The organism is Cocleimonas sp. KMM 6892 (genome assembly GCF_035798195.1).
GTDB classification, from domain to species: domain Bacteria; phylum Pseudomonadota; class Gammaproteobacteria; order Thiotrichales; family Thiotrichaceae; genus Cocleimonas; species Cocleimonas flava.
This window is the reverse complement of the sequence record NZ_JAPFBV010000003.1, coordinates 403,700-461,370: the sequence shown is the minus strand read 5'-3', so window position 1 is coordinate 461,370 and position 57,671 is coordinate 403,700. Positions and strand designations below refer to the sequence as shown.

The 57,671-nt window shown below is 40.8% G+C and carries 44 protein-coding genes (1 of these 44 cut by a window edge); 5 read left to right on the top strand and 39 right to left on the bottom strand.

The annotated features are described in order from the left end of the window. The 9 genes from OO007_RS11070 to OO007_RS11030 form a co-directional block, all read right to left on the bottom strand. Positions 1-63, bottom strand: the 5' end (the start) of a protein-coding gene (locus OO007_RS11070) for an AraC family transcriptional regulator (protein WP_325808842.1). 855 nt of this gene lie to the left of the window's left edge; 63 of the gene's 918 nt are visible here — the first part of the coding sequence; its start codon is at positions 61-63; its stop codon lies beyond the left edge, outside the window. 183 nt (positions 64-246) lie between these two features. Continuing rightward, positions 247-1,653, bottom strand: a complete 1,407-nt coding sequence (dalD, locus tag OO007_RS11065) for a D-arabinitol 4-dehydrogenase (RefSeq protein ID WP_325808841.1) — start codon at positions 1,651-1,653, stop codon at positions 247-249. 12 nt (positions 1,654-1,665) lie between these two features. After that, positions 1,666-2,682, bottom strand: coding sequence for an ABC transporter ATP-binding protein (locus OO007_RS11060; protein WP_131907666.1), 1,017 nt, complete (start codon positions 2,680-2,682; stop codon positions 1,666-1,668). 65 nt (positions 2,683-2,747) lie between these two features. After that, positions 2,748-3,581: a carbohydrate ABC transporter permease gene (locus OO007_RS11055; RefSeq protein ID WP_325808840.1), complete on the bottom strand. Its 834-nt coding sequence runs from the start codon at positions 3,579-3,581 to the stop codon at positions 2,748-2,750. A gap of 12 nt (positions 3,582-3,593) precedes the next feature. Beyond that, positions 3,594-4,472 (bottom strand): carbohydrate ABC transporter permease, encoded by an 879-nt coding sequence (locus OO007_RS11050; RefSeq protein WP_131907664.1) that lies wholly within the window; start codon positions 4,470-4,472, stop codon positions 3,594-3,596. A 212-nt stretch (positions 4,473-4,684) separates the two neighbouring features. Continuing rightward, positions 4,685-5,998: an ABC transporter substrate-binding protein gene (locus OO007_RS11045; protein ID WP_325808839.1), complete on the bottom strand. Its 1,314-nt coding sequence runs from the start codon at positions 5,996-5,998 to the stop codon at positions 4,685-4,687. Positions 5,999-6,455: 457 nt separating this feature from the next. Then, positions 6,456-7,793, bottom strand: a complete 1,338-nt coding sequence (locus tag OO007_RS11040) for an NAD(P)/FAD-dependent oxidoreductase (protein WP_325808838.1) — start codon at positions 7,791-7,793, stop codon at positions 6,456-6,458. A 211-nt stretch (positions 7,794-8,004) separates the two neighbouring features. After that, entirely contained in the window at positions 8,005-8,784 is a 780-nt protein-coding gene (locus tag OO007_RS11035; RefSeq protein ID WP_325808837.1) for an L-iditol 2-dehydrogenase, read from the bottom strand. A gap of 66 nt (positions 8,785-8,850) precedes the next feature. Continuing rightward, entirely contained in the window at positions 8,851-9,798 is a 948-nt protein-coding gene (locus OO007_RS11030; RefSeq protein ID WP_325808836.1) for a carbohydrate kinase family protein, read from the bottom strand. Between the two features lie 558 nt (positions 9,799-10,356). Here OO007_RS11030 and OO007_RS11025 point away from each other — a divergent pair. Continuing rightward, on the top strand, positions 10,357-11,379 hold the full coding sequence (locus tag OO007_RS11025) for a carbohydrate porin (RefSeq protein WP_325808835.1): 1,023 nt from the start codon (positions 10,357-10,359) through the stop codon (positions 11,377-11,379). A 311-nt stretch (positions 11,380-11,690) separates the two neighbouring features. Here the strand turns inward: OO007_RS11025 and OO007_RS11020 are convergent, their stop codons facing one another. Beyond that, positions 11,691-12,167, bottom strand: coding sequence for an Lrp/AsnC ligand binding domain-containing protein (locus OO007_RS11020; RefSeq protein WP_325808834.1), 477 nt, complete (start codon positions 12,165-12,167; stop codon positions 11,691-11,693). A gap of 158 nt (positions 12,168-12,325) precedes the next feature. Between OO007_RS11020 and putA the strand changes: the two genes are divergently transcribed. Beyond that, on the top strand, positions 12,326-15,991 hold the full coding sequence (gene putA, locus OO007_RS11015; RefSeq protein ID WP_325808833.1) for a bifunctional proline dehydrogenase/L-glutamate gamma-semialdehyde dehydrogenase PutA: 3,666 nt from the start codon (positions 12,326-12,328) through the stop codon (positions 15,989-15,991). 181 nt (positions 15,992-16,172) lie between these two features. Here putA and OO007_RS11010 read toward each other — a convergent pair whose 3' ends face one another. From OO007_RS11010 to OO007_RS10885, 27 genes are all read right to left on the bottom strand, one after another. After that, on the bottom strand, positions 16,173-16,433 hold the full coding sequence (locus tag OO007_RS11010) for a hypothetical protein (RefSeq protein WP_131907656.1): 261 nt from the start codon (positions 16,431-16,433) through the stop codon (positions 16,173-16,175). Positions 16,434-16,761: 328 nt separating this feature from the next. Beyond that, on the bottom strand, positions 16,762-17,268 hold the full coding sequence (locus OO007_RS11005) for an FKBP-type peptidyl-prolyl cis-trans isomerase (protein WP_131907655.1): 507 nt from the start codon (positions 17,266-17,268) through the stop codon (positions 16,762-16,764). Positions 17,269-17,369: 101 nt separating this feature from the next. Next, positions 17,370-17,720, bottom strand: coding sequence for a hypothetical protein (locus OO007_RS11000; protein ID WP_325808832.1), 351 nt, complete (start codon positions 17,718-17,720; stop codon positions 17,370-17,372). 183 nt (positions 17,721-17,903) lie between these two features. After that, a complete protein-coding gene (gene aprA / locus OO007_RS10995) occupies positions 17,904-19,814 on the bottom strand; it encodes an adenylyl-sulfate reductase subunit alpha (RefSeq protein ID WP_131907653.1) in 1,911 nt (636 codons plus the stop codon). Beyond that, positions 19,814-20,296 carry an adenylyl-sulfate reductase subunit beta gene (aprB, locus tag OO007_RS10990; protein WP_131907652.1) on the bottom strand — a complete coding sequence of 161 codons (483 nt, stop codon included), beginning with the start codon at positions 20,294-20,296 and terminating at the stop codon, positions 19,814-19,816. Before aprB ends, aprA begins: the two co-directional genes overlap by 1 nt. A gap of 70 nt (positions 20,297-20,366) precedes the next feature. Further along, positions 20,367-21,218, bottom strand: coding sequence for a hypothetical protein (locus OO007_RS10985; RefSeq protein ID WP_325808831.1), 852 nt, complete (start codon positions 21,216-21,218; stop codon positions 20,367-20,369). A 600-nt stretch (positions 21,219-21,818) separates the two neighbouring features. Beyond that, a complete protein-coding gene (locus OO007_RS10980) occupies positions 21,819-24,239 on the bottom strand; it encodes a heavy metal translocating P-type ATPase (protein ID WP_325808830.1) in 2,421 nt (806 codons plus the stop codon). 24 nt (positions 24,240-24,263) lie between these two features. Further along, positions 24,264-24,710 (bottom strand): MerR family transcriptional regulator, encoded by a 447-nt coding sequence (locus OO007_RS10975; protein ID WP_299874279.1) that lies wholly within the window; start codon positions 24,708-24,710, stop codon positions 24,264-24,266. A 79-nt stretch (positions 24,711-24,789) separates the two neighbouring features. Then, positions 24,790-25,008: an SHOCT domain-containing protein gene (locus tag OO007_RS10970; protein ID WP_299874276.1), complete on the bottom strand. Its 219-nt coding sequence runs from the start codon at positions 25,006-25,008 to the stop codon at positions 24,790-24,792. Positions 25,009-25,085: 77 nt separating this feature from the next. After that, positions 25,086-25,451 (bottom strand): DUF302 domain-containing protein, encoded by a 366-nt coding sequence (locus tag OO007_RS10965; RefSeq protein ID WP_325808829.1) that lies wholly within the window; start codon positions 25,449-25,451, stop codon positions 25,086-25,088. A gap of 163 nt (positions 25,452-25,614) precedes the next feature. After that, positions 25,615-26,058, bottom strand: a complete 444-nt coding sequence (locus OO007_RS10960) for a cytochrome c (RefSeq protein ID WP_325808828.1) — start codon at positions 26,056-26,058, stop codon at positions 25,615-25,617. A gap of 13 nt (positions 26,059-26,071) precedes the next feature. Continuing rightward, on the bottom strand, positions 26,072-26,557 hold the full coding sequence (locus OO007_RS10955; RefSeq protein WP_325808827.1) for a DUF411 domain-containing protein: 486 nt from the start codon (positions 26,555-26,557) through the stop codon (positions 26,072-26,074). A gap of 59 nt (positions 26,558-26,616) precedes the next feature. Further along, a complete protein-coding gene (locus OO007_RS10950; RefSeq protein ID WP_325808826.1) occupies positions 26,617-27,600 on the bottom strand; it encodes a copper resistance protein B in 984 nt (327 codons plus the stop codon). 10 nt (positions 27,601-27,610) lie between these two features. Then, on the bottom strand, positions 27,611-29,347 hold the full coding sequence (locus OO007_RS10945; RefSeq protein ID WP_325808825.1) for a copper resistance system multicopper oxidase: 1,737 nt from the start codon (positions 29,345-29,347) through the stop codon (positions 27,611-27,613). A gap of 24 nt (positions 29,348-29,371) precedes the next feature. After that, on the bottom strand, positions 29,372-29,983 hold the full coding sequence (locus OO007_RS10940; protein WP_325808824.1) for a c-type cytochrome: 612 nt from the start codon (positions 29,981-29,983) through the stop codon (positions 29,372-29,374). Between the two features lie 127 nt (positions 29,984-30,110). Next, on the bottom strand, positions 30,111-30,461 hold the full coding sequence (locus OO007_RS10935) for a hypothetical protein (protein ID WP_325808823.1): 351 nt from the start codon (positions 30,459-30,461) through the stop codon (positions 30,111-30,113). 282 nt (positions 30,462-30,743) lie between these two features. Beyond that, positions 30,744-33,941, bottom strand: a complete 3,198-nt coding sequence (locus tag OO007_RS10930; protein WP_325808822.1) for a hypothetical protein — start codon at positions 33,939-33,941, stop codon at positions 30,744-30,746. Positions 33,942-34,102: 161 nt separating this feature from the next. Further along, positions 34,103-34,609 carry a cupin domain-containing protein gene (locus OO007_RS10925; protein ID WP_325808821.1) on the bottom strand — a complete coding sequence of 169 codons (507 nt, stop codon included), beginning with the start codon at positions 34,607-34,609 and terminating at the stop codon, positions 34,103-34,105. Further along, the gene (locus OO007_RS10920; RefSeq protein ID WP_165874763.1) at positions 34,596-35,243 is read right to left on the bottom strand and encodes a sigma-70 family RNA polymerase sigma factor; all 648 of its coding nucleotides are present in this window, start codon (positions 35,241-35,243) and stop codon (positions 34,596-34,598) included. The genes OO007_RS10925 and OO007_RS10920 overlap by 14 nt, the downstream gene beginning before the upstream one ends. A 307-nt stretch (positions 35,244-35,550) precedes the next feature. Further along, positions 35,551-36,429, bottom strand: coding sequence for a D-hexose-6-phosphate mutarotase (locus tag OO007_RS10915; protein ID WP_325808820.1), 879 nt, complete (start codon positions 36,427-36,429; stop codon positions 35,551-35,553). A gap of 248 nt (positions 36,430-36,677) precedes the next feature. Further along, entirely contained in the window at positions 36,678-37,547 is an 870-nt protein-coding gene (locus OO007_RS10910; protein WP_325808819.1) for an LbtU family siderophore porin, read from the bottom strand. Positions 37,548-37,591: 44 nt separating this feature from the next. Continuing rightward, positions 37,592-38,764, bottom strand: coding sequence for a DUF1513 domain-containing protein (locus OO007_RS10905; protein ID WP_325808818.1), 1,173 nt, complete (start codon positions 38,762-38,764; stop codon positions 37,592-37,594). Positions 38,765-38,791: 27 nt separating this feature from the next. Beyond that, positions 38,792-39,868 (bottom strand): imelysin family protein, encoded by a 1,077-nt coding sequence (locus OO007_RS10900; protein WP_325808817.1) that lies wholly within the window; start codon positions 39,866-39,868, stop codon positions 38,792-38,794. 102 nt (positions 39,869-39,970) lie between these two features. Further along, positions 39,971-41,380 (bottom strand): di-heme oxidoreductase family protein, encoded by a 1,410-nt coding sequence (locus tag OO007_RS10895; RefSeq protein WP_325808816.1) that lies wholly within the window; start codon positions 41,378-41,380, stop codon positions 39,971-39,973. Positions 41,381-41,513: 133 nt separating this feature from the next. Then, a complete protein-coding gene (locus OO007_RS10890; protein WP_325808815.1) occupies positions 41,514-42,752 on the bottom strand; it encodes an imelysin family protein in 1,239 nt (412 codons plus the stop codon). Positions 42,753-42,863: 111 nt separating this feature from the next. Beyond that, on the bottom strand, positions 42,864-43,055 hold the full coding sequence (gene hemP / locus OO007_RS20265; RefSeq protein WP_131907642.1) for a hemin uptake protein HemP: 192 nt from the start codon (positions 43,053-43,055) through the stop codon (positions 42,864-42,866). A 29-nt stretch (positions 43,056-43,084) separates the two neighbouring features. Continuing rightward, the gene (locus OO007_RS10885; protein WP_325808814.1) at positions 43,085-43,324 is read right to left on the bottom strand and encodes a (2Fe-2S)-binding protein; all 240 of its coding nucleotides are present in this window, start codon (positions 43,322-43,324) and stop codon (positions 43,085-43,087) included. A gap of 139 nt (positions 43,325-43,463) precedes the next feature. On the opposite strand from OO007_RS10885, the gene bfr (OO007_RS10880) reads away from it, so the two are divergent. From bfr (OO007_RS10880) to OO007_RS10870, 3 genes are all read left to right on the top strand, one after another. Next, entirely contained in the window at positions 43,464-43,940 is a 477-nt protein-coding gene (gene bfr, locus OO007_RS10880) for a bacterioferritin (RefSeq protein ID WP_131907640.1), read from the top strand. Continuing rightward, positions 43,937-44,404, top strand: a complete 468-nt coding sequence (bfr, locus tag OO007_RS10875; RefSeq protein ID WP_325808813.1) for a bacterioferritin — start codon at positions 43,937-43,939, stop codon at positions 44,402-44,404. The genes bfr (OO007_RS10880) and bfr (OO007_RS10875) overlap by 4 nt, the downstream gene beginning before the upstream one ends. A 537-nt stretch (positions 44,405-44,941) precedes the next feature. Then, positions 44,942-56,005 (top strand): isopeptide-forming domain-containing fimbrial protein, encoded by an 11,064-nt coding sequence (locus OO007_RS10870; RefSeq protein ID WP_325808812.1) that lies wholly within the window; start codon positions 44,942-44,944, stop codon positions 56,003-56,005. Between the two features lie 173 nt (positions 56,006-56,178). On the opposite strand, the gene OO007_RS10865 is transcribed toward OO007_RS10870, so the two are convergent. Together OO007_RS10865 and OO007_RS10860 are read right to left on the bottom strand one after the other, a co-directional pair. Next, on the bottom strand, positions 56,179-56,670 hold the full coding sequence (locus OO007_RS10865) for a glutathione peroxidase (RefSeq protein ID WP_325808811.1): 492 nt from the start codon (positions 56,668-56,670) through the stop codon (positions 56,179-56,181). A 51-nt stretch (positions 56,671-56,721) separates the two neighbouring features. Further along, positions 56,722-57,540, bottom strand: coding sequence for an SHOCT domain-containing protein (locus tag OO007_RS10860; RefSeq protein WP_325808810.1), 819 nt, complete (start codon positions 57,538-57,540; stop codon positions 56,722-56,724). Between the last annotated feature and the right edge of the window lie 131 nt (positions 57,541-57,671).

The following is a 57,671-nucleotide window of genomic DNA, read 5'->3' as shown; positions in this document are numbered from 1 at the left end:
TGTCGAATTTCTCTGAAAGTCTTGTTCGAGTGATGGGGTATATTTAGAAGCGTTATTTCTCATGGTAAAGTCCAAAGTTAAGTTTTTAAGTCGTTAGAATAAAACTACCTTCTTAATTAAGTGGTTCAGCCAAAAAAAAACAATATAGATATAACAATTAACTCAGATCATATCATTTTTTGGCACCCCCCACCTTTTGAGGGGTTTTTACATCATTTTCTCAACTAATATCTGCCTGGTACTGGTTTATGCCGTTTTTTCAATAAACGCATTTACGCGATCATAGGCCTTTCTTAGTGTTTCTCTTAAGGTTTGATTTCCTGCCAGATCTCCAAACAATATTTTGTCATTTGAAAATGCATGAACAATGTCATCAGAAGAAACAATTTTTTGTGCATTTTCTGCACTCATCATGGCATCTTCATATTCAAATTTGATTTCACCTTTTTGCTCTCTCACTAAAAACGCAAGGAATAGGGCAGGCAACATCGCTACACTGTCGATAGAACGTCCCGCTTTTATGGCATCCTGTATGGTCGGTAAAATGAAGCTTGGAATCTTGGAATATGCATCCATAACCACTCGTTGATTGGTATCTAGAATGTTAGGGTTACTAAATCTTTCAAGAACAGTATCCCGGTATTTATCTAAATCTATAGGGCTTGGTGATTCAGCGCTTGTTAGACAAGGAATAACATCATTGGTCACATAATCAAAAGCTAGTTGACGGACTTCTGGGTCGTTTGTTCCCTGGTGAATGTATTGATATCCACGCAGTGTTCCTGCCCAGGCAATGCAAGAGTGAGTCGCATTCAAAACCCTGATCTTTGCTTCTTCATAAGGTTCTACATCTTCAACCATTTCAACATCGACAAGCTCCCATGGTGGGCGACCCGCAATAAAATTATCTTCGATAACCCACTGAGTGAAACTCTCTCCCATTAATGCTGCTTCATCCCTTCTGTCTGTAGCTGCAAAAACACGTTCGATAATATCTGCTGTTGGTCTAGGGGTGATGCGATCAACCATAGAGTTTGGAGAGCTGGTGTGGGTTTTAACCCATTCCAATAAGTCTGTATCGCCAATGCGTTCTATATATTCAAGCAGTGCGTTTTTGAATTTTTCCCCATTGCTGCGTACATTGTCACAGTTGAGTAAGGTGACAGGCTCAACATGGCTAGCCATTCGTGCACGTAATAATTGCGTCATGGTTCCATAAATCGTGCAAGGCGCGTTACCCGCTAAATCGCTCTGTAAATCCTTATAGCTATCATCCAGTTTAAAGTTACCGTCCAGATAATATCCTGCTTCCGTTACGGTAAAAGAGATGATTTTAGTATTTTCATTTGCAGCAATTTCTGTGATGCCTTTCATATCTTTTTCCCAATCCACAATATGTTTGATGGATTGAATCAATTGATATTTATGTTCACCAGCAGGGCTAACCGTTTCTAGCATGTACTCGTTGTTTTGAGATTTTAGAATTTCAACAACTGACTGCATGTCAGATCTTATATTACCCGCAGCAATCTCCCATTGTGTCTCACCGATATCATGTAAGTTTTGCATATACATGGCTTGATGAGCACGGTGAAATGAGCCTAGGCCCAAATGTAATTGAATCGACGTGTCAGAATTTCCAGAATTTTTCATATTTAATTAAGCCTATGCTAGGTGTAAAACTTTTCCATCGTTATCAAAGTAATGAACAATGTCATCGGACCAATTAACACCTACTGTGTCACCTAGCTTTAATGTAGTTCTTTGATATGAACGGATAATGAGCGGCTCTGCGCTTTGATCCCCAAGGCTTAGGTGGACGAGTGTTTCGTTACCTAAAGATTCAACCAATACAACCTTGCCTGTTAAACGTGAATCATCTGAAATGCTTAAATGCTCTGGACGTATACCAGCAAATGAACTACCAGCTGGAACATTTTGCAGTAATGAAGATGGGATGATATTCATCTGAGGCATACCGATAAATTGCGCAACAAAACGGTTAGCTGGTTTGTCGTATAACTCTAAAGGCGTTCCTACTTGTTCGATGATTCCGTCACGTAAAACAACAACACGATCAGCCAATGTCATTGCTTCAACCTGGTCATGAGTTACGTAAATCGTGGTAGCACCTAAATCACGATGTAATTGAGCAATTTCAACACGTGTCTGTCCACGTAGGGCAGCATCGAGATTTGATAATGGCTCATCGAATAAGAATATTTTTGGATGACGAACAATGGCGCGTCCAATGGCTACACGCTGACGTTGTCCACCTGAAAGAGCTCCTGGTTTACGCTTCAGGTATTGGGTTAAATCAAGCTTCTCTGCTGCTTCTTTTACAAGTTTGTCGATTTTACCCTGGTCTACTTTTGCCAATCTCAATGCAAACGACATATTGTCTTCCACGGTCATATGCGGATATAAGGCATATGACTGAAATACCATCGCTAAGTCACGTTTTGATGAAGGAGTCTCCGTGATATCAACGCCATCCAGGATTAACTTTCCTTTATTGATAACTTCCAAACCAGCAATCATGCGAAGTAGCGTTGATTTACCACAACCAGAGGGGCCAACAAAAACGATGAATTCACCAGGCTCGATATTTAAATCAATTCCCTTAATCGCGTGGTGCTCACCGTAATATTTTTCTACTTTTTGAAGCTCTAAAAATGACATTTTCTATTACCTTAAATTTTTAATAACAGCGATATTTCGCAAATATATTTATTAATTGATTTATATTATTTAACAGCACCAAAGGTGAGTCCCTGAACTAACTGTTTCTGGCTAAACCAACCGAATACAATGATTGGTCCGATCGCCATTAAGGAAGCTGCAGAAAGTTTTGCCCAGAACAAGCCTTCAGGACTTGAATAAGAGGCAACCAGAACCGCTAACGTACCTGCATTGGCAGAAGTAAGATTCAACGCCCAAAAGGCTTCATTCCATGAAAGAACCAAACAGAGTAAACCTGTAGAGGCCATTCCGCCCATCGCCAGAGGCAATAGAACATGGCGGAATTCTTCCCATAAACTAGCGCCATCCATTCTTGATGCTTCAAGAATTTCATGTGGTATATCTTTAAAATTTGAGTACAACATCCAAACCATTATCGGTAGATTGGACATAGTAAAAACAATGATGAGAGCTATTTGGCTATCCAGTAAACCCACCCATTGGAAAAGCAAATAAACCGGAAGCAATGCACCAACAGCAGGCATGAACTTGGTTGAAAGCATCCATACCATAATGTTTTTAGTTTGTATCGTTGGTGAAAACGCAAAACTATAAGCTGAAGGAACTGCAATGATTAATCCTAGAATTGTTGATACAAGACTCGTGATTAAAGAATTCATGGCAAATCGCATATAGTCACTTCGTTCTTGTACTTCAGTGAAGTTTTCTAAAGTCGGTTCGAATACCCATAACGAAGGCACCGCAATTGCTTGCAACTCCGTTTTAAAGGCAGTCACCATCAAAAAAAGTAGTGGGAAAAACACAATAAATGCAACAAGCCATGAGGCTACTGTTCTTGTGACAAATAATGCGTTCCAATCGTATTTAGAGATTTTCATAGTAGTTATCCATTAATTATCAAGGTTTTTTCCGATCATACGGATCAGAATGATTGCAACGATATTGGCCAAGATAATGGCGAAAATTGCACCGGCAGAGGCTGCGCCCACATCAAAGTTCATAAGTGCTTCCTGGAATATCAAGAATGCCAAGTTGGTACTTTCTGTTCCGGGTCCACCCGAAGTGGTGGTAAATATTTCAGCGAATACACTCAACAAGAAAATAACTTCGATCATGATCACGACTGCGATAGAGCGTGCCATGTGAGGTAAGTATAAAAATCTCAGTTGTTGGAAATAGGTCGCTCCATCCATGCGAGAGGCTTCTAACTGCTCCCTATCCATAGATTGTAAAGCGGTGATGAAAATCAGGCAGGCAAATGGCATCCATTGCCAGCTAAGCATGATGATAATGGAACCGAGTGGTATCTCTGTTAACCAATCAATTGGCTCAAGTCCAAAGAAGCCTGATATCTGTGCGAATACACCATAGATGGGATTCATCATCATGTGCTTCCAAAGTAATGCATTTACTGTAGGCATTACAAAGAAAGGCGAAATTAATAAAATTCTAACAAACGATTGCCCGGGAAAAGGGCTGTTGATGAGGAGTGCAATGGCAAGTCCGAAACCAACAGTAATTATTACAACGCTACCTAATAAAATAAGCGTGTTGAACACTGAATCCATAAACGCTGGATTGGTAATGAAGAAATCATAATTCTCCCAGCCTGCAAAGCCAGAAATATCGGGAGACATTAGATTGTAACGAATTAATGAAAAATAGATCGTCATTCCTAAAGGAACTAGCATCCAGATTAATAAGGTCACCACAGCAGGGCTCATTAATAGACGAGGTAGAAATCTACTTTCGGTTGCGTTTGAAGACATAGTAATAATTCCGTTTACAGAATTGGGGGTTTAAAAAGTACTGGCACATCGATATGCACCAGTACTGCTTTTTTACATAAAACTAGTTAGATAAAACTAGAGCCTAGCTAGATCAAATTACTCTAACTAGGTTTCTAACTGGGTTCTGTTGAGTTGAATAACTCTGATTGCAGAACCCAGTGTAGAAACATTAAAGTACAATGGCTTTTAGCTTAGTAGTATTTAGCCTTTTTCATTGTACGATCGGCAGCAGTTTGAGACTTAGCTAGTGCTTCTTTAACTGTTACTTTTCCTGCTAAAGCTGAACTCATTTGCTGGCCAACAGCGACACCAATAGATTGGAACTCTGGGATTGCAGCAAACTGAACACCAACATAAGGAGACTTATTGAATGTACTGTCTTCAGGGTTGGCACTCTGGATAGCTTCTAATTCAGCAGAAGCAAATTTAGCTGCTTCAAGGAACTTAGGATTTTCATAAGTAGAAGCGCGAGTTCCTGTAGGAACTTTACCCCAACCAACGTTCTCACCAATATAGTTGACATAATCTTTAGATGTTGCCCACTCAAGGAACTTCATTGCTTCAGCTGTTTTCTTAGAAGATGCAGGAACAGCTAGAGACCAAGCCCATAACCAGTTCTTACCTTTAGCAGTCTTCTTAGAAGGCGCTTGAGCAAATTTAATCACATCAGCAACTTTAGATTGATCAGGGTCTGATACGAATGATGCTGCGATTGTCGCATCAATCCACATACCACATTTACCTTCATTGATTAGCGCAAGAATCTCGTTGAAGCTATTGTTAGCAGAACCTGGAGGTCCGTATTTAGTAAGTAGGTCAACATAGAACGTTACAGCTGCTTCCCACTCAGGAGAGTCTAACTGTGGTTTCCAATCTTCACCAAACCACTGTGCGCCGTAACTATTTGCAAGTGTAGTGATGAATGCCATGTTATCGCCCCAACCTGGCTTACCACGTAAACATATACCGTAAACGCCTTCATCTGGGTTGTGAATACCTTTTACAATCTTCTCAACATCATCCCATGTAGGAGTGTTTGGCATGTTTAATCCTGCTTTATCAACAAGATCTCCACGGTACATAATCATTGAACTTTCACCGTAGAAAGGTGCAGCGTATAGCTTACCTTCTGCAGAAAGACCTTTTCTTACTGCTGGGAAAATATCATCAACAGCATAATCATCGCTGAAATTCAGCTCAGTTAACCAACCTTTCTTACCCCAGATTGGAGCTTCGTACATACCAATAGTCATGATGTCGAACTGACCACCTTTGGTAGCTATATCAGTTGTTACACGAGAACGAAGTACGCCTTCTTCTAATGTAACCCATTTCAGTTTAATATCTGGATTTGCTTTTTCGAATGCATCTGTGTGTTTCTGCATTTCAACCATATGACCGTTGTTTACTGTTGCAATTACAAGCTCAGTTTCAGCGTGTGCAATTGATGCGGCGGTCATAAATAAAGTGCCTGCGAACGCGGCAGCTATTTTTCCTAGTTTCATACTAACTCTCTCCTTTAAGTTTTTTAGTATCACATAGACAAGATTTTCGGAATAAAGACTTGAATCTCTAATATATCATTACCTAAGTGCAGCAAGATTAGCATCAAGATTTAATTTGGATTGATACTAAAATTCTTAGATGTGATACTTTTTTGTAGGAAGTTAGGCTATTTAAGCAAAAAAAGTGCAGAAAAAGCTTAACTTTTATGAGTTTACGTTGAAAATCCAATAAAGAGTATAAATTAAAGAGTTTTAAAATAAATGCAATTGGATTGGGGTATTAGTCAGGATTTTCTCAAATTTGAAGCTAGGTAGCTTCAGATTCGAGTCTGAACCGATAGTTATGTACACTTTCGGTCTATTTAAAGGATATTTATTCTGTCTGACGTGATGCGGTAGCTACTGCATTTGATGAATACTGGTACTCATTTGCAGAAGCTACCCGCTAAAATAAATCCTAATGAAGTTTTAGGCGAGGTTTTAAGCCACGGTTTGTTATCCAGTTAGCGATCGTCATTAAAATTTCACGGGTGTAGCCGTGCAAAGCGATTAAATGCATTCTATAAAGTGATTTATAAACCATTCTTGCTACAAAGCCTTCCACACTCATGCTTCCTGACCAACGACCCATGAGGTTCCCCATTAAATTACCAACCGTGCTGTAATGCCCTAGATTTACTAATGAGCCGTAATCAACATAACGATACTCAGGTAAGTTATCTTTACCCGCTAAACGGTATTTCATGGTTTTGACAAGTAATGAAGCCTGTTGGTGAGCAGCCTGTGCCCTGGGTGGAACAAAGCCTTCTTCTCCTATCAAGGGGCAACTGGCGCAATCTCCGAAAGCAAAAATATTTTCATCGTTAGTGGTTTGTAAGGTGGTTTTCACCAATAACTGATTAATCGCATTCGTTTCCAGACCATCAATAGTAGTCAGGAAGTTTGGTGCTTTAATGCCCGCTGCCCAGACCATGGTTTCTGCGGGAATAAATTTCCCCGTGTGCGTAATCAAGCCTTCTTTTTTCGCTTCAACCACGCGTTCATCCGTCATCACTTCGATATTTAGTTTTCGAAGTTCTTCTAGTGCAGCATCTGATAATCGTTTTGGTAAAGCGGGTAAAATACTGGGTGAAGCTTCGATAATGGTTATTTTGATATCACGGCTTGCTTCGAGTTTATCAAAACCAAAAGCAATTAATTTCTTGGTCGCGCCGTGTAACTCTGCCGCTAACTCTATGCCTGTTGCGCCTGCGCCGACAATAGCTACATGTAACTGGCCTGGTCTTAGTTCTTGAGTGCGGTTTTGCGCTCTAAGCATTTTTCGCATCAGGTAGCTTTGGAAGTTATTGGCTTCTTCCAGGGTGTCCAGGAATTTACAGTATTCAACCACACCTTTGGTATTGAAGTGTTTGGTTAAACTGCCGACGGACAAAATTAAGGTATCGTACTTTAGTGATCGACGTGGAATGGTTTCTTCTTCGTCATCATCCAGCGTAGGGGCAATCGAAATTTCTTTTGCTTGTGGATCGACATGATCTACATAGCCCAGTTGAAAGTTATAATGATGACGATGCGCGTGATCTATGTATTCCATGGCTTCGATCGATGAATTCAGCGTTCCTGCTGCAATCTCATGGAGTAATGGCTTCCAGATATGTGTCAGCTTCGCATCGACTAGAGTCACTATGGCTTGCTTATTTTTGCCGACAGAATCACCTAATTTTTTAGCTAGTTCTGCGCCGCCAGCTCCTCCACCAACAATGACAATGTGATGCGGATTGTTTTTCGTATTCATGATAGTTTATTCAATATCTTTACTGGGAAATAGGGCGAGGAGTATATCAATACTAACTGCCTGACATTCAATATATGTCAGGTACTTAATATAAACACACCCCACTACTTTGAGCGGTTTTTTTACAGATGAATTGTAAAAGTAATAGATTCAGAAATTAAGCAGAATCATTAAAGTCATACGAAAGGAAAACCGCGATAACAAATACAGGCTAGCTCATCCACTGTCCACCATCGACATTGTAGGTTTGCGCGACAATATAATCTGCGTCACTGGTCGCGAGGAAAACAGCCATTCCTGTCAAATCTTCAGCAATGCCCATTCTTCCATAAGGCACGCTCTTGCCAACCTGTTGTTTCTTTTCGCCTGGCTTAAGGTTTTCATGTTTGGCAAAAAAAGAATCAACCATATCCCAATGCTCACCATCCACCACGCCGGGTGAAATAGCATTGACATTAATGCCGTGTTTTATCAAATCTAGTCCTGTTGATTGGGTCAAACTGATAATAGCTGCTTTGGTCGAACAATAAACGGCAACCAAAGGCTCACCGCGCCGACCTGCCTGACTCGCCATATTAATGATTTTGCCTCCTTCGCCACGTTCAATCATGTGCTTTGCAACAGCTTGTAACATGAAGAGTGTGCCTGATACATTGACCGCATAGAGTTTTTCGTAGTCTTTGCGCTCAATTTCTATCGTAGGTGCAGCGCTAAAAAGTGCCGCATTATTAATCAAAATATCGATTTTTCCTAACTGCTGAATAGTCTCGGCAACACAAGTGTCGATACTCTCTTGCTGGGTAACATCAAGACCAATAGCAATGCTATTTTCACCGAGCTCTTTAGCCGTTGCCTGCGCCTGTTCGATATTGATGTCGGCTATCACTACCTTGGCACCCTCATCAATGTAGTGTTTAGCAAAGCTACGCCCGATGCCTCTTGCAGACCCTGTGATCAAGGCGACGCGACCCTCTAGGCGTTTAGCGCTCATTCAACTTTCCCTTTTTGGTGTTAGTAATGAAATTAATGAGATATTAGTGACAAAATTTAACTGTCACTACATGAAATCCAATACTTCTGTCTTTGTCGGTAAATCAGCACCTTGTCGAGAGCAGGTGATTGCTGCAGCAGCAGCTGAGAAGTTACCAATCTCTTTGAGTTTGTTTTCGTCGAGTTGTTCGAACCAATCATTACCGTATTGTGCGAATAAGCCACCGACTGAATCCAGTAATGCCGCTTGATACGTATCGCCTGCACCAACAGTGTCTATAACCTTGATTTTAGGCGTTTCAAGATTGGTATGGGCTTGGGCGCTCCATAGCGAGCTTCCTTCTCCACCTCTGGTTAGTACGATTAGTTTCAGTCCAGTCGCTAACCATTTCTGGATGATTTCTTCCGGCGCAGTGTCTGGATACATCAATTCTAAATCTTCATCGCTGACTTTCACGATATCCGCAAGGCTAACTAATTCATCAACCCTGTTTTGCCAGACTTTCATATCAGGTTCGACAATTGCCCTGATATTAGGATCGAGTGAGATCAAACATTTGCCAGAATACTTTTTCACAAGTGAAAGCAATGAATCGGCAGTGGGTTGCGAAACAATACTGTAAGAGCCTAGGTGTATTGCAATAGGGTCTTCAATTTCAAAATTAATATCCTCTGCTGTTATCGAGCGGTCAGCCGTTCCTTCTCCATAGAAAGAATAAGTAGGAACACCATTTTTATCTTTTTCAACGAAGGCAACGGTTGTTGGTAACTGCTTTTTTACTATCAACTCTTGCGAAACATTTTCCTCAGAAAGCACAGCACTCAAGCGTTTGCCGAACATGTCGTTAGATATTCCTGTGAATAAGGCTGAAGATTGTCCAAGCCTGGATAGTCCAATAGCAACATTGAAAGGTGAGCCGCCGACACAGGCCTGCATTGGGAAAACTTCAGCAGGGGCTTGCTGATTATCTTCAAGAAAAATATCAATTAGTGCTTCACCGCAAATGACAAACATAACAACCTCTGGCTAAAAAATACGTAATTTGGAGTGAGATTATCATCATTTTTTAAATTCAGTGAATACTCTAATGACGGTTAAATTCTTCGCGAATGAAAATTTTATTTTCGGGTGAATATTTAAGCTGACGATACTTTGGAAATCATGAGAATGAGAAAAATTCAAAAAAATCTTTATATAACAAATGTTTGTAAGAGTATTTGCGAGGTTTGATGGTTTAAGAGCTCATCAGAATTAGTATTACTTTCATCTATTTAGCCACAATAAAAATTAAATTTAGTAGCTCATTATTTCAGAAATATGACAAATCAAGTGAAGCATTGTGCAACAGAGTATCACTTCTCTTAAAACTTAATGTTTAGAATTGCTTTATCTATTAGTAAACACTTCTAAGAAATTTAAGTTTTTATGTATTTGGCCTCTTTTAACCGCATTTGAACGGCATTAGAAAAAGAATATTCCCGCTAATTTTAGACGTTTTTACCAATCAGAACTCTTACTTTCCATATTCGGGGTAAGTAATTTTAAAATGAAAAACTAACAAGGAAGAGAGAAATGAAAAACAAATTAAGCCTGGCAATCGCATGTGGCCTGACCACAATGTGTGTAGCAACAACAGGATTTGCAAATGAGAAATCGTTCAATATCGGTGGAGATGTAGAATTAGACCTTACTGGAACTGATAGAGACGATTCTAGTTCTTTTAACCATGGTGGAAGAATTAAAATTAATGCAGTTGGTATGGTTAAAAGTGATAACGGTCACTTTGTAAAAGGCGTAGCTCAGCCTTTAGTATTATTTAACCCTGGAACAACTGCTTTACCTACTCAGGATGAAGATCTTTTCGTAAATAACGATGCTGTTGCTGTAGATGACGCTTACTTGCAAATAGGTAAAGAAGGGGTTTGGGATATCCAAATGGGTAGATTTGAAGCAATGAATCTACTACCTCTAGGTAAAGATACATTAGTAGCGAATGTCGATGGCATAGTTGCTTATAGTGCAAATGACGTTCGTGGAAGAAGAGATGATACATTCCATGCGGCTCTTCATGTAGGTTCTTCTGATAAATTCTTATTTGAGCTTGGTATGCAAGCTAGAAAGAATGGTGACGACAAGATTTTTGAAGTACGTCCTGCAATCTCATACCAGCTAGGTAGTGTAAAACTACATGCAGGTTATGAAGATCTAGAAGGTGATGCTTCAGGTTTTGGCATAGGTGCTGGATTTAAGTTAGGTGGTGGAGACTTGAATGTAGGTCTTGCACAAGCGACAGATTATCCAAGTTCTGTAGTTGGTAAAATTGACGTTACGACTGTTGCAGTTAACTACACTAAAGGTCCATGGGGTGTTGGTTATTTACATGCAGAAGGAGAAGTTGTTGATGTTGCGGGAAGACCTGATCCATCTCTCGATACTGTTTACGCAGCATACACATTACCAATTTATGCTATCAAAGATGCTAGCGTAACTTTTGCAGCTAGTTATTCAGAAGGCGAGTATACAATGTTTGACGGTACAAACTTCAATGATGACGATTTAACTGCAGTAAGAGCACGCTTTAACTACACATTCTAATGTGTCGTTAAATACCAAATTTATCGCCACGATAAGTAAACCCTCCCTGAGTTTATTAGTGGCATAAATCACAGTCTTTTTCATCGAATACTGGGGCATGAAATCTCTTCTCCTTTTGGGGCCATTAGGAGAAGAGATCACGCTTTTATCACAAATTTTCTTTTCAATTAATCATTCTAATAAATAGCTTTAAGTGTGAATTTAAAGCCTATAAATAATAATTTCTTTTCTATTAGCTTTAAGAGCTTCATTAAAAAAAGGCCTCAAAGTAGGGGGGTGGCTTTGGAATAATCTACCTATTTTTAAGTTTTCTATAAATTCACTTTTTGTCTATCGCAGACCGTTTCCATCGAAACAAACGTTGAAGTGTGAGACACGAATGGTAATGCCGCAATCTTCTCACCTAAAAGCGTTCGGTATTCCTGAATATCAGTAGTTCTTACTTTTAAAAGATAGTCAAAATTTCCAGCAATCATATTGCATTGTTCAACGGCGACTAGCTCTTTAACAGCAGCATTGAATTTCTTCAAGGATGCCGCAGTCGTATCACTGAGGGTGACGTTAATAAAGGCAACGTGCGTTTCATCTAGCAAATCATAATCAAGCTGAGCCTGATACCCCGTTATGTAACCGGTTTGCTCTAACTTTCTTAATCGCTTCAGTGTAGGGGTTTTACTGAGCCCAATCTGGTTAGCTAGTTCAGCAACACTAATACGTCCATCAACAGCCATAATAGATAGTATTTTTTTGTCGTAGAAGTCTAAAAGACTATCAATGGTTTTTTTCATGGTTAAAAATACTCGTTAAATGTAGTTGTGCTTTCCCATAGATTAGTTTATTGCTCTATATAAGTCTATTGGACTATTTAAAGTATAGTATCTTAGGAATCTGAGATTGTAGATGAACCCAATCACCATTTTCGCCATCTTTAAAACAGGAAACTACTATGAGTAAACTTTCAGATATTCGAGAAACATTACGTGCTGCAACACTCGGTGATGAAGCCGTTGTCGTTAAACAGATGCTAGATGATCTTGATATTGATGAGGCTTTACGCCAATCAACAGTAGATATGGCGGCATCCTGGGTGCGTGATTTGCGTGCATCAGGTGACCCGGGCTTGATGGAAAGTTTCCTTGCAGAATATGGTTTGTCGACACAGGAAGGCGTAGCGTTAATGTGTATGGCAGAAGCGTATTTGCGCGTACCAGACAACAAAACGCTGGACGATCTCATTCAAGATAAAATTGCCCCGCAAAATTTCGGTGATCACCTCGGGCACTCAAGTTCAATGATGGTGAATGCATCGACCTGGGGATTGATGTTAACTGGAAGCGTATTGTCTGATTCAGATCAGCGCGGATTAATGCCGGCACTACAAAAAGTCGTTAAGCGTGCGGGTGAACCGATCATTCGTGTTGCCGTAAAGCGCATGATGAAAATGATGGGTGGACAGTTTGTACTGGGTGAAAGTATCGAGTCTGCTATTGATAACGGTACTGATTACACCAAGAAAGGCTATCGTTACTCGTTCGATATGCTGGGTGAAGCGGCTTACACATTACAAGATGCGGATAAGTATTACCTTGCCTATGCGGATGCGATTACAGAATTAGTAGAACATTGTAATGGTAAGGATGTTCGTTTGAATCCCGGTATCTCAGTCAAGCTTTCTGCGTTATATCCTCGCTACGAAACATTGCACAAAGAAGATGTAATGAAAACGCTTTATCCATCACTAAGATCATTGTGTTTATTGGCTAAAAAAGCAGGTATTGGTCTCAATATCGATGCGGAAGAAGCAGAGCGTCTGGATATCTCTTTGGATATCATCGAAGCATTGCTTGAAGACGGAAGTTTGCAAGGCTGGGAAGGTCTGGGTATTGTCGTTCAAGCTTATGGCTATCGCGCTCCACACGTGCTTGATTGGTTATACGAACTTGCCGAAAAATACGACACTAAATTAATGGTGCGTTTGGTGAAAGGCGCTTATTGGGATCGTGAAGTGAAACGTTCTCAAGAGCTAGGTTTACCGGGGTATCCTGTATATACGCGTAAGAATAATAGTGACCTTTCCTACTGGTATTGCGCGAAGAAATTACTGGGTCAACGCGATAGAATTTTCCCACAGTTTGCAACGCATAATGCGCATACGATTGCTTCAATTATCAAGTTAACTGAACAGGAAGAAGATGCGGCGAGCACCTTCGAATTCCAGCGCCTCCACGGCATGGGCGAATCTTTACACGAGTTGGTTCGCAACAAACACAACTTCGCTTGTAGAATCTATGCGCCGGTTGGTGTTCACCAAGATTTACTCGCTTATCTGGTTAGACGCTTATTAGAAAACGGCGCAAATGCATCGTTTGTTAGTCAGGTGTTGGATAACCAGATTCCACCAAGTGAAGTAACAGCAGACCCTGTCAAAAAAGCTGAAGCATGGTTGGCGCAAGCGGTACCGGGTGTTGCGGAACCTGATTTGTTGTTTATGCCTGAGCGTGTGAATTCAAAAGGGTTTGATTGGCTGGATGTTGCTGATATTCAGAAAATGGAGTCGATGAGAACACCGTTTAAAACAGTGCAGTGGACTGCAGAACCAATGGTTGTAGGTGCCGCTAAATCAACGCACATTAAACACGATGTGTTTAACCCGGCTACAGGCGAAGTGGTTGGCTGGATTACCGATGCAAATGCAGAGCAATTGGATGCCGCTGTTGAAAGCGCGCATAAAGCGCAGCCGGCTTGGCAGCAGTTAGATGTTATCGAGCGTGGTCGAATCCTGAATAAAGCCGCTGATCTATACGAAGAAAATGCAGGTGAGTTTTTCGCTTTATTATCACGAGAAGCGGGTAAATCGATTGTTGATTGTATTGCCGAGTTACGCGAAGCCGTAGACTTCCTTCGTTATTATGCTGCACAAGCCGAACACATCGCGCCTAATAAACAAGCGTGTGGTGTGATGGCGTGTATTTCGCCGTGGAACTTTCCTCTAGCCATTTTTTCTGGGCAACTTAGTGCAGGGCTTGCGGTGGGTAATGCAGTTTTGGTAAAGCCAGCAGAATCAACCTCGTTAATTGCTTATAAAGCTGTGCAACTATTGCACGAAGCGGGTGTGCCTGAAGCGATACTTCAATACTTACCGGGTCAAGGTAGTGTCATCGGTGCTGGTTTGAGTAGTCATCCAGATATTAATGGCATGATCTTCACTGGCTCTACAGCAACGGCAAAACACATTGAACGCAGTATGAGTCAATCGAGCGATGTTCGTGCGCCATTGATTGCTGAAACGGGCGGTTTGAATGCGATGATTGTCGATTCTTCGGCGCTTCCAGAGCAAGCAATTACAGATATCGTCGCTTCTGCATTCCAGTCTGCAGGTCAGCGTTGTTCGGCATTGCGCGTATTGTATTTACAGGAAGACATTGCGGAACACACGTTGGAAATGCTCTACGGTTCAATGGAATTATTGCGCATGGGCAATCCATGGAATTTAAATGTCGATGTGGGGCCTGTGATCGATGAAACGGCTGCCAAAGGCATTACTGATTATATCGAAGAAAACAAAGCTTCGATCTTAAAGCAAACGCCAATGTCGAATGTCGAAAAAGATGTCGCCTCAACTGGATTCTTTGTGCCGCCAACCGTGATCAAAGTAAACGGTATTCAAGACCTTTCTCGTGAAATATTTGGTCCTGTGCTACACGTAGCAACTTTTTCTGCTGATGAGATAGATGAGGTTGTAGACGCTGTAAATAATGCAGGCTTTGGTCTGACATTTGGTTTACACACGCGTATTGACTCTCGTGTTCAGCAGATTGTTGATAACCTCAAAGCCGGAAATATGTATGTGAATCGTAACCAAATCGGTGCGATCGTAGGTTCTCAACCTTTTGGCGGAGAGGGCCTATCGGGCACAGGTCCTAAAGCAGGTGGACCTTTCTACTTGAAAAGACTGGTGCATGAAATCGACACTGCTGAAAACGCTGATCAATCTGAAGCTGCGGAAATTATTGATACGGCTGAGTTGAATAACAGTGTTCAACTATTATTGAAGAGCTCGTTTGAAGAGTTTGGCCATCTATTACCGTTAGATGCTGAAATTTCGCAGGACTACCTAGGATTGATTAATCGTTGTAGACAAGATCTTCATGAGTCGCGTTCGTTACCAGGGCCGACAGGCGAAGACAATCTACTCAGTTTGAACCCGCGTGGTTTAACCATCATAGCGACACCAAATGCCGATGTGGCTTTCCAGCAAGCAATTCAGGCATTGTATTGCGGTAATCCAATATTGGTATGTAATGAAAACTTCAATAAAGCACAACAAGATTGGTTAACGCAGCATCCAAACGTTATTTTAAATGCAAAAGGTATCAGCCCTAAGCAATTGGAAGAAATTTCAGATTTGACTAACTTTGCTTTCACAGCAGCGAATGATGATCAGATTGCAATGGCTCGTGAATACAGGATTGCATTAGCCAATCGTGACGGTGCGATTGTGCGCTTTATCAATGAAGCTGAATCACCTTATCTATATGCGCAAGAGCGTCATCTTTGTATAAACACGACTGCTGCGGGCGGAAATGTTCAGTTGATTGCGAATTCTGAGTAATTCATAACACGATGTAATGTTAATAGTCATCTCAACAAAATTGTGATGACTAACGAGCAACGAAAGCCACCCCCCTACTTATAGGCACTTTTTCTAAAAAAGTGCCTATAAGTAGGGGGGTGGCTTAATAACTAAAGTGTAAAAACTAAATCAGCGCTTTCTCGATTATTGCAATATACCGTTATGTGAACTTATGGGTGGCTGCAAAGTTATTAATTGCCAGGTGTATTTCTTTAGAGCGAAGCCCATCTGCATTTTTTTCCACACGTTCTAAATGTTGCTGCATCATTTTTAGAACTGCACGGCTGCTTTCAGGATTGTCTTCGGCTTCGTGGGCTAATGCACATGCCTCAATGTAGGGAACGTTTGCTCCGCTGGATATGGATTGAATTTCTCCGTCAGTTAAATCACAAAAATCTGAAAAATCAGTAAATCTTAGCATTGTAACCTCCTTTTACGACGACCAGTGTCGACTATGAAATTGCACATCCTAAGTGCGTATTTTGGGGCGTTGCACTAAAAAAGATATGCAGTACGAACAGCAGATACTTATAACTTATTGAATTGATATAACTTTAGTATTTTTAGACAGTTTTATTTTTTGTGGTCTATTTAATAAATGCAAAAAACATACCAATTAGATCAAGTGGGAATGCTTGGTTTAAAGTATTCAACGATTAAAGGCTAGGGATTAGCAACAAGCTCTGTGCAGAAGGCATTAAAAACCCCCAAGATTAGGGGGCTGACTTAATTCAGAATAATGAAACTAATTAACTGTTTTTTAGCAGTTCATCGACATCAGGATCGGCATCCACTTTGCCGCCCACATCAATTTCTTCTGGAGTGGCTTCGCGGATAGAAAGAACTTTGAGTTTGAACACGACATCTCTGCCACAAAGTGGGTTGTTGCCGTCTACCGTTAGCGTTTTATCATCCATGCGCGTCACGATGAAGCTCTTGGCTTCGCCTTTTTCATTTTCCATCGTGATAGTCATGCCAATTTCACGATATTCCTCTGGCACATTTTCGATAAGATCAGTGAACACCAATGATTCGTCTCTGTCGCCATAGAGTTTTTTGGTGTCTATTGGTACTTCGATAACGTCGCCAACCGAATGTCCCGCTAGAATAGACGTTACATCAGAAGATAAAACTGAGTTGGTCCCATGAACATAACCAATAGGGTACTCAATGTGAACCAGAGGCTCTTTAGACTTTGTATCCACTACTTCGTAGTTGAGTTCCACGAGTTTATTTTCTTCAATAATATGTTTCATAGGTTTTTAATCGTACTTTAATAATATGTTTAAGCAGGTTTAAGGGGCTTCTAGCGTATTGGGATCTGGGTTTATTGCTAATCTTGTTACTGTCGCTTAGATTAGAAAATAGAAACACTGAATATACGAATTTCGGCATCTTCATAACCCAGCACCATTCTGCCAAGCCACTCGCCTTCCATTTTTTTATGTCTTTGTTTGAATAGTACCGTGATGTGTTCGCCTCGACGAATCGTTCCTAAAATATCAAATTCAGGGCTTAGGTTTTGTGCCAGATCACTGCGAGCAAATTGCTTTCCAAGCTCCATTTCATTGGCGCTGGGGCGAAGTACTTTGGCAAAGTGTTCGATGAACATCAGGTAGTTTTTGTTATTCGAGTATTTAATCAGGTTTGCCCACCAAGGGCCGGCTATTGCAATTATTTCTTCATCAGTTTTGTCTAGGATGTTCACATTACTCTCCGTAAAAAGGGGACTTATATTAGCGCTATTTTATATAAAGTGGGGTTACTCTAAGATAAAAAAAGACCAAAAGATATTCTTTGTGGCCTCTCTGTGGTTTTACTGTTTTGCTTTCGCAAAAATGCCTTACGTAGGTAAGGCATTTTTGTTTACTGGAAGTTTTCCTAAATTGAATTAAGCAGCTGCTTTCTTCTTTTTAGTTGGCTTCTTTTCGTCTGCTTCATCGATTAGATGATAAAGCGGCGCTTTTTCCAGTGTGTACTCGCCAGTTTCAGGATCACGACGTGAAACAGTTAGTACATGCCAGTTTTTATCATCTAGCTTCATCTTGTCACCACGGTAGTAGTAACCAGGCCAGCGAGTCTCTTCGCGGAAGAGTGTGTGCTGAATAACCGCTTCAGATGTCAGGATACGGTGCTTAAGCTCCCATGCGCGCAGTAGCTCATGGATATCTTTTGCAGCAATTCCGCCGTCCCAATCTTCAGCAAGAAGACCAAGCTTCTTAAGGCCGATGTTGAGTAGATTATCGTTAGTCATATAGCTAACAGTTACGCCACCACAGTACTCATCCATCAACTTTTGTAGACGGTCAAGGCCTTGTCTAGGGTTGATGTAGTGAGGGTTTACCGTACCCGCTGTAATGTGGTTGCGATAAATCTTGTAGGTTTCCAGTGGCTGGTAAATCTGCTCTTTGCGTTTCTCGATTTGAGAATCGTTGATAGAGATACCATCGCCTTTTCCATCATTGATGTACTTAACAGCAGCTTTAGCAGCCAAACGACCTTCAGTGAAAGAACCTGATGAGAATGCGTGAGGCGTTCCACCTACAGCATCACCTGCACCGAATAGGCCTTGTACCGTCGTCATACGGTTATAACCCCAGAAGTACTCATCCGGTGAAATATCTTCAGGACCTGAGCACCATGCGCCACAACCCGTTGCGTGAGAACCCATTACATAAGGCTCAGACGTTGTTAGCTCTGGGTTTTCGTATTTAGGATCAACATCAGTTGCCGCCCAAAGAACCGCTTGACCAACCGTCATACCGAGGAAGTTATGCCAGCCGATTTCTTCTAAATGCGGATCCTGGAATGCTTCTGTTGTAACCATGTAAATCGGGCCACGACCTGCATTAACTTCATTAATGAATGCGTGGTTACGTAAACAGGTTGGTATTGGCTTATGAGATAAATGCTGTCCTTCAGTATCCAGATATTCTTTACCAACCATCTTGGATAGTGCAGGGAACCACTTTGATTCATATTCTTCGCCGTTACCGTTTTGCGTATACGTCTTAAGGTGCAAGAAGTAAGCGCCAACCGGACCGTAGCCATCTTTAAAACGAGCCAGAACGATTTTGTTTTCCATCTGCGTCATCTTTGCGCCAGCTTCGATCAATAGACCGTAAGCAGAACCTGATGACCATGGTGCGTACCATACACGACCAGCGCCTTCACCTACTGAACGAGGCTTGTAGATATTTGACGCACCACCCGCACCAACGATAACTGTTTTAGATTTGAATACGTGGTAGTTACCAGTACGAACGTTAAAACCAACAGCGCCACCAACACGGTTTTCAGTGTTGTCATCCATAAGTAGATGAGTCACACAGACACGGTTGTAAACTTTGTCAGCTGATTTCTTTGCCGCTTCAGCAACGATTGGCTTGTATGACTCACCGTGAATCATAATCTGCCAACGACCTTCACGCTGATAGGTACCAGACTTTTCGTTACGCATAATGGGTAGGCCCCATTCTTCGAACTGATGAACAGCCGAGTCAACGTGGCGCGCCATATCAAATAGCAAGTCTTCACGAACCATACCCATTAAATCCATACGTGCATAGCGCACGTGATCTTCCGGGTTGTTCTCGCCAAAACGCGTTCCCATGTAACAGTTAATCGCGTAAAGACCCTGTGCTACAGCACCAGAACGGTCAATATTTGCTTTTTCAGCAATAATAATTTTTTTGTCCTTGCCCCAGTATCTCGCTTCAAAAGCAGCACCTGTGCCACCTAAACCAGCACCTACAACAAGAACATCAATATTGTCTTCAACAATTGTTTTATACGAAGCCATTAGTAATACACTCCTTCTTTCATAACCAATTTATTGGTGTTTAGGTCGTGTAATCCACCTTCATCAAAGCGAACATACTTAGGTTCTTTATATAGCAATTCACTATTACGCATGCTGTCTTCAGGAGCTGGTACCGCTCTAAGGTCGTCATATCCAGAGCCCCAGGGCTTGGTTGTAATTGGCGCAATAAGATCCCAGTCTTTTTGACCGTTACGGAAGATGATTCTCCAGGCAATAACACCTTTCTCTTCGTCACGACGTACGCGCACAGAACTTCCTAGCGGGGTAAAGTCTGCATAGCCACGAACATCAATTGCATTATGTGGACAAGCTTTTACACAGGAGTAACACTCCCAACACATATCAGGCTCTATGTTGTAAGCACGTCTAATATCTGTGTCGATATGCATGATATCTGATGGACAAATATCAACACACTCACCACAACCATCACAGCGGGTCATATGTACATAAGTTGGCATAATAAATCCTCTTTAAATTGTTATTAACTAATTAATTATTGAACGTTATAGAACGATTAATGAATCAGTATTAATAGTGACGAGCAGGTTCGCGTCTGATTCCAGCACCCATATTAGGTGGGTTTTTACCCATATATGTTGGGATATCAGGGAATTTCTCGTGAACAGCAGGATCAGAAAGGTCAGGCATATCCGGTAAACCTTCACGGCTTCCATCAGCCCAAACTTGTTTCTTTTGATAAGCAGCAGCTGGCTTGAAGAACATGTGTGCGAATTTAGACCAGATTACACCAGCGAATAAAATCGTTGTCGCAAGAATGAATAATACAAAGAAAATACCAAGACCATTAGTGATAGACCAAAGTAGTGCGAAAGTACTCATCGCAAGCAATGACAGGATGAACATATCAGCTCTTGGTGCAATTTTATTCCATGGTTTGCCTTCAGCAGCAACATCAACACGAATAGCAAACCAGAACCAGTAACCGCCGGCTGCTAAACTAAGTGCGCCAAGGTGCCACAGTAATGGCCAGATTGCCGGAGTGTCATTACCTGCATCTGCATAGCCAAAAATCATGATTGCCGTAGTTGCAACAAAAACAATGAAGCCGTACATCGACATCAAATGTGAAAGTCTACGTTTTTGATTAGAGAATTCTGAAGAAGTAAGCACTTCATTTTTAATTGTTTTTACTAGAAGTTCACGTCTTTCTGCTTTATCTAATTGGCGTGTTGCTTTCTTTTTTGCTCTCTCCGCATTTTCAAAAAAGTACTTTGCGCTTTTCTTATGCCAAACATCAAATAAAGTCCCACCGATAACAAAAAGAATCATCAGAATGACGTAACCTTGCATAAGGCCGGGGGTAAATATTTCAGGGGATTCCGCATTCAACTGTGCGAATGGATTGGTCGTTATAAACATTATTCTAGCTCCTAAAGAACAGTAGTTAATTCAACGCATTGATAAAAATCAATGGCGTATTGTAGCAAAATAGAGGCCTTCACAGTTGACTTTATAGGAGAATCCTTATGTGTATTTTATCTACCTGCATAAATAATTCTAATCAACTATTGCAAACGATTGAAAATTCAATTGAATTCTTGTTCAATAGCTGTGAAATTTTGAATGTTAAATATAGATTTTTAACCAAAAATTAATATGTTTTGATGAATTAAGAGGTCAAATATAAGCAAAACGACTTTCTTGGTGTATCGTGAAAAGAATGGGCGCGATGTGTTTGATTTCAAAAAAAAGCGCCTATAAGTAGGGGGGTGGCTTACTAAAAAATTAAAGGTAATTAATAGCTTAAGTATCTATAGGGGCAGTTTTATTATTGTGGTTTCTTACGGCTTTCTTTTAATTCATATATTTCATTCATGCGTGCAAATTCAATAACTGCCATAGATCCTAGCGTTTTGGCATATGAAAGGTTATGACTAAGACCTAGATAACGCCAGCTCTCTCTATATATTCAGTTTTGATAGGGTTAGCCTGACTTTTAAGCAAGAGCTCTTATTCGTTTTATAGTTTGGTATTACGCAACCTAAGTGCATTCCCTATCACCGAAACCGAACTAAAGCTCATCGCGGCAGCAGCGATCATTGGTGATAACAGTAAACCAAAGAAAGGGTAGAGTATTCCAGCGGCAATTGGTACGCCAAGTGAGTTATAAATAAAAGCAAAGAACAGATTTTGACGAATGTTTTTCATGACTGCACGACTCAAGTGTCTGGCGCGAACTATGCCTTGCAAATCACCTTTTACCAAAGTTACACCAGCACTTTCCATGGCAACATCTGTTCCTGTTCCCATGGCAATACCGACATGGGCCTGAGCCAGCGCGGGAGCATCATTGATGCCATCACCAGCCATAGCGACGATATGGCCAGCTGCTTGTAGTTCTTTAACAACTTGTGCTTTTTGTTCTGGTAATACATCCGCTTCTACTCGATCGATACCTAATTTCCTTGCAACAGCTTCAGCTGTCTTTTGGTTATCACCAGTTAGCATCACAATCGCAAGGCCTTCTTTGTGCAACGCATCAATTGCATCAGCTGTTGTTTCCTTGATTTGGTCAGCAACACTAATCAAACCAGCGGCTTCTGTATCAATAATAATATACATAACCGTCTCACCATCTTTTCGCAATTGGTCTGCATGTTCGGAAAATTTGCCAGTATCTATATCAAGCTCCTCACACAATTTTTGATTGCCGATAGCGACTAGCTGTTTATTAATTATTCCTTTAACGCCACGTCCGGTTAACGACTCAAAATCACTCACTTTATCCAGTGCCAGTCCTTTTTCTTTTGCGGCTACGACTATAGCTTCAGCCAATGGATGCTCGCTGGCCTGTTCCAGACTAGCGATAGCACCTAATAAAGAGGCTTCATTATGATTGTCTTGTGGGTAAATCCCAGATAAGCGTGGTTTTCCCTCTGTCAGAGTTCCCGTTTTATCTACCACCAAAGTATCGACTTTCTCAAGAATTTCTAAAGATTCAGCATTTTTGATCAATACACCAGCGGATGCCCCTTTTCCTGTACCCACCATGATTGACATGGGGGTCGCCAAGCCTAAGGCACAAGGACAAGCAATAATTAAAACTGCAACGGCATTAATAACCGCATAAGCCAATGCAGGTGTTGGGCCAAATAGCCACCAGACAATAAAAGTGATTATCGCCGCCCCAACTACAGCTGGTACAAAGTAACCAGCAACAGTGTCAGCAAGTTTTTGAATAGGAGCACGTGAGCGTTGTGCTTCTGAAACCATTTTGACAATTTGTGAAAGCAATGTATCTGCACCAACCTTTTCTGCTATGACTAAAATACTGCCTGTGCCGTTGACCGTTGCACCAATTACGCTATCACCTATTTGTTTAGCTACAGGAATTGGCTCGCCAGTGATCATTGATTCATCAACATTACTTTCACCTTCGGTGACACTCCCATCGACCGGGATTTTTTCTCCGGGTCGTACTCGTAGAATATCTCCTGTCTGTACATTTTCCAGCGGAACGTCTTCTTCTTGTCCATCACTATTGATACGACGCACCGTTTTAGGAGCTAGTTCCAATAAGGCTTTGATAGCCGCATTGGTACTACTACGCGCTCTGAGTTCTAGCACTTGACCCATCAGTACTAACACGGTAATTACCGCAGCTGCCTCAAAATAGACAGGGACCGTTCCATCTGCATGCTGCATCGTTAGTGGAAAAATACCTGGAAATAATAATGCAATAACACTGTAACCCCAGGCGACAGAAACGCCCATACCTATCAGTGTAAACATATTTAGATTCCATGTTTTAACTGACTGCCATGCGCGAACAAAGAACGGCCATCCAGCCCATAAAACTATAGGTGTAGCTAAAATAAATTCTAGCCATTGCACCAATTTCATCGGTAAACTTTGAGGTAACCACTGTGGAGCCATATCTGCAACCATTGCCAGTACAAATACGATAAAAGCTGGAACCATGCTGTAGCGAAAACGACGAGTCATATCTTCGAGTTCTTCATTCTTTTCTTCTACAGTAATTGTCATTGGCTCTAAAGCCATCCCACATTTTGGACATGAGCCAGGATGGTCCTGAATGATTTCAGGATGCATGGGACAGGTATATTGTGTTTTGGTAGCCGCCAGAGAAATCGTTTCAGGCTCCAGACCCATGCCACATTTGGGGCAACTTCCCATACCTTTTTGACGAATTTCGGGATGCATCGGACAAGTATAAATACTTGAATTATCGTTATCTTTTACAGGCTCAGGTGATCTCTCTTGGAGATAATGCTCTGGGTCGCCCTTGAATTTGATTAAACAGTGTTCACTGCAAAAAAAGTAATCTTTATGTGCATGCTGATGATGATGTTTACTGTTCTCAGTGACATCCATTCCACAAACTGGATCTTTTAGATTTTCAGAGTTTTGTGATTGCATACGAATCTCCCGTAAATTAAGTCACTATGATAGTTTCTGATGCTTCTTTTCTGTTTCTGTATCGGGCGAAACAAAAGACTCGATAAGGTGACAAACAGAAAGACCCTCTGATTTAGAATCAGGCATGTCAGACCACTGTTCGAGTGCTGCTTCCATACGATCCTGTAACTCAAGAAGCTCTTCCAAGTGATGTCTATTTTCTACTATTCGGTGTTGTAATAACTCTCTAACTCTTGGGCAAGGAGACTTACCTTCATCCCTATCATGCATAATTTCTTGTATTTCATGCAGGGAAAAACCTAGTGCTTTTGCCTGACGAATAAATCGCAACCAACTTACTTCACTGGATTTGTACTGTCGATATCCATTTTCTGGATTACGGGTTGGTGAAAGCAAGCCCATACGAGTGTAATAACGAACAGCATCTGGAGTTACTCCGCTTAGCTTTGCTAATACTGCTACTGTCATCATGATTTCTCCCTCTGTTTTAAAATTTAGCTACTCCAACAAGTTGTTAGGTTTAATCTCATCTTAAAAATTCTAATCTAGCTTAAACACTCAAATCTTTTCTTTTTTGTTCGAACTCTTCTTTATCAATTTCTCCTTTTGCATAACGATCTTTAACAATATCGAGTGCAGTTTTCTGATTGTTGGATGTGTTTTTTCCATTAGATGACATTACTTTTGCGCCCCAGAAAATGGCGACAATTAGCGCTATCCAGAATATCCACATAAATCCACCTCCGAACCAATGTTGTCCACCATACATAATATTATCTCACCTCTTTTAATTGCATCTCGGAATATGATAAATCTTAAATCTGTGTTTAACACACAGGTCAAGGACTAATTATTTGTTATCTCTAACTCCTGTTTTACATGTTCAAGTCTACTTTTAACTTCCTTGGCTAATTGTCTTATATCATCCCGATTGACCAGAGTTAAAACTGCTTCTGGGTCCATAAAAGCTACGGTAATCGATGCATCTTCCTCTTCGCGCACAACTACATTGCAGGGAAGTAATAAACCAATATCGGGTTCTGCTGCTAAAGCTTGATGCGCGAGTGAAGGATTACATGCTCCTAAAATTTTGTATGGGCGTTGGTCAATATCAAGCTTGTCTTTTAACGTGGCTCGTACATCGATTTCCGTAAGTACACCAAAGCCTTCTACTTTGAGTGCATCTATAACTTGTTGCTCTACGTTGCTCATATTTCCTTTCAAATTTGTTGAAAAGCTATACATAATTGTCTCCATAATAAAAAAAACTACTTAGGTTAAATTCCATTGTTTCGTGCATTACTCTGTTTACCTATTAACTTAACTCAAGTGTAGTGCCTATGTGTTACACACAGGTCAATGCATCATTTAAATATTAAGGGTTCCTTTTCTTCCAGGCTGAATAAATATCATCAGACCAAAAACTCATAACATGGGCTAACACGGCTTCTTTCTCATTTTCACTTAATTTATCTTTGAAGGCAGGCATGGTTCCACCTAAAGGTACTCCTCCATAATTGATTGTTCTTAACAGCGTTTCCGTGGAGTGGTGCCATGTATGGGCAGTCCCATTTAGGGGTGGTGCAGGATAAGTGTCATTTGCCATTGGTTTACGCCAATCCTCGGCCAATCCCTGGCCTTCATTACCGTGGCAAGTTGCACAGTTATCCTTGAAAACTTGTTTACCATGTAATGACTGTGCTGTTGTATACCAGCGACCCTCTACTTTTTTACTGCTTTTGCTGCCGGTTTGTTTATCATTGTCACAAGCGGCTAAAAATAAGCTAAGGGCTAATGAAATAAATAGAATTAGCTTCATTTTTCTACTCCTATTAATGATTGTTATAAATAGTAGGTTTTGCACCTTTTTTAATTGCCAGTACGTTGTAGTTATCTTTTCGAGGACCTTCCATACCGGGTGATCCCATTGGCATTCCAGGAACAGCTAAACCATGGATATCAGGCTTTTCAGCTAACATTTTTTTGATATCTTCAGCGGGTACGTGACCCTCAACGACATAGTTTCCAATTTTAGCGGTATGGCAGGATTGGAATTGCGGTTCAATTCCGAGTTCTCGCTTTATAGAATCAAGGTTATTACGGTTTTTGGCTTCTACAACAAAACCATTACTCTCTAGATGTTTGACCCATTTGCTGCAACAACCACAAGTGGGGCTTTTATAAACCGTTACAACAGGTAAAGCAGTATCTGCATTAATTTGACTTGGGCTAAATAAAACAATAACCGCTGTAATCGAAAGTAAGCTAATGGATAAAATCCCACCTAATATTTTATTTTTAAATATGTTTTTCATCATTGTTTTCCTGTTAAATGGATTAGCTCAGTAGTCCCTGAGCTAATCTAGTGCGATTAGGATTAGAACCAAGCTTTTATGCCCAAAACTAATTGTGTGTCAGAGATATTTTCACCTTCATCCCTCGCAAAATCAGCTGTCTGACCAAATTTGCTCGTATATTCGACACCAATATACGGTGCAAATTGACGCGTGAATTCGTAACGGAGACGTAACCCTAAACTACCATCCGATAAGCCTGAGCCAATCCCAAGTTCTGGATCATCTTTACCGTATAGGTTTAACTCTATCTCAGGTGATAACACGAGTTTTTGGGTTAGCATTAATTCGTATTCACTCTGGATACGAAGAGCAGTTCGCCCTTTATCACCCACAAACAATGCAACATCAGTCTCGAAGTAATAAGGAGCTAGTCCTTTAAAGCCCGCAACCACCCATTCACGGCTTTCTGGTTGAAAATCTTTACGTAAACCAACCTGAAGATCCCAATATGGGTCTATGGCACGACTATAAAGTGCTTGCAATTCAAACTCCTCTGTTTCGCCGTTAACGCGTTCGCCTTCGGTTTTAAACCAGAGTTTATTCACATCCTTACCAACCCATGCCTCAGCCTCCCAAGTTACTGGGTTGCTCCCCTCGGCATCATGAACCTCCAATAGTTCTAAGTTAAATTTAGTTAGAATTGGATCATCTTCCATTTTGTGAACTTCATAGGGAAAGGGAACGTCCTTATCCATTGCACCATCACTAACTGGAATTGCAGGCATGACCATCTTCGAATGGTCCATTTTAGAGTGATCCATTTTCTGAGCCGGCATAGCCATCTTCGAATGGTCCATTTTGGAATGATCCATTCTCATAGCAGGCATAGCCATCTTCGAATGGTTCATCTTAGAGTGATCTATTTTACCCGTATTCTTAGGCATTGCAGCTTGAACCTTACAGGCATCCATTTGCGCATGCATAGGATCTGAACAATCCATAGCGGCCAGAGTCATAGGTGAGATCAGCAAACCTAATGCTAGTGTAGTTATTTTTGTTTTCATGATTTTCTCCTTAAGCCACAATGACACGACGGAACATGCCTTTCATGTGATACAACATATGGCAGTGATAAGCCCATTGTCCTTTGGCATCTGCTGTTACCAGATAAGAAATTTTGGCACCGGGCTGATTAACGATGGTATGTTTGCGTGGTAAATAATTATCATCACCACTTTCTAGTTCACTCCACATGCCATGTAAATGCACAGGGTGGTTCATCATGGTATCGTTGATAAGGGTAAATCGTACTCTCTCTCCGAATTTTAAGCCGATAGGCTTTGCATCGTTATGCTTTACACCGTTAATGGACCACATATAGCGGCTCATATTGCCGGTCATATGCAACTCAATCTCACGATTGGGTGGGCGCTTATCATTAGTTGGGTAAAGGTTACGAAGATCTGCATAAGTCAGGACTCGGCGACCATTATTTCGCAAGCCTACACCTGGATCGTTTAATCGAACCTGCGGCCCGGTTGGCATCATGTCAACCTGTGGACCTCGTGCAACTTTTACACTTGGTTTAGCTGTCTCCATGCTACCCATATCATGCCCCATGGCACTGTGATCCATACCTGCCATGGCAGGGTCACTCATATCCATACCGCCCATGTCCATTCCCATATCTGTGTGAGTCAATAATGGTGCTTTATCCAATGCAGGGGCTTTGGCTTTTTGTCCATTGCTTGTCAGACTGCCAAATGCATAACCAGAACGGTCAATCGTTTGTGCGAATATTGCGTGAGCTCCGTGCGCAGGTTGAACGATTACGTCATAGGTTTCTGCCACACCAATACGGAATTCATCTATGCCTTTTACGGACTTGATATATTGCCCATCACTTGCAACCACTTCCATTTTTACACCCGGAATACGAATGTCAAAAAATGTCATTGCAGAACCATTAATAAAGCGAAGCCTAACTCTTTCTCCCGGCTTAAATGTACCGGTCCAGCCTTCGTTTGGTGTTTTACCGTTGGCAAGAAAGGTATATGTCATACCAGTGACATCAGATAAATCGCGGTCACTCATGCGCATCTGATTCCACATATCTCTGCTTTTTTTCGCTTTGGTAAAGCCCATTTCACGAACTTCTTTGGTGAAATCAGACAGAGTGCGTTCACGCGTATTGTAGTAATGGCTCATTTTCTTAAGCTTGGCGTAAACCGTATTCGGGTTTTCATCAGTCCAGTCTGATAGCAGCACCACATAATCACGGTCAAACTTTACAACATCAGTATTTCTAGGCTCGATGACTATAGAGCCATACATTCCTGTCTGCTCTTGAAATCCAGAATGGCTGTGATACCAGAATGTTCCGTTTTGGATGGCTTTAAATTTGTAGACATAGGTTTCGCCCGGCTTGATACCCGCATAACTCAATCCCGGAACGCCGTCCATATTCGATGGAAGAATCAGTCCGTGCCAGTGAATCGAAGAAGTTACTGACATTTTATTTGTTACACGAATAGTTATGTCATCGCCTTCTCGCATACGCAATGTTGGCGCCGGTATTGATCCATTGATAGCTGTAGCTACCTTTAGTTGTCCGGTAAAATTGACCATTACCTCATCAATGGTCATATCAAAGACAGGCCCATCCAGAATTTTGACCTCTTTCATCGCTGGCTTTGCAGCCAACACACTTGGCGATATCAAGCCGAGACTTGCTAACATGCCGCCAGTGGTCAAACCCTGTACGAATCGTCGACGTTTAGCGTCGAAGCCGTTATTTATTTTGGTATTCATTACATAAATCCTGTTATAACTAAATTAGTGTGCATGATTTTTATCGTGGCTATCGCTGTGGTCATCTGCTTTTTCAACTTTATGATGGTCATCATCATTTGAATGTGATGAAGAAACTTGCCCCATCATTGCCTTCATTTCTTCTGCACTCATATTGGAATGATCCATACCAGCCATATTGCCTTTTCCATTTGGGTTTTCGAGCGCCTGAATGTAGTTCACCAAATCCCATCTTTGATTTTCATTCAGGAATGTTTTCCAGGCAGGCATCGGGCCACGACCATTAGCGATCTTCCATTCAAAATCGCCATCGGGATGCATTCCGGCCATTGAAGCTAAATTAGTGGGTTTAGGATTTAGTGAAGCCCCCAAGGGACCATCGCCCATTGCGTTTGCCCCATGACAAGACGAACAATTTTGAAAGTAAGACTGCTTGCCCCGGTTGATTGACGCTTGATCACTTTTTATAGGATTTACCCTAGCAGCAGCAGCTTTCGGAGAAGCCCAATGCGCCATACCATGACCTTCATTATGACCATGCCCACCTTCATGTTTGCCTTCCGCAAACACATATGACAAAGATACAGCAGAGATTACGGCGCTGATTGCAACGCCAGATATAATTAATTTTTTCATTAGTAATGTCTCGTTTTGGTTTTGTAAAAAGCCAGCGTCAAAGATGCTGAAGCTTAAATTTATTATTTTTCTAAATTTCAGACGCACGCATGCGCAACCGCTTTAGATCAGCGATTTAAAAGAAAAATTAAACGAGGGGTGGAGGGGTGTTAATTACCGGATATATTTTATAGAAATAAGCCAAATCAGATTTTGGCTGCTCTATATCGGTTGAATGGTAGATCGAACTCACATCAGAAAATAGATAGGATGTAGCGCTTGCTAAGCAACCGCTAGCGCAGAGTATGTCACTGCAATTTTTATCCATATCAGACATTTCGCAGTTCATGCTCATCTTTGATTCTGAATCAGTATGTGACATGACCATCTCAGTATTAGCATCTTTCATTTGCATGCAATTACCCGTCATACCTATCGCAACTGCAGATGGAATAATGGCATTAAATGCAAAAAACAGGATTAAAATACGAAGAAACATAAAAACAAGCATACCTTCAAATAAAAGAAACTGTCAAGGTCGTAAGGATATACGACAGATATGTACGATTCAGGTGCAATAGAACCAGATTAAATTTAGAGCCTTGTAAAAGGCTTTAGTTCAGATGAAAAAGAATCAATAAATAAGCACCCCCCACCTTTTAGGCATATTTTAAGACTATGTAGAAAACAACCTAAAAGGTGTGGGGTGATCCTAAAGTCAAATTCCATTCAAAGATCAGATCGTCCGTTTGATAACCATGGGTTCATTTGAGTTATGTGATTATGGTTTCTTAGTTGCTGCTTTTCTTGCGGATTCTTTAATTTCATAAATTCGGGCATATTCATCTGCCGCCAAATATCTTGGCGTTTTCATGTCTGAAAGGCTAAGGCTAAGACCTAAACTTCCCCACTCATGAAACGATTGCGGCATATAAAAGTTATTGAATTGTTTGCCATCTTCTTCTAACCAGACTTTATACAAGTCTTTGGTGATTTCTCCCATCCCTATGCTTTCTATCGCGTCTTTAAATAAGGCTAATTTTTCGACCTTGAGCTCTGGGTGGCTATCGAAATACTTTCGTTGGTTTCTGCCAAGGTTGGCAATAGCCAGATGATGGCCACCTTCGTAGGCTACAAGCTGGATTCTTTTGTCAGATTTATTGATGACAGCTTTGTGAGCAATCATCTCTGCTCTTATGGCCTCAACCCCTTTTGGGTTTTTAGGGTCTTTTAATATATCAATAATCTCTTCTGCGGTTTCGGCATTGAGCACGCCTTTTGAAATACCCTTACATGGGCCAAATTTATACGGCTTAATGATTTCGTCTTTTACTTTCAGGTCACCAAAGCATCCAAAAAAGTAAGCAGGGGTAGCAATGGCATCAACCCGTTGGATGGATTTTTTCTTGACCGCGTACTCCAGCATTGATTGCGTTAAGTTTGGGTTATTTTGTTTGGTTGCTAAAGTGAATATCAGTTTCTTTTCATCGATTCCAGAATCAATCCAGATTTTTGCTATCTGGTCTAATCTATCCACATACGCCATTTGTGCCATCGTTTGATAGGCTCTATCCAGATTTTTCAAAACGTAGACTTTAGCGTTCATATTGAAATCAAATGGTTTTCTGCTCAAGGCTCTTTTATTCCAGCCTTCTTTAAAGTCTATGAACAGCTTCTCTTGCAGGTCTCGAATTTCGTTACCAGAATAGTGATACACCAAATCCGGGCTATGCAATTCGTTCTTGTTTTCTTTTGTGTATTTGAATCTATCCACTAAAGTGTCTTTGTAGTTGCCTTCTTTATCTTCAACCTGAATTTTCAATTTACCCTTGGCAGCACCGGTATAACCTAGCCAGTAAGCACTCATTTCCGGGATTTGACGGGCAAGTTTTTCAAAGAAGTTACCCTTTTTATATTTGATTGCCTGGATAAATTCATCGTTACCCAGATAGTCATTTTCTACATAAGTTTCACAGTCTGAGGCTTTAGCTTTGCGAGATAAGGCTTGTGTAATCTTATCGACATTCAGGCCGGTATCTTTGAGCTTATAATCAATTTTCTCATTCAGAATTGACGTTTTACTGTCGTATGCCGTTGAGATGAATGTTTCGATTTCGCTTATGGATTTACCATCGCTGATAAATCTAAGGCCATTGACCAAGGTTGCTAATTCGTCCTGTTTTTTGCAGGATTTGAAAGTGTCCAGCTCTTGAGTAATCTCTTTTTTATAGCGATTAAAGTGGGTCAAATAGCTCTTTCTCAGATTTCTATAAGTCACTACTTTGTCATCAGAGGTTTTCAAATAGTGTTCAAACTGATCCAGAAACTCAGTGACATAATATTCATAGCGGTATTTAGCCAGACCAGTGAAGTATTTTTGGCTGGCGAAGCCTCCGTTCCATACTTCATTGCTTAACTCTATGAAAATTCGAGAGTCTTTGTTTAGATTATCGTTAAAGTATTTGGACATCTCTGTCACATAATCAATAGAAGCGTTGTGCGGTATGTTTACCCAAACATTCGCTTTGGTTTCATTGATTAATGCCACAATGACTTCGTAAGGTAAGCCTCTCCATCTTTCTTCAGGGGTTATATAAGAATTCCCCCAGAACTGATCGTTTAATTGCGCTCTGTTTTCTGGGGTTCGTGCAAATTTCATCAAGCAGTTGCCATAATCTTCATTAGGCGAGACATAGTTCCAGTTGTATTCGAGTGACTTCTGTCTTAATACGGCGAGTTTTTCTTTGAGTGGCTCCAGAGCATCTTTATTCTGTTGAATTCTGTATTCAAGCGTCATGATGTTCAGGAAATCATCCTGAGCGAGTAATTCACCCAGTATTGGTTCTATCTTGTCTAATTCATCTTCGGTATAGAAAATCTCATTGTCTTCATTTCTGAACTCTTTAAAGTTTTTAAGCAGTGCTTCGATTTTCAAGGACTCGTTATCGGCAAGCGGTAAATCAGCTTGGTTGATTATTTCCAATAGTCTGATTTTTACCTGATGTCTTAAGTACTCAGCTTCTAATGCCTGTTTGGGTAATGAATAAACATCGGTAGTTTTTACATACGTGGTCACACATTCAAAAGGTGCTTTGGGTGATGAGATCATCATATTCATCACTCTGAATGTAGAGAAAGGCTTAATGTATTTTAAGTAATCAGGATTAAATACAATCTTGCCATTGAGCACATCTTCATGATTAACCGTCGGCAGGATTAAGTGAAAATCTCGTAAATAGGTATCACTGTTTGCAGTAAAGGTAAGCTTGATGCCATCTACTGAAGGAGTTTCAGGGATTTGAATATCCAAACACTTATTAGCAGTTGTGTATTTTTCAGGGCAATCTACAAAAGTCGCAAAGCCTTCGACATCTACTTCAACATCACCTTTAAAATATAGGGGATAAACTCCATTAGGGACATCGCCTACAATCGCAGATTCCAATCCTCGGGTATAAACGTAACTGCCTTTTTTCAAGATAACCGTTTTGTCTTTATTGACGGTTATTCCGAACTCACTAAATCTACGATACCTTTTTTGAGCGAAGCGATTAACCAAGCCTCGAATCTTGAAATCACTCAGTTCTTTGTAAGGGCTCAGTGAAAAAGCCTCTTTTTCTTTTTGGTCATCTGAGAGGTCGCGACTAATGGTGTATAGCTGCCCATTCTCATGATCAATGTATTCATCAACAAAGATGTTTTTTACTTCAGGGTCCTGAGAAACGAAGTCGACAGCATCAACGCCTTTGGTTTCCAGACGTTCTTTTACGCGGTTAAAAATACTTTCATCAAAAGGGCGGAATGTCTTTGCCAAATCGGCCATGATTTGTGCGGTCGTGACTATATTTACCTGACTTTGTGGCTCATTGAGATTAATTCCCATCGAAATCGGAATATGTTTTTTGGTGCCACTCTCAAGTGTGTTGGCATGTAACGTAGATGCTAAGACCAAACATAAGCTAAAAATGATTAAACGCATTAAATGACCCTAAGAATTACAGTAATATAATACTGATTTTAATAGTGAAATTAGAGTATGTCAGATTAATAACGCGTATACCTGACAAAAGTCAGGCAGCTTGCAAAAGCTTGGTGTCAGATTTGTGTGAAGTTATGTGAAAAGGATATCACATAACTGGTTTAGATCGGCAGTGCGCCTCGCATAAACGCGGTACAACCATTTTTGGTATAGACCTTTCCGTGTGTTGCACCAGCCGCAGCAAAGTGGAAATCACCGGCTTTGAGATGAATATCTCCCAGACTTAAATCACCTTCAAGCATAAGTGTTTCTTCATCAAACGGGTGGCCGTGACCATCCATATTAAAGCCAGGCTCTAATTTGATAAGGTAAGACAATACCGATGCGGGCTTGCTAACATCTCCATGAAGTACTTTAAAACTACCACCGGGAAAAGCTTCGATCCATCCTTCTGTATCAGAACCGGGGACTACATCAAAACTTGCGTCTGCTTTATCATCAGACACAGTTTCAGCTACGGCTGATTTATCGCCAGTGATATTTGCCATAAGGTTATTACGCATGCGCAATACAACGCTGTCATCTATTTCGACAGGTTCATGTGCCTCAGCCAACATTTCTAGAACGTCGTCATCAAGGACATTGTTTTTAGTGTCATGCTTTGCCATAAATCCCTCCTGTTGCAAAATCATCGCGGGATAAGGTTTCTCTTAGAATCAGCTGGGCTCGGCGAATATTCGACTTTACGGTACCGATCGGTTCGCCCGTGTATTCACTGATTTCTGTTTGGGTCATATCTTCATAAAAAGCCAGAGTAATCACCAGTCGCTGTTTTTCATTCAATAGCTGCAAGGCTTCATGAATACGGCTGGATATATCGATACCTTGTAGCTCTGTATAAGGTGTCACGGTATCGGAATCTGGCGTTAGGTTCTGATCTAACTCGTATGTATTGTTGTTCAGTTGTGGTCGTTCACGACGTAATTTGTCTAAGGCGCGACTGCGACACATCATCAGTATCCATGCGATTGGTGTAGACTTTTTACCATCAAAGTTCTTGGTCTTATTCCATACTTGCATGAATACATCGCCAACTACTTCTTCGGCTAGCTCGGGTTTAATCACGATTTTGATCGCTAAACCATAAACGCGCTTAACCGTAGAATCGTATAATTCTCCCATAGCGGCTTCGTCGCGCTTTTTTATGCGGTTAAGTAATGCAGATAAGGGATCTTGCTCTTGTCCCATTACAACCTCCTGAGAATCATATAAGTCTTCATAACGATACAGTATAGAAGACATTATGCTTCGTCCACTATCTTTTTTGCTCGTTGAAGAGATTGTATTTGTCATAAGTGCGTTATTCAAAATAATGCCTTTTATTAAAGAGTTAACATATATTTCACATTACGCAAGTTGATGATCAATCGGATTCAATTGCTAGATTAAAAAGTCATTCAAGGGAGAATGAAAAAGAATAACTAAGCCATCCCTTTGAATAAAGCGATAGAAAAAAGCCTTATAAGTAGGGGGGTGCCTTTAAAGCCTTTAAAACAGTAATCATGCCCCCCCTTTGGCTCGATAGTTTGGGTGCAATTGATTTGATGGTCTAATTTATTTGTTCTACGGTGTATTCAACCCCAATTTCAAATGATTCAGTTGGTGCAATCTCGATAGTGTCGGATGCTGCATTGGCGGTCTCAACACAAATAAAGTATTGATAGCCATCATCGTTAAGATCTGCCATTTTGGCCGCTCCGTTCGCCCAAGGGTTCCAAACGACCGTGGTATTGCTAGCGCTGGATTGAATGCTTATTTGCTGTTTGTTTTTCTCATCAACCAAGGTTGTGGTGGAAGGTGAACTGGTATAAATACGATCTACTTCCTGGTCGACGATGATATCTCCAATCTGTTTTATGGGGATGTCAGACTCAATCGTTTTATCAATATAGTGAATATTATCCAGACCGGTAACACGAGTGTGTTTGATATCACCAATGGCGAAGTATGTATGCAGTGCCTGGGTAATAGTAAACGTCTCGTTATCCGTGTTAATTGTTTGCAACGATAAGTGCAGTGTTTTGCCGATGGTAACTATCAGTGTGAGTTTGAAAGCGTGTGGCCAAAGTGTTTGAGTTGTTGCAGTATCATTTAAGCTTAAAGTAACTTGAGTTTCACCCTGTTTTGTTGCCGTTGTGCTTTCGTGTTGCCAAAGCGTGTTTCGGGCAAAACCATGAGCAGGTCGACCTGAGTTGAGTGGGTCATCTCCAAACCACGGCCAACAGATAGGAATGCCACCTTTGATGGCTTTACCTTGTTCAAAATAAGCATTATCACTGACAAATAACAGCTCTTTGGCGTCTTGCGTTTTGGGTTTGTATGAAAGTACTTGAGCGCCATACAGAGAGATTACTGCGGTGGCGAATTTGTTATCGATTTGTAACATGGAAAAGCCATTTTTACCTTCAGCTAAAACTGATTTATTCATCGCTTTATCACCTCATTTCTTTTCGGCGGTTATTCAATGTTATATCGAATATCTTGAAAGCTTAATTCCAAATTGTTTGAAAAGCGACTTATGTGTTTCCCCCCATAATTTTTATTTAAAAAAGCCATTTAAAGTAGGGGGGTGACATAAAAGTTAAATAAGAGTTACAAGTGCCCACAGCAAATGCCATGGGCGAAAGTTTTTTATCTTCTTATCACTGTTATTTTGTCACTGATATTGTTTGTTTATTAAAACTCATAGGTAAGTTTTAAATTAATGACATCAGAATCTTCATCATCATAATCAGTACTGTTCAGGTATTCTGCAGCCACGCTGGTGTTCTTATAAACGGGCATGCTATAGCTGATACCAACCACTTCTTTAGGAAGATCTAATACTGATGCATCTGATGATTCCTGATAAGTCGCTGCAATTACTTTGTCATTACCCAGGTCAAAGGCAAATTCCAGATGGCTCGCATTTGGGTTTACACCAGCGATATCATCAAGACGCATATGTTCTGCAATGATGCTAGCTTTACCTAGTGATAGTTTTGCATGAACATTTATACCTTCAACAGTAGTGTCTGCGACATCAGATATGTAACCGACACCTGCTGAAAATTGCTCATTTTCATAGGCGAAATCAACACCGTAATTGTCAATTTTATCGTTCGCGCCATCTGCTTTGTCTTTAAACACATAGGCTGATGCACCAAAACTACCAAACTTCTGAGTGATAAGTGCTGCCTCTTCACGTGTTTCGCCTAAATCTAAAGTGATAGGATCAGAGATCATATTGGTATCGAAACGACCAAACGGAACGTATTGACGACCTACTACAATATCTAATGAATCGGTTGGGTGTAGATTGATGGTTGCTTCATCAACGATTACATCATCACCTTCATCGTAACTAAATAGAATATGCCCATCTACCTTTTCGCTGACTTTATGATCGATGCCAAGGTCTATGTTTACTGCAGTATCGTCTTCATCTTCATTGAAATTAGCTTCAGCTTCAATTGTGCCGCTGATAGTTGTCTCTGCATACAGTGTGTGTGAATAACTTACTGGCAATAGCCCTGCTATCACTAAAGATAGTATTTTCTTTTTCATTTATAACTCCGCTTTTGTTTAAAATTATAATTATTGGCTATCAGTTACACGCTTATGTACATGTGGTTATCCCATTTGACAGGGAATGCCTGTAACTGAGTGGCTATAAATTGGTTTGAATGGAGGGGTATTTTAAAAATACTCCCCTTGTCGTTTGAAACCAGAAATTCCTGGTCTTTCGAATTGAAACAAAGACCACTGGGACCTGATATTTCGATTGTTTTCAGTAGAGCCCGATTTGGAATGCTCCAAAAGCTCACATTGTTACCACGAGGGGATGTTGCTGCCATGATTTGTGCATGTGTATCAACGGCAACATCGGCAATATACCCTCTGCAATCTTTGGTGAACTGCCTGTTATTATCGAATGTTTGCAAGCCGTCAGTGTTTTTATCTATCCATGCGAGCAGATAGTCTGGCGTGCCATCAATTGGTTGCCCTTGATATTGTGTTCCCACGGCAACACCGCCATCTGCGGTAACCATTAAATGGCGAATACTCAGTTTATGATTTGAAAGACGGTACTCATCAATCTTATTACCCGAGTCAATATCAATAAAGGTCAGCGAAGGCTGCATCGTTTTAATATTTAATTTGCGGCGACCAAAGTCTGGATGCGTCTCGATTCCACCATTGGCAACGACCAGTGTTTTGTTATCTGGCATTAAGTGAATATCGTGAGGGCCTACGCCATAACTTTCGTATTCGCCTAATTGTTTGAAATTTTGAGCATCGCGAAGACTGATTACACCTCTGGCATTGTTATAATCATTTTCAGTGGCAAACAATATGTTTCTGGAAATATCAATGCAGCCATGACCATAGAAATGTCGGCCTTCGTTAGCATTAATAATACGTTGTTCTTTTGTCGCGAAGTCGCTGATAATCATTTGATTATGAGGTCTGCGAGCAAAAGATAGCGACCTATCTTTTGATAATGAGATGGTGTCGTGCGCGCGAAAAGGAATCTGCAATGAATCGAGTTTTTCGCCGCTGAGTTTGTTATCAATGAGGTTTAAACAAGCGACAAAGTGCTGACCATTCTCATCATCATAAGCACCAAATACATCCGTAGACTGGCTTTTCGAATGATTTTTTAGGTCAGTATTATCCTCCGACTCAATAATGTTCTTAAGAGCTTTTCCGCCACTGGATGCTGATGCAGCACCTGTGAACGCAGAGGCAAGCGCGAATAATGTAAATTGACGACGATTCATCTTTTTCTATAGCCAAATATTGTTGTATTAGTCGCCATCATTGTCATTAAATCCGAGCTCTACACCCAATGAAGGCGCAAGTTGGGCTTTAATCAACTCAGTGAGTTTTTTACTGTTTAAAACTAAGGGTTGTAAGCTTTCAGGAGAGGTTTTTATGGCATCAAAAAGGTCTTTCTCTTTCAGTTTTTGTTGCACGATACTATCCATTAACTGCTCAAGATCTGTAGCCAATTGCTGCTTGTTTTGCTGGTTTAGCCACTGCAATACTTCACCGTCTTTTAAAATCTGTTTTATTCCGATGATATTAGCTTTAACCTGATCCAGGCTGTCGCCACTTCGCCATGCATGGAGTTTGTAAGGTGTGGAGTTTTTGATTTCGTTTTTGCTATCCAGCAGTCCTAGTTTCTTATTTGAAACTTTCTGTGCCGATTGATAGAGCTTGTTGACTAAAATGGTCATCGCTTCTGATGACTCTAAAAAATACAGGCTATTATTTCCTGCTAAACCAAACTGGACTCCGTAATGCTCCCACTGGTTGCTGATAGTGTTGATATTGTCATTTAATAATTCGGTGCTCAGTTGCAAGTATTCGCAACGTTGTGGCTGATCGGTAAAACTTTTTAGTATTTGTGCGGTGCTTTGTTCTCTTGAAAATAAGATGTATTCCAAAGCACCTAAGCCTTGAGCGCCTACTCCAGCGGCATCAATATCTTTTTTGCTTAGCGTGTCACGTTGTAATAATTCTTTGATGATGCCTTTTTTGATGGGTAGGAAGTACACGCCAAAATCGATATTTTCGTCAGTCGTTGGTCCGAATGCGAGACTATCAACTTGTTGCCAGGCATTAGCGGTTGTATTCCATGATTGTCGTAATTTTGATAAAGAGTCCTCAGTCTTTGCGCCACAAAAGTGCTGTGTCTGTTGATACAGAGTATTGCTGGCTAGTTTCAATTCTTTAAAAATTGGTAGCATCGCATTTTTGCTGATCGAGCTGAGCAACATTTGTCGATCAGCTTCTGTTATCTCTATATTTGCCGTATGTTGTGGCGTGTTTGCATTGCTTTCATCTGCCCAGGCGTTGTTAAATAAAGAAAGTATTAACAAGCAGCATATTGTGAAAAGTACACTAAGAATTATTATTTTTATTGGTTCAAGTTTATTCAGTTTCATGAGATTAGATCTTCGATATGAAAAGTAAGTAAAAAATTAGAGTGATTTGAGAAAAGCGATGACAGCTTCTCGTTCCTGTTTCGCCAGTGCCGCAAATTTTTCTTTGCTTTGTTTTGCTTCGCCGCCGTGCCATAAGATCGCTTCAGTCAGGTTTCTGGCACGTCCATCATGTAAAAATCGAGTGTGTTTGTTTACTGTCTCAACCAGACCAATGCCCCAAAGTGGGGGGGTGCGCCATTCGTTTCCTGCTGCCTCAAAATCGGTGCGGTTATCGCTTAAACCTTCTCCCATATCGTGCAGCAATAGATCGGTATAAGGGTGAATTTTTTGCCCAGATAACTCTGGAAATTTTTCAGAATTGCCGGTTGTAAACTGGCTCGTATGACAACTAGCACAACCCGTATCAGTAAATAACTTTTGTCCCAGCTTAACCTTGTTATTGTCGACATCTCTGCGTGCGGGAACGCCTAACATAGACGCGTAAAAAACAACTTTAGATAAAATTTCGTCGGTAACTTCTGGCTTGCCACCATCAGGGGCTTGTTGACATTTTTGCTGAACACCAGAACAGTTTTGATTTGGAAATAAAGAACTTGTTAAGCCCATATCTCCTAGAAAAGCGCCAGCAGATTGTTGTTCAACAGTTGGTTGGTTGGACTTCCAGCCAAAGCGTCCGAGTGCTTTTTTCTTTTGTTTTACATCCCAGACCCAGTTAGGTCGACCTGAAATTCCATCCGAGTTAGCGTCATCCTTATCGGCTAAAGCGAGTATATCTTCTTCTTTGATTGCCTCTAATAATCCCAGACCTACCATTGCAGGTGCCGTACGTATCGAGAAAAGGAAGTCAGGGTGTAATTCACCGTAATTTAATTCGCTCAATGTAAGCGTTGGTTTGATCAAAGTGTAGGATTCACCATCACTGTACTGGCCTTTAATTTCGACATATTTTATGTGTGCATCGCCTTCCTTTTTGATTCCGTGAATGGCATTGGTTTGTAACTGGTCTCCGTAGTTGGGCTCAGTTGCTACGCCTTTTTTTGCGGCTTCTTTTTTTTGCTCATCAGTTTTAGCAGGAACACTGATTCGAACAAGTGCTGATATGAGAGACTCACCATCACTAATCGGTGGTCTGCCTCGACCGTCTTTTACATGGCAGCCCTGACAGGTATTTATGTTAAATAAAGGACCTAAACCGTCGCGTGCGGAAGTTGAAGCGGGTGCGCTTACCCAAGGTTGTTTAAAAAAAGCATTACCTATGAAAAAGTTATCACGCCTTAATATGCCCAGATTGCGCGCAGGCAATGAAAAAGCATTATGACTGGTGTCAAAAACGCTTGTTTCTCCGCCAGATAACCTATTTCCGCCATTAGATAACAATGCTGGGTCGGTTTCCGCCTGGTTTGGTAGCATCAAGAACAGGGATGCAACTAGAATAACTTTTTTCATTTATAAGTACTTTACAAGGTCTATCAGTAACGCCAAAGTGCCTGAGTTTCCTCAAGCACTTTAACAAGATCAAAATTGACCATTAAAACCAGAATGTATTTCAATCAATATTTTCTGGTTGCTTTTTAATGGTTTAGTTTTGAGAAAACGATTCGCTGGTTTCAGAATTCAGATTGCTGATGCCAAGAACCTTAGCCGTTGCTTCAATATCAACAGTCTGATTACGTAAAGATTCAATCACCGCTTGTATGCGTGCGTTGCCCGCTTTGTTTTCGCTTTTGATTTGTTGATCAAAGTGCTCGCCGGAATTTGCCGCTTTTACGATGGCGTTAATCTTATTTTCGGTTGTTGTCAGCTTGGTTTTAAGTGAATCACTTAGCTTTTTATCTTTCGCTTCAACCAGTTGAGCAAGACTTGCTCCTTTAATAGTGGTGCCATCAATTCGTGAGTAACGTCCGTTAAAGACATTGTTAATACCGCGTGCGTTTTCGGCAATATCAGTATGGGTATTGTCACTAAAACATGAGTGTTCATCTTCTTGAGAGTGAGCGAGCAATGCCACATTGATACGTTCACCGGCTAATTCACCCAGGCTTAAACTACCCATGCCGAACAACATTCTGCGTAATGCTTCTTTTTCAGAGAGTTTCATGAATGTTGCGCGGTAGTTGTCTTTATCTGCTTGCCAGTCAGCGACCATGTCTTGTAAATCAGTAACCAGTAATTGGGCGGCAGCCGTTAAATATTCAGCGCGACGATCACAGTTGCCATTGGTGCAATCTTTGCCTTTCGCGTAATCGGTGTAGCTTCGTGTACCTGCTGATTTAGGGTCTTTATTGAGATCTTGTCCCCATAATAAAAATTCTATTGCGTGGTATCCGGTTGCAACATTCGCTTCAGAACCGCCTTTTTCATGAAAAGATTTAAGTAAAGCCGCATCTATTTTTTCTTTTCCCGATACGATGTTTGCAGCGGCAAATTGATTGCCATCTTCGTGTTCATAGTTACTTGCAACGTAATCAATTAAGCCTTCGTCTAATGGCCATGCATTGACTTGTCCTTCCCATTCATCAACATTGGGATTACCAAATCTGAAAACTTCTGTTTGGCCGTAAGGTACACGTGCCGCTAACCAGGCTTGTTTAGCTGCTTTGAAACTCGCTTCTGAAGGGTTGGCAACAAAAGCATCTATTTCTAATTTAAGTTTTTTAGCGCTGTTTAAAGAATCGCTGAATCCTGCTAAAGCAATGGTTGCATAATTCTCTATGACCTCTTTATTGCTTACTTCTTTTGCGTAAGCAGGCAAGGTCGATAAAGACGCGAGGGAAAGTAACGATGCTGAGATCGCTACAAGTAAAGTTTTTTTGAACATGATTATTGTATTCTCCAGTGTAAATGAAAAAACGTATGGCTGGTGTCGATGTCGATGTTATTCACTGGCTGACGTTTAAAAGGTGAAAATACTCCTGCTTGAGGAATATTTTTAAAGGTCTTTATTAGAATGTGTCGGGGGAGGTTGATGTGCAGTGAGTATAAGTTTCCCTCTACGGGTGATACTTAATAAATAGGGTTTTTCCTTATGCTCTAAAATCATTTTATTTTGTCCATTCATTAGCTGCGATACATCAACAGTGTTAGATGGATTGGATATTATTTTTTTATTGTTACTTTCCATAAAATTATTGTATTAAATTTAAATCGATATCAAACTGCAGCTAAAATATTAGAGCTAGCTGCAAGAGAAGTGTTTTGGGTGGTTAACGTTTTAAGCGATGACATCTCAACAATGTGTTCGTCTATTACTTCACACGCATGCTCACGACATTTACCGCAACAAGAACCTACTCCAAGCTTATTGCAGATACCTTCATACCCATTACAACCCTCTGACAATGCGCGTTTTATCTGTTTTACTGTCACTGCGTTACAATTGCATACATACATGGCATATCCTCGTTGATAGGTTATAGTAAACGAATAATAATCATTCTCATTTGTATTTGCAAGTGAGAATGGATATTATTTGTATCTTAGAATTTATAAAGCAATAAGCCATTAAAAGGACACAAGAAAAGGAACCGACATGAAATTTAACGGAAACCAGAAAAGCATTCTAAATGCTGCACTTAAAAATCAATTAACCGCAATTAATCAATATTTTCTTCATGCAAGGATGTTGAATCACTGGGGCTTGAAAAGCCTAAATTCCGATGAATACAAACGTTCGATTAAAGCGATGAAATACGCTGACAGCCTAATTGAAAGAATTCTATTCATGGAAGGTTTGCCAAACCTGCAGGACTTAGGAAAATTATTTATAGGTGAAGATACTGAAGAGATTATCGAAAATGATATCAAGATGGTTGAAGCAACCATTGAGCAGTTAAGAGAGGCAATAAAATCCTGCGAAGATCAGCAAGATTATGTGTCCCGTGAACTGTTAGAAAGCATACTGACTTATGAAGAAGACTCTCTAGATTGGCTCGAAACCCAGCAATGGCAAATAGAAAATACAGGGATTGAGAATTATACGCAAAGCAAAATGGGAGAGCAGGAATGAAAGGCAGTAACAAAGTAATCGCTATATTAAAAGAGTTACTGGCTGGAGAACTTGCAGCGAGAGATCAATACTTCATACATTCAAGAATGTATGAAGATTGGGGGCTATCAAAACTGTATGAACGCATTCATCACGAAATGCAGGAAGAGACTGATCACGCTGATGCGATGATTAAAAGAATCCTCTTTTTTGAAGAAACCCCAGACCTCAATAAACAAGAACAAATCAACATAGGTAGCGATGTAGTAAGCATGTTAAAAAGCGATTTGGCTTTAGAGTATAAAGTTGCCGATGATCTAAAAGCCGCAATCAAAATATGCGAAGAAGAAAGAGACTTTGTATCCAGAGATATGTTGCTTCTACAATTAAAAGATACTGAAGAAGATCATGCTTATTGGTTAGAACAGCAACTAGGTTTAATCGATAAAATCGGCCTGCAGAATTATTTGCAATCTCAAAGCTAATTAATCATATAACTGAAAAGTAAGGTTCTATGAGAGGGGTTGCTTGGGATATATTCTCAAGCAACTGCGTTTAGTAAAACATTAATGAGAAAGGGTTTGCCCTTTATCTCGTTTGATTTTTGTGAATGAATTCAGCACGTTTTAATATGGTTTGATAATCATGTTGGTTATAAATGAGATTGCGTTTAAAAAAGCCCTATAAGTAGGGGGGTGCCTTTGAAATAGATTAAGGGTTATGTAGAGTATGGAATGATTTCATTTTGTTTAATAACTTAATTATCCCTGACGAAATTTTAATAACATAAGCATAGCTGTGTGATCGACGAAGCACTGTTTTACAGTTAGTTTCGAGTATGGCTTTTTTTATCCAGTCAGACTAAGGTATTATGAAAAAATGCTCGCAGTGAGATGTTTTGTCGGTTTAACAAAAAATATAATCTGAACATTCACACATAGAGACGACACAAATTGCATAGCTATATAAGAATTATAAAAACAAGGCTATTTATTATAAGGATATATAAAAAAGGGTAAAAAATGGGCTTGTTTAAAGTTGTCTCAATGATGCTTGTTGTATTTGCATTTCAAAGTATCGTTCATGCAGCACCGGAACCTACGGCTGATCTTTCAGATGTTCCTGCAGTCTCATTCGCAGGTGAAGAGTTTTGTTTTGATGTCTCTCTCGCTAATACTGGTGATGTTGGGTATGGCCCTTATTTACAATTACAGCTACCTGCTGGCATTTCATTTTCTTCATCGACTTTTCTCGATAACCCAGTTTCTACTCAAAATGTAGGTACTTTTCCTCCTGATCTTATAGATCCATTAACCAATGAAACTGTCACAGGGACGAATGGAAATAGCTTAATAATTATTCAACCTCCTATAGGTTCAATTGTTGCTGGTGGGCCAGATTTATATATAAACGTTTGTGCAGATATCGCAGATGATGTGGTTATAGGCGATCAACTCACAATTACTTCCACGCCTGTTTTTCAGTTTGGGGATACGGCTACGGGTGATAATGGCCCAATTTCTGGTTCTACAGAAACTGCTTCAGTTACACCTTCTTTGGTGGACTTTGAAAAGGTTATGAGCGCAGACGAAGGAGAAAGTACTCCAGGCTCTAGTTGGCCGGTGTCGTATCAGTTAGTGGCAGATATCGCTAATGGTAATACTATTTCAAACCTTGAGTTTAATGATGTTTTGCCAAGTCAATTACAGTATGTTGCAGGATCGTTAAGTGTTACAGGTGGAAATGGGTGTGTACCTTCGGTAAACGGCCAAACTATCAAAGTCGATTGTGTCAATGCCACCGGCACGGCGGTTGATAACGATGTTGTCGTTTCTTATCAGGCTTTTGTAACAGACGTACTTGAAGAGTCTGCTTGTAGTAGTGATGTAATCACGAATACGTCCAGTTTTGATGCCCAAAGGTATGATTCTGTAACCAGCACTAACACTGCGATTACCACGATCACTTCAGAAGAAACGCTTACAACATCACACGTTGTAATGCAGAAATCTGTGACTCCGGGAGTCGCACCAAGTTATGTTTCGCCCGGTGATACTTTAACTTACACAGTTAATTTGCAAACCTCAGATTTTGGTACCGTAAATAGCTTGGTTTTTAATGATTTGTTGCCAGATGGTTTGGAAAACTTCAATGCCGTTTCAGTGACAGGTCCAACTGGTCCGCTTACGATTGTACCAGTAGTGACCAATAACACAGATGGAACAATTGGGGTTGTTTACGATATTCATGCAGTTTCAGGTGATTTGCCGCCAGCTTCAGAAATCACAATAGTTTACACGGCTGATATCGCTCAATTCTATACAAACCCTAATACACCCGTTAAAGCTAATGATTTTTTAACCAATAGTGCATTAATAAATTATGGATTAGTTGAAGGCGCAAGTAATTGTTCGGATGTTAGTAGTGCTACCGTTTCAATACGCCCGTTAGCTTTAACTAAAGAGATTTTGAATGCTCAAACAGAATACCAACCCGGAGATGTAGTTACTTTTAGACTAACGATGAGTATTCCATCTGGGGATACATCAAATATTGTTTTTGATGATTTTTTTCCTTTACCAGTTTTCGATGTAAGTACTTTAAATTTGGCTTTTGGTAGTGATATTCGACTAGCAGCCTCAGATACTTTGGGTATTGTTCCCACAAATATATCAATAGACTCTGTCGCGAATAAATTATCAATAAATTGGCCAGACGTTAGTACTATTAGTCCTCAAGTTTTAGCTGTTGATATAGATATCAAGGTTGGGACGCAACCTTTTGCTGATAATCTCAGTCTTTCTAATTTATTTCAGGCATCCACCAGCAATACGCCAACACCTGCAGCAATTGTGAATTTGGGTTTAGCAGGTATTAAAGTTGGTGCTCCCGTTCTTGAAATAACAAAGGGTGTAGTAAGTTCGACAAATTCGAATAGCGTTATCGATGCGGCAACTGTGCCTGTTGATTCAAATCTGATAGCTGCTGATGCAAGTGACACTATTACTTTCGAGATTACTGTAGAGAATGTTGGTGGTGCGCCAGCGAGGAGTATTCAGGTTGCTGATGATCTTGGTCTGCCAGCAAATTTGTTAGAAAATTGTAGTGTAGTCTCTGTTGTAAATGGAAATGGGACAAGCTTAGCTTACTCAGTATCACCAACGTTTAATGGGGTCATAAACCTTACAGACCAACTTGAACAAAATGATGGAGATCCAATAGATGGTGGGGCTCCTTATAGTACTGATACTGCACTCATAAGGATCGCTTGTAATGTTTCTCAGGCTGTTGTCGCTAATCAAATAATTACAAATACAAGTTCTGCGGTTTGGGCTTCTGATATAGGTGAAGCATTATTTCCTGCTGTCACAGATGATGCAACGATAACTATAAGTGCACCAGAAATAGAAAAAACGATTTTAACTTCTGGAACTACTTTTACTATCGGCGACATCATTAGGTATGAGATTACTTATACCGTTCCTGAGTTAACATTAAACGATGTTTTGCTGCATGATCAGCTCGACCCTGGTTTAGCATTTGTAAATGTAAATACTCACACCATTGATCGTAGCGCTGATGTAACTTCTAACGCGAGTGTTTTTAATATTAGCAACAATGGTAGGACCTTAGATTTAAATTTAGGTACTGTTGTTAACAGTAATAATGATAACTCTCAAATAGAAACTATAAAAATTGCATATGATGTTGTTGTTGTTAATGACACAAATGCCAATGCTGGTGATACTTTAAATAATACCGCAATAATAACGAGCACTAACTCGAGCAGTGGTAATACTTCTGCAGACGATATAACAATTTTAGAGCCTAATATTGTTGTCGATAAAACTGTCGCATCCGGAGTGGGTCCTTACGATGCCGGAGATACCGTTACTTATGACTGGCATATTCGTCAAGAAGGTACAAACTTAACTACTGCTTATGATGTGACATTAATCGACACGCTGCCATCAAATGTCACTTATGTGGATAATTCCCTTCAGCAAGTATCAGGTAGCTGTAGTCCGATTGTAACTGACGATACAACCCTAGGTGTCTTAACTGCTACGGCTGTAAGTTTTACAGCTACAGATGATTGTCACTATCAATATCAAGTGGTTTTAGATGTGGCAGTTACAGCTGGGGCAAGCTTGAATAATACTGTAGATATTGACTGGACTAGTCAGGCGGGCACTGTGGCTGGTCCTATTTCTATTTATAATGCAGATAGCTGTGAAAGAACTTCTGCAACAGATCCTGATCGATGTGGTAGTGGAAATGATTACGATGTAGATGATAATGCTACGATTGATATTCGTGAAGTTGTTATAAAAAAATTATCAGAAAGCACTTCCGAAACGACAACGACCAAAGCTGAAGATAGAACAGGAACAATAGACCTGTCCATTGGTGAAACTGCTACTTATAGCTTGACGATAACTGTTCCTGAGGGCACCAGTGAAGAAATTGTCGTCACAGATAATTTTCCTGCAAATGCAGCCGTTGTTATGGAATTCGTATCTGTAGATAGCGTGTCAATAGGAAGCAGTCTAACAACCGCGAATACACCTGTTGGAGTAGTAAGTGATGCTCGTCTCGGTGATGGGATACTTGATAGGGTAGTTTGGGATTTTGGCAAAGTAGTAAACAGCTCGATAGATGGTATAGATAACAAAGACGATAATGACGAAAGAATAATTATTGTGGTTACTGGTAGGATTGTTGATAACGTTAAGAATACAAGTGGTGACCGTGCAAGAAACATTTCTTCTATTAGCTTTGGCCCAGGTTTAACAGATACCTCTTTAGTCGCTCTTGATGTTGTTGAACCACTGCTTGAAATTAATAAGAGTAGTACTACAACAACAGCCGATGCTGCTGATGATGTTACTTTTACTATACGTGTTAACCATAGTTCCGCTTCTACTCAGGAAGCGTTCGACCTTATCGTTACGGATGTGATACCAGCTGGTTTGGTTTATGTTGATGGTTCCTTACAACAGCCGACTTTAGCTAGTTGTTCAGTAATTGCTACTCTGGATGATAGCGATCCCACTGTCGGGGGGATTAATGCACGCTTTGATAACCTCCCTAAAACAGATGTTTGCGAACTCACATTTGATGCAAAACTTGATAATTCAGTTAATCCTAATCAAATAATTACGAATACTGCCAATCTGCAATGGGATAGCTTGGTTGCAGATGATGATGCCAATGAACGAAATTATTCTATAAATGATGATCACCAGATTACTGTATCAAGCCCAGGTGTTTCTAAAGTGGTTTTTGAAACTTCAGAAGTAACTTCTGATGCGAGTGTTAATGGTCTTGAAGAGGATGTAACGATTGGCGAAAGAGTTACTTATAGATTTACGGCGACCATACCAGAAGGAGAGTCAAACTCAGTCATAATCACTGATCAGTTGCCAAACACAGGAGTGGTGTTAAGAAAGATTAGCTCCAGAATTGTTAGTATTGGTAGCAATCTTGGATTAACTGCTTCAGCTGGTGATGTTGGGGATGATTGTATACTCGCTAACGCCTGCGATAGTAATAATGATGGTGAGCCAGACCTTGCTGAGTGGAATCTAGGAACCATTGTGAATACACCAGACGGATCAAATGATACGAATGATGAAATAGTGTTTGAAGTCGTTGCTGTTGTAACGGATGCAACAGTTAACACAGGAACTGACGATGATGTTGTAAACACAGCTGTAATTTCCTTTGGTTCTGGCCAGATGGTAAGCGGTTCTGTAGCTATCGATATTGTTGAACCAAAATTAAGTATTTCTAAGCTAGCAACTCCTGCGGCTTCGCCATTTATAGTTGATGCAGGCGATGTGGTTACTTTTGAGATTGAAGTCAGTCATGACGCAGATTCAAACGCAGATGCTTTCAACATTCAATTGATTGATACCCTGGCGAACGACGGTTCCACAACAGTAATGCAATGGAATGGTGATGGAAATATTGGTGGCACCTGCATAGGTACAGTTGTAGATTCGAGCGCTAGTGGGGCATTCCCATTTAATGTGATTTTTGATGTGCCCACATTGGATACTGCCACTGGAAGTTGTACGATTACTTATGAAGTGCTTGTCGATACTTTAGCGACTCCTGGGCAGACTTTACAGAATTCGGTGGCTTTAGAATATGATTCCACACCGGTATTTGTTGCCACTGAAACCCGAAGTTCAACTGACAATGCTACAGCAGATGTCATTGTTTCTGCGCCAAGTATGATGGTGAAAGAAGTTACTGCAAGTAGTTTATCTGATACGGGTCAAAGTCAACATGGTGCTAACTTACAGGATTTAGCAATAGGTGAAGAGGTTACTTATACTATTTCCCTGAAATTCCCTGAGGGCACCACTAAGAATGTAATTCTGACCGATGTAATGCCGTCGGGCACTGATGGTGTTATTGAAATGGCAGGGCCTCCAATTGTTACCCTTGGCAATAAGGTTTCTACTAGTTTGTCTGATGTAAGTGTCAATCCAGCTAATGATGGTTTTACTATTGATTTTGGTACGGTAACAAATCTACCAGATAACGTTGATACATCTGATGACTTAATCTCGGTTACAGTAACGGGCGTAGTGACCGACAACGTATCGAATGTCGATGGGGCACAGCCCGTTAATTCAGCTACTTTTAGCTATACTGATGCTGCATCAACTGTACAGAATCTAACTGATACTGCGATTGTCGATATTGTTGAGCCTAAAATGCTTATTAATAAAACGATGACTGTTGATAATGGATTGGCAACAATCACAATTGACTTAGAGAATACCGGAACAGCTAGCGCTTATGATATTCAGATTGAAGATGTTCTAGATTTAGCAAATTGGGATACTAGCCAAATTATTCCAACAACAGTTCCAGCTGGATTCACTTTGACCACAGTTTCCGGACCTAATCCAACTGAAACTACAGTTTTAATGACAACGGATGATAGTGCAACGGCCCCCACGAATTCTATAGAACCTAGTGAAACAATCTCCTTCGTGTTCACAGTCCCCGTTCAACCAGGTATTTCCACTATTGATAATACGGCAACCAATACAATTTCAACGACAGTTCCGGGTAGCAGTCCAAATGAGAGGAATGAGCCTGAAGTGGCTGAAACTGAGACCTTATTAATTCCTTTAATCGAATTAGAGAAAACTGCTGCCGCATTTTCCGATACTAACAGTGATGGAGAAGTGGGTGGAGTTGGCGATGAGATTACTTATATCTTTAATGTTAAAAATACTGGTGGCGTTGATTTAACTAATATAGTGGTTGTAGATACAAACTCTGCTGTTTCAATCTCTGGTAACCCTATTAGTATAGCTGTTGGCGGGTCAGATAATTCAATAACTGGTACTTATGAAATAACTCAAGAAGATATGGATTTAGGGACCATTACGAATACAGCAACAGTTACTGCAGATGGGCCTACTGGGACAGGTTCCACAAGTGATGTATCCGATGATCCTACAGATGCAGATAATGTCGATATTAATGGAGATGGTGAACCCGACGACCCCACCATAGTGACCTTACCGAGAAATCCATCGTTCAACATGGAAAAAACGACAGTACCTTCCTCGATAACAGTTCCCGGTATTATTACTTATGTTTTTACTTTTACGAATATAGGTAATATTGACCTGACAAATTTAGCGGTAAATGACCCTGATATAGATGTAAATTCATTGGTCTGTAATGGCGACTCTGACTCAGATGGGGCTATTGATAATCTTGCAATTGATGGTGTTCAAACGTGTACTGCTGAGAGAACAATTTCACAGGCACAAATAAATGCAGGTACGGCAATAACTAATTCTGCTACAGCGTCAGCCACAGATTTAGATGGAATTTCTCCGGTTTCTGAATCTGATACTTCAGATAACAGCACCAGCACACCAATAGCACAATCGCCAAGATACAATATGGTGAAGACGGCGAGTCCTGCGAGTATCAGTGAGCCAGGCAGTATCACCTATACCTTTACGTTTACTAATACGGGTAATGTAGCGTTAACGAATTTGACCGTTGCTGATGATGATATTGACTCGGCACTGGTTTGCCCGAATGGAACCCAGATAGATTTATTACCCGTAGGCACAGCAACGAAGTCGTGTACCGCAACTCGTGTTGTTACTCAAGAACAGATCAACACGGGAACTCCGTTATTAAATACAGCTATGCCAAGTGCAAACGGCCCGAATGGAATAGGTCTTGCAGCAGAAGACTCCACCACGGATAACACCACTGAAACTACTATTGCTCAAAGTCCAAGTTACAATATGGTGAAGACAGCAAGCCCCGCGAGTATCAGTACACCGGGTAACATCACCTATACGTTTACGTTTACCAATACGGGTAATGTGGCGTTAACGAATTTGACTGTTGCTGATAATGATATTGATTCAGTTCTTGATTGCCCGAATGGTACTCAAATAGATCTATTACCCGTAGGCACGACGACGAAATCGTGTACCGCTACTCGCGCAGTCAGTCAGGAACAGATCAATGCCGGAACGACCTTAACCAACACAGCAACCCCGACAGCTTATGGTCCAAATGGCACAGGTGTTGTCACAGAAGATTCCACCGCAGATAACACGGCTGAAACATCAATCACTCAATCACCCAGTTACAATATGGTGAAGACAGCAAGCCCTGCGAGTATCAGTTCTCCGGGTAACATTACTTATACGTTTACGTTTACCAATACGGGTAATGTGGCGTTAACGAATTTGACCGTTGCTGATGATGATATTGACTCGGCACTGGTTTGCCCGAATGGAACCCAGATAGATTCATTGGCAGTAGGCACAGCGACGAAATCGTGTACCGCTACTCGTGCAGTCAGTCAGGAACAGATCAATGCAGGAACCACGTTAACCAACACAGCGACACCGATTGCTTATGGTCCAAATGGCTCAGGTGTTGTTACCGAAGATTCCACCGCAGATAACACGGCTGAAACAACAGTTAGTCAATCACCGAGTTACAATATGGTGAAGACGGCAAGCCCCGCGAGTATCAGTACTCCGGGTGACATCACCTATACGTTTACATTTACCAATACGGGTAATGTGGCGTTAACGAATTTGACCGTTGCTGATGATGATATTGACTCGGCTCTGGTTTGTCCGAATGGAACCCAGATAGATTCATTGCCAGTAGGCACAGCGACGCAATCGTGTACCGCTACTCGTGCAGTCAGTCAGGAACAGATCAATGCAGGAACGACCTTAACCAACACAGCGACACCGATTGCTTATGGTCCAAATGGCACAGGTGTTGTTACCGAAGATTCCACCGCAGATAACACGGCTGAAACATCAGTCACTCAATCACCGAGTTACAATATGGTGAAGACGGCAAGCCCCGCGAGCATCAGTTCTCCGGGTGACATCACCTATACGTTTACGTTTGCCAATACGGGCAATGTGGCGTTAACGAATTTGACCGTTGCTGATAATGATATTGATTCAGTTCTTGATTGCCCGAATGGAACCCAGATAGATTCATTACCGGTAGGCACGGCGACGCAATCGTGTACCGCTACTCGGGCAGTCAGTCAGGAACAGATCAATGCAGGAACGACCTTAACCAACACGGCGACACCGACAGCTTATGGTCCAAATGGCACAGGTGTTGTCACAGAAGATTCCACCGCAGATAACACGGCTGAAACAACAGTTAGTCAATCACCGAGTTACAATATGGTGAAGACGGCGAGTCCTGCGAGCATCAGTACACCGGGTAACATCACCTATACGTTTACATTTACCAATACGGGTAATGTGGAGTTAACGAATTTGACTGTTGCTGATGATGATATTGACTCAGCTCTGGTTTGTCCGAATGGAACCCAGATAGATTCATTGCCGGTAGGCACGGCGACGAAATCGTGTACAGCTACTCGCGCAGTCAGTCAGGAACAGATCAATGCAGGAACGACGCTAACCAACACGGCGACACCGACAGCTTATGGTCCAAATGGCACAGATGTTGCCACAGAAAACTCAACGACAGATAACACTGCTGAAACTCCTGTCACTCAATCGCCGAGTTACAATATGGTGAAGACAGCAAATGTAAGTGAAATATCAGAACCCGGAATAATTACTTATACCTTTGAATTTACAAATACCGGTAATATCGATTTATTGGATCTCAGTATTAGCGACCTTGATATAGACGCAGGTTCTTTAGTTTGTGAAGACGATGATGATTCCAATGATGATGAAACAGATACTGATGAAAGTATTCCATTGCTTATCGTGGGCACAGACACTAAAAGCTGTACTGCTGAAAGAATAATTTCTCAAGACCAGATTAACTCTGGCATCGATTTGGTGAACACAGCAGTACCTACCGCCAATGTAGGATATACGCTTCCGAACGGTGATCCGGTTGTTGTAGAGGAAGATGATGACTTAGATAACACTGCAACGACGACAGTTGATCAAAATGCTGGGTTTAATATGGTTAAAACGGTGAGTGCACAAAATATCAGTGCGCCAGGGAGCTTAATCTATACCTTTACTTTTACGAATACGGGCAATGTTGATTTAACCAATCTGACAGTCATGGATGCTGACATTAATCCGGGTAGCCTGGTTTGTGAGGGAGATCTGGATGGCGATACGGCTGTAAATATTGATGTTCTAGAAGTAGGTGCTACTACAAAAGCATGTACTGCAACGAGAACAGTTACTCAAGATCAGATAAATGCTGGAATAGCCTTAACCAATACCGCCACTCCTGACGTCAAAGGTCCTGACGGTATTACAGATGTCAATGAAACCAATATCGCTGATAACTCAGTAACAACTAGCATCGTTCAGCAACCAGCTTTTGATATGGTAAAGACTGCTGAGCCTGCTGAAATAACAGCACCGGGTAATATTACCTATACATTTACTTTTACCAATTCAGGTAATGTTTTGTTAACTAATTTGACGGTAAATGATCTTAATATTGATGCTGCTACTTTGGCGTGTACCGATGATAGTGACGGTATTGCGGGTATAGATTCATTGGGTCTTGGTGCAACTAAAGTATGTACTGCAACAAGAGAAGTGACTCAAGAACAGATTAACGCAGGTAGTGATTTAACCAATACCGCAACAGCAAATGTGAAAGGCCCTAATGGAACTATAGACGTTGTTGAATCTGATCTGGAAAATAACAGTACAGTGACACCAATAACGCAGACACCAGCATTTAATATGGTCAAGACTGCAAGCCCTGAGGATATATCTGAGCCAGGTGTCATCACCTATGAGTTTATTTTTACAAATAATGGTAATGTAGATTTAACGGATTTAGTGATTACTGACATCAATATCGACACTGGAACACTTACTTGTAGCAACGATGCTAATTCTGATGCGATTATTGATACTTTGCCTGTCGGCACAGAAACAGTATCTTGTACCGCTTTGAGAACAGTGACCCAAGATCAGATTAATGCGGGAGATGCATTAGAGAATACTGCAACATCAGTAGCGACAGCTCCTGATGGAAATGGAGGCATCATTTCACTTGCAGAAACAGATGAGTCTGATAACAGCACCATTACGCCCGTTATACAAAATCCTTCATATAATATGATCAAAACTGCTGAGCCAGAAGTAATCACAGAAGCGGGTGAAATTACTTATACCTTTACATTTACCAATACCGGAAATGTGGATTTGGCGAATCTAAAAGTGATCGATGAAAATATTGATGCAGACACTATGATTTGTATGGGAGATAGTGATTTTGATCTGGATATTGATGAACTCGCTCCAAATTCATCTGTCACTTGTACTGCTTTAAGGACGATCACGCAGGCACAACTTGCCACACGTGAGCCTATTATCAACGAAGCCACATCAGCGGCTGAGACTTTAAATGGTTCTGAAGTTGTTGAGGAATTCAACTTACTTGATAATAGAGTGAGTACCCCAGTTATTTATACCCCAACATCAATTCCTACATTGTCCGAATGGATGTTGGTATTGTTATCAATGATATTATTGTTAATTGGATACAATCAGCAGCAGGCTAGAGTATCTAGAAGACTCTAATGAGCATGAGGAAGCATGGTTTTTTTCGATCAAATTGGAAGAAGGCTCGGCGATAGCTCTATAAATTTCATATCAAACAGTCAAACTCTAAGAAAAGTTGGGGTTTGACTGTGTTATAGCTACGTAACTTTCTTTCGTTACCAAATTAATTGTTTGGGATTAGGTGCTATAAATTAAGCATTGTGAATGCTTTTTAACACTTCAATAATATCCGCTTCCAGATCTTCCGGTTCTGTCTTGGGACTAAAACGTTTGTATGGCTTTCCATCAGGTGCAATAAGGAATTTTGTGAAATTCCATTTTATAGTGCTACCAAGCATGCCGCCGAGTTCTTTCTTCAAAAAAACAAAGATAGGATGAGCGTCTGCACCGTTAACATCAATTTTTTCAGTGAGCGGAAAAGTGACGCCGTGATTGATTCTGCACACTTCAACAACTGTTTCGTTGCTTTCAGGAGATTGACTTAAAAACTGATTGCAAGGAAAACCTAAGACCACCAGGCCTTGGTCTTTGTACTTTTGATACAAAGACTCAAGCCCATCAAACTGAGGTGTTAGCCCGCATTTAGTCGCGGTATTTACAATAAGCACTGCTTTTCCGTTGAAGTCCGACATATTTATCGGGTTTCCAGCAGGATCATTAATGCTTAAATCATAAAAACTCATGGTAGTGCCTTAGAGAGATCTTGTTCTATTCTGAATATATTTAAATTTGTGTTAAATACGCGAAAGCAGTTCACTTTTTTTCGTGTTGAATTCGTCATCAGTCAAAGCACCAGATTCATGTAATTTAGCTATCTTTTCAATTAGCGCAATAATTCCATCTGTTGACGAGCCGTCAACTGACAAATTGTTTATGTTGTTAGACATTGGCTCTGGTATTTGCTCTGGCATAGTGTTGTTTGTATTCGCAGGGCTAAGGTTGTCATTGCTATTTTGGTTGGTAACATCAGAAGCTTGAGCAAAGTTAGTTTGCTTTTGTGGGGCAATTCCCGCGCCTGATATTATCGGTAAAGTATCAACTGCGATGGTGCCGTACTGACTACTAAACGTAAGTGATGTATCGCCGCCTTGCTGTTGGCTAACACCACCAATATTGTTGTCGAGCGTGTCATAAACTGTCACTTGTCCATTTAGTTCAATAGCAAGTCGATTTGGAAAAACGGCATAACGAATATTATTTTGAGCGCCACTACTAGATGGAGAGCCAAGATCACCAGGCCACCATTGATTGCTTGCTCTTGAGCCTACGGGTGCTGGTGGAAACATTTGTGTATTAGCCAGAGCATTTGATAGTTCGTTGCAAAGGTTATCAACGGTTGCTTTCAAACCATTGTTGAACATGTCGCCAACCATGGTCATGCCGCCTCGCATCCATTGTCCTGATCCACCGAGTTCTGGGCAATTAAATTGAGCCATACTGCCACCGCCCTGATTGACGGCTCCTAGCATATAAATAACGGCTTCTTGACTAAGGTTATAACGTTGCGCCAAATCGTTAACGATATTTTGACCAGCGGAAGTGAGTTGTTGCATTGAGTGAATTCCTTAAAGAATATAGTTGTTAAGTTATTGGGTAATAACTTGGGGGAGGGTATTTTTGTGCAGTATATACCTCTAAGTAATTTCTGGAGTGTTTATTTAGGCCGTTTGTCTCTATTTTCAAG

Excerpts from the sequence above, each read along its gene's own strand:
- dalD (WP_325808841.1), bottom strand. The coding sequence starts at position 1,653 with ATGAAAAATTCTGGAAATTCTGACACGTCGATTCAATTACATTTGGGC.
- OO007_RS11060 (WP_131907666.1), bottom strand. The coding sequence starts at position 2,682 with ATGTCATTTTTAGAGCTTCAAAAAGTAGAAAAATATTACGGTGAGCAC.
- OO007_RS11055 (WP_325808840.1), bottom strand. The coding sequence starts at position 3,581 with ATGAAAATCTCTAAATACGATTGGAACGCATTATTTGTCACAAGAACA.
- OO007_RS11050 (WP_131907664.1), bottom strand. The coding sequence starts at position 4,472 with ATGTCTTCAAACGCAACCGAAAGTAGATTTCTACCTCGTCTATTAATG.
- OO007_RS11045 (WP_325808839.1), bottom strand. The coding sequence starts at position 5,998 with ATGAAACTAGGAAAAATAGCTGCCGCGTTCGCAGGCACTTTATTTATG.
- OO007_RS11040 (WP_325808838.1), bottom strand. The coding sequence starts at position 7,793 with ATGAATACGAAAAACAATCCGCATCACATTGTCATTGTTGGTGGAGGA.
- OO007_RS11035 (WP_325808837.1), bottom strand. The coding sequence starts at position 8,784 with ATGAGCGCTAAACGCCTAGAGGGTCGCGTCGCCTTGATCACAGGGTCT.
- OO007_RS11030 (WP_325808836.1), bottom strand. The coding sequence starts at position 9,798 with ATGTTTGTCATTTGCGGTGAAGCACTAATTGATATTTTTCTTGAAGAT.
- OO007_RS11025 (WP_325808835.1), top strand. The coding sequence starts at position 10,357 with ATGAAAAACAAATTAAGCCTGGCAATCGCATGTGGCCTGACCACAATG.
- OO007_RS11020 (WP_325808834.1), bottom strand. The coding sequence starts at position 12,167 with ATGAAAAAAACCATTGATAGTCTTTTAGACTTCTACGACAAAAAAATA.
- putA (WP_325808833.1), top strand. The coding sequence starts at position 12,326 with ATGAGTAAACTTTCAGATATTCGAGAAACATTACGTGCTGCAACACTC.
- OO007_RS11010 (WP_131907656.1), bottom strand. The coding sequence starts at position 16,433 with ATGCTAAGATTTACTGATTTTTCAGATTTTTGTGATTTAACTGACGGA.
- OO007_RS11005 (WP_131907655.1), bottom strand. The coding sequence starts at position 17,268 with ATGAAACATATTATTGAAGAAAATAAACTCGTGGAACTCAACTACGAA.
- aprA (WP_131907653.1), bottom strand. The coding sequence starts at position 19,814 with ATGGCTTCGTATAAAACAATTGTTGAAGACAATATTGATGTTCTTGTT.
- aprB (WP_131907652.1), bottom strand. The coding sequence starts at position 20,296 with ATGCCAACTTATGTACATATGACCCGCTGTGATGGTTGTGGTGAGTGT.
- OO007_RS10985 (WP_325808831.1), bottom strand. The coding sequence starts at position 21,218 with ATGTTTATAACGACCAATCCATTCGCACAGTTGAATGCGGAATCCCCT.
- OO007_RS10980 (WP_325808830.1), bottom strand. The coding sequence starts at position 24,239 with ATGCAATCACAAAACTCTGAAAATCTAAAAGATCCAGTTTGTGGAATG.
- OO007_RS10975 (WP_299874279.1), bottom strand. The coding sequence starts at position 24,710 with ATGATGACAGTAGCAGTATTAGCAAAGCTAAGCGGAGTAACTCCAGAT.
- OO007_RS10970 (WP_299874276.1), bottom strand. The coding sequence starts at position 25,008 with ATGTATGGTGGACAACATTGGTTCGGAGGTGGATTTATGTGGATATTC.
- OO007_RS10965 (WP_325808829.1), bottom strand. The coding sequence starts at position 25,451 with ATGAGCAACGTAGAGCAACAAGTTATAGATGCACTCAAAGTAGAAGGC.
- OO007_RS10960 (WP_325808828.1), bottom strand. The coding sequence starts at position 26,058 with ATGAAGCTAATTCTATTTATTTCATTAGCCCTTAGCTTATTTTTAGCC.
- OO007_RS10955 (WP_325808827.1), bottom strand. The coding sequence starts at position 26,557 with ATGATGAAAAACATATTTAAAAATAAAATATTAGGTGGGATTTTATCC.
- OO007_RS10950 (WP_325808826.1), bottom strand. The coding sequence starts at position 27,600 with ATGAAAACAAAAATAACTACACTAGCATTAGGTTTGCTGATCTCACCT.
- OO007_RS10945 (WP_325808825.1), bottom strand. The coding sequence starts at position 29,347 with ATGAATACCAAAATAAATAACGGCTTCGACGCTAAACGTCGACGATTC.
- OO007_RS10940 (WP_325808824.1), bottom strand. The coding sequence starts at position 29,983 with ATGAAAAAATTAATTATATCTGGCGTTGCAATCAGCGCCGTAATCTCT.
- OO007_RS10935 (WP_325808823.1), bottom strand. The coding sequence starts at position 30,461 with ATGTTTCTTCGTATTTTAATCCTGTTTTTTGCATTTAATGCCATTATT.
- OO007_RS10930 (WP_325808822.1), bottom strand. The coding sequence starts at position 33,941 with ATGCGTTTAATCATTTTTAGCTTATGTTTGGTCTTAGCATCTACGTTA.
- OO007_RS10925 (WP_325808821.1), bottom strand. The coding sequence starts at position 34,609 with ATGGCAAAGCATGACACTAAAAACAATGTCCTTGATGACGACGTTCTA.
- OO007_RS10920 (WP_165874763.1), bottom strand. The coding sequence starts at position 35,243 with ATGTCTTCTATACTGTATCGTTATGAAGACTTATATGATTCTCAGGAG.
- OO007_RS10915 (WP_325808820.1), bottom strand. The coding sequence starts at position 36,429 with ATGAATAAATCAGTTTTAGCTGAAGGTAAAAATGGCTTTTCCATGTTA.
- OO007_RS10910 (WP_325808819.1), bottom strand. The coding sequence starts at position 37,547 with ATGAAAAAGAAAATACTATCTTTAGTGATAGCAGGGCTATTGCCAGTA.
- OO007_RS10905 (WP_325808818.1), bottom strand. The coding sequence starts at position 38,764 with ATGAATCGTCGTCAATTTACATTATTCGCGCTTGCCTCTGCGTTCACA.
- OO007_RS10895 (WP_325808816.1), bottom strand. The coding sequence starts at position 41,380 with ATGAAAAAAGTTATTCTAGTTGCATCCCTGTTCTTGATGCTACCAAAC.
- OO007_RS10890 (WP_325808815.1), bottom strand. The coding sequence starts at position 42,752 with ATGTTCAAAAAAACTTTACTTGTAGCGATCTCAGCATCGTTACTTTCC.
- hemP (WP_131907642.1), bottom strand. The coding sequence starts at position 43,055 with ATGGAAAGTAACAATAAAAAAATAATATCCAATCCATCTAACACTGTT.
- OO007_RS10885 (WP_325808814.1), bottom strand. The coding sequence starts at position 43,324 with ATGTATGTATGCAATTGTAACGCAGTGACAGTAAAACAGATAAAACGC.
- bfr (WP_131907640.1), top strand. The coding sequence starts at position 43,464 with ATGAAATTTAACGGAAACCAGAAAAGCATTCTAAATGCTGCACTTAAA.
- bfr (WP_325808813.1), top strand. The coding sequence starts at position 43,937 with ATGAAAGGCAGTAACAAAGTAATCGCTATATTAAAAGAGTTACTGGCT.
- OO007_RS10870 (WP_325808812.1), top strand. The coding sequence starts at position 44,942 with ATGGGCTTGTTTAAAGTTGTCTCAATGATGCTTGTTGTATTTGCATTT.
- OO007_RS10865 (WP_325808811.1), bottom strand. The coding sequence starts at position 56,670 with ATGAGTTTTTATGATTTAAGCATTAATGATCCTGCTGGAAACCCGATA.
- OO007_RS10860 (WP_325808810.1), bottom strand. The coding sequence starts at position 57,540 with ATGCAACAACTCACTTCCGCTGGTCAAAATATCGTTAACGATTTGGCG.